This is a genomic window from Acrocarpospora pleiomorpha, from assembly GCF_009687885.1.
In the GTDB taxonomy this organism is placed as follows: domain Bacteria; phylum Actinomycetota; class Actinomycetes; order Streptosporangiales; family Streptosporangiaceae; genus Acrocarpospora; species Acrocarpospora pleiomorpha.
Genome location: NZ_BLAF01000063.1, coordinates 1 through 57,671 on the forward strand (window position 1 = coordinate 1; position 57,671 = coordinate 57,671).

The following is a 57,671-nucleotide window of genomic DNA, read 5'->3' on the forward strand; positions in this document are numbered from 1 at the left end:
CTCCTGGGGGGCGGCCGAGTAGGGAAATGATTCGGGAGCGGAGGGAGCGGGCGGTTCGGGGGGAGAGGGCCGTGGGGGCGCAGCGGCTTGCTGTGCAAGGGGGGAATGGGCAAGGGGGGACTGTGCGACGGCGAGGGGAGCCGGTGCGGATTTCGCGGCGGCGGACGGTGGGGGATGTGTTCGCGGGGCTGGCCGCGATGGTGGCTCTGGCTGGGTTGGTCGGGGGGGTGCCTTTCGCGTTGATCCGGTTGGCTGGGCCGCCGGTACCGGAAGGGCTCTTCGATCTGGATGTGTTCACCAGCCAGGTCGGCCCGGAAACGATCATCGCGGTGCTGGTGCTGCTGGTCTGGCTGGCGTGGCTGCAACTGGTCGTTTGCGTAATCGTCGAGGTGTATGCCGGGATCCGGCGGATTGGCATGCCTGCCAGGGTGCCGCTCGCCGGTGGCACTCAAGCGTTGGCCAATCGCCTGGTCGGCGCGGTTTTGGTGTTGTTCACGGCGACCGCGGTGGCGGTGCCGTTCGCCAGGGTCGCGGCGCCGCCGCCGATTCAGTCGCACCTCACCGCGCAGACCACGCCGGTGCTCGCCCCGACCGCTGAAGATCGGCCCGCCCTGCAGCCGCGTGAGGTCAAAAAGGTGTACGTGGTGCAGCCCCCGCATGGCCGTCATCACGAAAGCCTGTGGGAGATAGCCGAGAAATGCCTCGGCGACGGCCGCAGGTACCCGGAGATTTACCAGCTCAACCAGCACAAGGAACAACCGGACGGCAGCCGCCTTCACATGGCCGACCTGATCCGCCCCGGCTGGGTCCTCGACATGCCGGACGACGCCAGAAACGTGCACATCGTCTCCGCCGACGACTCCCGCCGCGAAGTCCTCAACGATCACCCAGGCCCTCCCGCCGAACTGGACGGTCAGACCCACTACGCACCCCCAGGCGTGGACGACACCCGCATCCCCAAGCCGGACGCGAGCAGGCCGGAAATCAGGCCAGGCGAAACCGGTAAGTCCGGTACGGGCACCGAAGGAAGCGGTCGCACTTCAAGCATTCCGGACGCGAGTAATCCGGACGCGAGTAATCCGGGCACGGGAAAGTCGGACGCGGGCAAGCCGGACGCGGGTCGGTCGGAGATCCGGCCAGGCGAAACCGGCAAGTCTGGTTCGGGCACCGAAGGAAGCGGGCGGTCTGCGGAGCCGGAGCAGGACATCACCCGGCCGGACACAGGGGACGTGGGGAGCGGGCAGACCGGAGACGGGAGCGCGGACCTGGACGATTCCCCCACCAGGCCGCGAATCGTTCTCCCTAAGCCCGCCTGGCCCGACCAGACGACCCAGCCGCAGCAGCCCGGCACCTCCTCTGCGGAGGAATCGGGCGATCGTCCAGGTTCCTCCAGCGGCTCCGGCGATCGTTCGGGTGCTTCCAGCGATCGTTCAGGTACTTCCAGTGATAGTTCGGGTGCTTCCAGCGATTCCAGCGAGCGTCCGGGTTCGTCCGGCGAGCGTCCTGGCGAGACAGCGGAACCGGACAATTCCCCCACCCGGCCCGGTGGAGTCGACAGCCTGCCAGGAGTTCAGCAACCGGGAGCCGTACAGCCAGATGGCTCGCAGACCGGGCCGACAGACATCGCCATAGCCGAGCCAGAAGAAGCGGCCGCCGGGCTCGATCTCGTGGACTACCTGGCGGGAGCCTCCCTGCTGGCGGCCGGATTGCTCGCGTTGCTCGGGCGCAGGCGGCGGGAACAGCTGTGGCGGCGCGCGTTCGGCTACCGAGTCGTACGACCCCGAGGCGACGCGGCCAGCGCAGAAGTGGCCATTCGCCTCGGATCCGACGCACCAGGCAGCCGCATGCTGGACTCGGGACTGCGCCTGCTGGGCCGCCTGCTGGCCGAAGCCGACCGCCGCCCACCGGCGATCTACGGAGTCCACCTGTCCAGCCGAAGCATGGACCTCTGGATCCACCCCCCGGACCGCAACCCCCCCGAACCCTGGGAGGTCGCCGACGACGGCCAGGTCTGGCGACTCGCGGCCCACGAAGGCCGTCGAATCGACGAGAACGCGATGAACGACGTCCCAGCGCCATACCCAGGCTTGGTCTCCCTCGGCACAGCAGGGGGCGGCCGGGTACTCGTGGACCTGGAAGCCGCACACGGTGTCATCTCGATGACCGGACCCAACACGGTCGCGGCCCTCTCCGCGCTCGCCGTGGAACTGGCCACCAACCGATGGTCCGACCAGATGCGCATCACCCTCATCGGCTTCGGCGAGGAACTCGCGCTGATCGCCCCCGATCGGGTACGCGTGGCGGGAAGCCTCGCCGAAGTCCTCCCCGACCTGGAGGAACGCGCCCACGACCAGCCCGGCGACGTGCTCACCGGCCGGATCCACGGACGTGCCCACGATCCGGCCTGGCCGCCCCACTACCTGCTGTCGGCGATCCAACCCACCCCGGAGGAAGCACGCAGGCTGGCTCTGCTGAGCAAGGGCACGCGGACAGCTCTGGGATTCGTCGTCGCGGGAGCCGTACCGCACGCGACCTGGACGTGGGAGATCACCGCGGACGGACGGGCGGTGGTGGAGACGCTCGGGTTCGACGTGGACGCGCAGTTGCTGCCCCGGCGGCACTACCAGGCGGTCGTGGACCTGTTCCGCACCGCAGGCCGGACTGAAGGCGAACCGTTGCCGGAGCCGGCCGACCTGCGAAGGGCCGACCTGCCGCCCGCGATCGAGGTGCGCATTCTCGGGCCGATCGAGATCAGCCCGGTGAACGCGCTGGAGGACGGGCGGGCGGCGCTCGCCCAGGAGCTGGTGGTGTATCTGGCCACGCACCCCGGTGGCGTACATCCGGTGGTGCTGGGCGGCGTGTTGTGGCCGCGTGGCGTGCAGCCGATGGTCAGGGACGCCACGATCGCGCGTGTCGCCCAGTGGCTCGGCGAGGATTCCCGGGGACGCGCCCACCTGTATGTGGATGATTCCGGGCGGTTACGGCTCAGCTCCGAGGTGCGCACCGACTGGGACCTGTTCCGCGAGCTCGTACGCCGAGGAGATCTGGAACGCGCCCTCGGCCTGGTACGCGGCCCGCTGCTGAACGCCCGCCCAGGCAACAGATACGCCTGGCTGGCGGCCGATTCGCTGGAATACGACGTCACCGCCGCCGTCGCCGACGCCGCGCACCGGCTGTGCGAGGCCCGGCTGGAGCGCGGCGAAGCAGACGCGGCGGTCGCGGCGGCCAGGGCGGGCCTGCTGCTGGCGGCCGACGACGAGGCCCTCTGGCGCGACCTGCTGCGGGCCGCGCACGCCACCGGCGACCACGCCAGGCTCCGCGCCGTCGTCGACGCCCTGCACCGGCGCGCGGCCTCGCACCCGTACGGCGGCGGCATGGCCCCCCAGACCGAATCGCTCATCGACGAACTGCTCCCGGCCTGGCGCCGGACTCTCCGCACCTCGCGGCTGGCCTGAGGAGGACCGAAATGCGCCATGCCGAAACCCGCATAACTCTGGATCCACCCAGGCGTCCCTCATTACCGTCCACGAGAGGACATGTCGCCATGACGCTGGTGATCCTCGCGTTATCGGCCTGCGCCGCTCCCACCGGACCGGAATTCGCCCCCGGAGGAGGCGAAAGCACCACAAAAGCCCTTCCCACCACGTCATCCGCCCCCGGCATCGAAACGATCACGGCCGCACCGGGCCTCCAGATCGCGATCGACTGGCCGTCCGACCGCAATAAGATGATCAAAGCCTTCACCGACAACTATGTGGACCAGTGGCGCGCGGTCGCCACGGCCGGCGTCGACGACTCCTACCTGCAAAGCGTCGAGGAACCCGCCAACCGCGACGCGTACCGCTGGGTGTGGAGCTTCCTGAAGGGAAAGCAGTCCGCTCAAGGCACCGCCAAGCTGTACGCGCTCCGGGTCGCCTCGGTGACCGGCCGGGGCGCGGAGATCAACGCCTGCGTGGACACGTCCGGCATCCGGGTCACCGATGCCGCGGGTGCGCCGATCGACGATCAGCCTGCCTGGACGGCGTCCCCGCAATCCACCTACTTCCAGGTCGCCGCCGTGCGGAGAGGGGACGACGGCACCTGGAGGGTCAAGCTGTTCCGCCACGCGAGCTATCCCGATGAACGCGCGAAGGAGTGCCTGCGATGAGAGTCCTGCTCGCCCTGGCTCTCGCCCTCGCCCCGGCGGCCGCCCCCGACCCGGGCGGACCCTCCGGCGAGGGCTTCCAGCACGGCCGTACGGTCGGCGTGCAACTGGAGAATTCCACCATCGTCATCAGCGGGAACGGCCTGGGCGCCAAATCCGACGGCTACCGGATCAAACGCCCCTGCTGGTACGAGCCCGGCCGCAGCGCCGAGGACATGCTGAAGGCGCAGGAGGACCTGCGGGCGTTCTGGTTCCGCACCAACCCTGGCAGCACCGAGGAGGACTTCCAGAAGTTCCTGAAGCAGTTCGAGGACAAGATCGGCGAGCCGGGGCGCTGGTGGTCACCCGCCTACAACGCCGCCGATCCCAAGGGGATGTCCTGCTGGACCGCCCTGGAGGGCGCGATCTTCGTGGGTCCGGGCAACACGCCCCCGGCCGGGATCACCATGACCGAACTCCTGGACATCGCCCGCGCCGCGCTGACCGTCCCCGAGCCGCAGGTCCAGCTCAACCCCGACGCCAAGAGCTACGTGAACCTGCCCACCTGGGTGTGGCTCGACGGCCAGGGCCAGACCACCCGCTCGGTCACCGCGACCCTGCCGGGCCTGCTCAGCGCCACGGTGACCGCCACCCTGGGCAACATCGAGATCGACGCGGGCACGACGGCCGACCGGGCCGAAGTCAAGGAGAACTGCGGTCCAAGCGGCCGGCCGTACGTCAAGGGCGGCACGTTCACCTGCGGCGTGCGCTACCTGCGCGCCTCGGCGGACCAGCCCCGCAAGGTCTACACCCTGACCGTCACCACGGTCTGGCCGGTCACCAGCAACGCCGACCAGTCCGTGGTCCCCTTCGTCTTCGACCCGGTCGAAGGAACCGTCACCCGGGACATCCCGGTGGGCGAGGTCCAGAGCACCGTCAGACGCTGATCAATCGGGCTTCGTGGTTGAGCAGCCACTGCTTGACCGGAGGGCCGTAGTAGTAGCCGCCGTAGCCGCCTGCCGCCGGGAGCACCCGGTGGCAGGGGACGAACGGGGCGATGAGGTTCTGCGCGCAGGCGGAACCGGCCGCCCGGGCCGCCGTCGGGGGCAGTCCCGCGTGGCGGGCCAGTTCGGCGTAGCGGACGGTGGTGCCCGCGGGCACGGCGCGAAGTGCCTCATAGAGGCGCTGGCGGGTGGGCGTGCCGGGCTGCGACACCGGGATCGTGTCCAGGGCCTCCAGCTTGCCGTCCAGGTAGTCGGCTACGGCTTGGGCGGCTTCGGGGAGCTCGCCCATCTTCATGCCTTCGGCCTGGAGTTCGGGCGAGAGGCGTACGAACATGTCGTACGGGTCGGCGGTGAAACCGGCGGCGACCAGGATGCCGTCGCGGGCGAGCAGGGCGAGCGGGCCGACAGGTGTCGGAACGGTATGGGTCACGATCATGGTGGTTGTCCTTACGCATTCCAGATATGGAGGGCGGCGTAGGCGCGCCAGGGGCGCCACCGCTCGATTTCGGAGTCGGCGATGGCCAGCTGGGCCATCTTCTTGCGGAGCACGAGGTCTCCGCCGGGCCAGGCGTCGGGATCGCGGAGGGCACGCAGGGCGATGTAGCTGACCGTCCACGGTCCGATGCCGGGAATTTCCAGCAATTGCGCCGAGGTCTCCGCGGGGTCGCCGCCCTCCAGGTCGATCTGGCCGTCGGCGACGGCGCGGGCCACCGCGTTCAGGGTGGCGATGCGGCGGCCGGTCAGGCCGAGGCCGGTCAGGTCCTGCTCCGCGAGCTCCGCCGCGGTGGGAAAGGTGTCGCCGCCCGCGATCCGGCCGAGCAGGGTACGGGCTCCGGCGACCGAGATCTGCTGGCCGACGATCGCGCGGACCACCAGCTCGAAGGCGTCGAAAGCCCCAGGGACCCGCAGGCCCGGTCGTTTCCTCACCAGCGGTCCCAGCGCCGTGGGCTCCAGGACGGCGGCGATGGCGTCGGGGTCGGCGTCCAGGTCGAGCATGCGGCGGCAGCGCGCCACGATCCTGGCCAGCTGGCGCATGTCGTCCGTGCTCACCGTCAGCCGGATGTGATCGCTGGCGGGCGTCAGCGTGATCGCTCCACCGGGAATCACCCGCTGATAGCTGGTCACCAGGTTGTCCTGAAATATCGTGCTTTCGATGCCGGGGATTGCGCGGGAGGCCAGGAAACGCAGCAGCGCCTGGGCGTCGTAGGGCGCCCGATACGCGAGCCGGAGCGTCACTCCTTCCGGCCCGCCCGCGCGCAGCGGTCCCACCTTCTTGCGGAGATCGCCGGGCGCAAACCCGTACGACTCCTTCATGGCCCCGTTGAACTGCCGTACGCTCCCGAACCCGGCCGCGAACGCGACATCGGTGATCGGCAACGACGTCTCGGTGAGCAGCTGCTTGGCCAGCAGCAACCGTCGCGTCCGGGCCACCGCCAGCGGCCCCGTGCCCAGCTCGGCCACGAACAGCCGGTGCAGATGCCGCTCGGTCACGTGCAGCCGCCGCGCCAGCCCCGCCACCCCGATCTCGTCCGCGACACCGTCGTCGATCAGCCGCAGCCCTCGTCCGACCAGGTCGGCCCTGGCGTCCCAGCCCGGCGACCCCGGGCTCAGCTCCGGCCGGCAGCGCCGGCACGGCCGGAACCCGGCCGCCTCGGCGGACGCCGCGTGGGTATAAAACCGCACGTTCTTCCGCGCGGGGGTACGCGCCGGGCAGATCGGCCGGCAGTAGATCCCCGTCGACGTCACCGCCGTGTAGAACCGTCCGTCGAAGCGGGCATCGCGGGCGCATATCGCCAGGTAACACCGCTCGAAGTCCAGACTCGTGCTCATAAAGAACACGTTATGCGCTGCTCAGCCGACCCTGCTGGCGGAAATCGGACCTCAGCATGGAGACAGGGAGCTACTTGCTGGAGATCCCCACCCCCAGGTCGAACTCCCGGTACACGCGTGCCCAGAAACCGTCCCGCAGCCACACCCGGGCCTCCGGGTAGGGCCGCAGCGAGTGACCGAGCTCCTTCTCCGCCTCGATGAGCAGCTCGGTGTCGATGACGGTGGGCAGGATCGGTCCGGGCAGCAGATCCCTGATGTTGTCCCGGCCGCGGGTGAGGATCCACTTCTGCGCCACGTGCTCGCCGACCTCCTCCACCCGGGGACGGCTCGGGCCCAGCTTGGGGCTGCTGGGGGCGCCGTGCACCTGCTTCGGCGGCGCCACCGGTTTCGCGGCCCGGGCGGCGAACACCTGCGCGGGCGACGGCGGCGGCGTGACCGGCACCGGGATGGGGGCCCGGTTGAAGTACGGCCGCAGGAAATCGGCGCTGAGAATCTCCACCGTGTCGGACTCCCACACCAGCCGTTCCGCCTGGTTCGTTCCGAACGGGGGTTCTACGCCCCACAAGTGCACTCGCACCCCATACGCCTGGGCGGCTTCGACGGCGGGAACCATGTCCTCGTCGCCGGCGATCAGCACGGTGTCGCTGACCGCGTGGTGCCGGGCCAATGCCTCCAGGTCGCTGCGGATCTGCGCGTCCACGCCTTTCTGCTGGCCGCGCGCGTTCAGGTTGCCGAGTCGTACCTTGACCCAGGGAAGCTGGGCGATGACGCGCTGGTCCACGGTCGGCACGCGGTCACGGGCCGCGTCGTACCAGTAGACGCGCAGCAGCTCGCCGGGGATGCGTTCCAGGGCGTGCTTCTGCAACGACTGGATCAACTCGTCGGCCGCGACCCGATACTCCTTACGCTCCTTGGCCGAGAGGAGAACCTCTCCGGCCGCCGCGTAGAGGTATCCGACATCGACGAGTACCGCGTATTTGGCTGCCATGCTGTGCGCTGCGAGGTCCGGGATGGCCATCTTGTCCTCCAGGCCTCGTCTCCATGTGTTTGGCTGAGGGTAATTGCCCTTTTGTAGATACTCCCAACTCTTGGGCCACTTGACACCCGGTTCGGCGGATCTAATCCATCGCTGCTAACGAGAAACCCGTCCCATAGCCGGCCGCGTGGCCGTCGGCCAGGGGGCTCGCCGCTGCGGCCGTCCAGATCACGCCTTTCTCGTTAGTCGCGTCGTGCGCTCGCCCGCCAGGCCCCCGGACCGGCCCGCCAGGACTGACCTTGCCGCATGCTCCTGACCGGATCCCGCCAGGCCTCGGCGGGCCGTACGGCTTCCGCCTGTGATGGCGTGGCTGCGGTGAGTGCCACGATCAGGGCCGCGATCTCTTCGGGAGAGGCGTCTCCCCGGACGATCTTCAGATGGTTCAATTGGCTCACAGCGGGATGTTCCCATGCTTCTTGGGGGGCAGCGAAGCGCGTTTGTTGCGCAGTGCGCGGAGCGCGCGCACCACCTGCGCCCGGGTGTCCGACGGCCGGATGACCGCGTCCACGTAGCCGCGTTCGGCGGCCAGGTAGGGGTTGGCGAGCGTGTCCTCGTATTCGGTGATGTATCCGGCGCGGGCCGCGTCCGGGTTGTCGGCCGCGGCCAGCTCCCTGCGGTAGAGGATGTTGACCGCGCCCTGCGCGCCCATCACCGCGATCTGCGCCGTCGGCCAGGCCAGGTTAACGTCGGCTCCGAGGTGTTTTGACCCCATAACGTCGTACGCCCCGCCGTACGCTTTTCGGGTGATTACCGTGACGAGCGGCACGGTGGCCTCCGCGTATGCGTAGAGGAGTTTCGCCCCCCGCCGGATGATGCCGTTCCATTCCTGATCGGTCCCCGGAAGGAATCCCGGGACATCAACAAATGTCAGTACAGGGATATTGAAAGCGTCACAAGTCCGGACGAATCGTGCTGCTTTTTCCGAGGCGGCGATGTCCAGCGTGCCCGCGAAACTCAGCGGCTGGTTCGCGACCACCCCGACGGAACGCCCCTCCACCCGCCCGAATCCGACCAGGATGTTCGGTGCGAACGCCGCGTGCACCTCCAGGAACTCCCCGTCGTCGAGCACGTGCCCCAGCACGGTGTGCATGTCGTACGGCTGGTTGGCCGAGTCGGGGATCAACGTGTCGAGTTCCGGCACCGGATCGAGCGCCGCGTCCGCGGGGAAAACCGGGGGTTCGTCCAAGTTATTCGACGGCAGGTACGACAACAGCGCCCGAGCAAACGCTAGGCAGTCTTCCTCGTCGCTGGCCTCGTAATGCGCCACACCGGACTTGGAGTTGTGCGTGTGCGCCCCTCCGAGCTCCTCGAAGGTCACCTCTTCCCCGGTCACCGTCCTGATCACGTCCGGCCCGGTAATGAACATGTGCGATTTTTCCTGAACCATCAGGACAAAGTCGGTCAAAGCGGGCGAATAGACTGCGCCGCCCGCGCACGGGCCCATGATCAGCGAGATCTGCGGGATCACCCCGGAGGCGTGCACGTTCCGCTTGAAGATCTCCGCGTACAGCCCGAGGCTGACCACGCCCTCCTGGATCCGCGCCCCGCCCGAGTCGTTGATCCCCACCACCGGGCAGCCGGTTTTGAGCGCGTGGTCCATGACCTTCACGATCTTCTCTCCGAAGACCTCCCCGAGCGACCCCCCGAACACGGTGAAGTCCTGCGCGAACACGGCCACCGGCCGCCCGTCCACGGTCCCGTGCCCGGTCACCACGCCATCTCCGTACGGCCGCTCGCGGTCGAGGCCGAAACTCGTGGAGCGATGCCGGGCCAGCTCGTCGAACTCCACGAACGAACCCTCGTCCAGGAACGCGGCGACCCGTTCCCTGGCCGTCATCTTGCCCTTGGCATGCTGCTTCTCGACCGCCCGCGCCGACCCAGCGTGCTCGGCCTCGTGCAGCCTGCGCTCGAGCTCAGCGATCTTGCCGGCGGTGGTGTGGATGTCGATCTCGGAGGCCCGAATTCCCTCTGCCGTCATTCCCACAGGGTAGCCATGCGCTCACGGCCGCCGTCGCGCGGGTTGGCCCATTCTCCGCGACGGCGAAATCGTCGACCGAGACTCAGAATCGTCGCCACGCGGGCTGGCCGAGCGCGGACGAGGTGATCATCGCGTCCGTGGTGCCAGGGTCGGTGTCGTGCGGGCTGGCTGGGTGCGGGCGGGGTGATCATCGTGTCCGTGGTGCCAGGGTCGGTGTCGTGCGGGCTGGCTGAGTATTGTCGGTCACGCTGGGTAGTCTTCCGGTCATGGAATCGCAAACATCGCTCCGGCGGGTCATCGGGCGCAGGGTGCTGCTGCTGTTCGTGCTCGGTGACATCCTGGGCGCCGGTATCTACGCTCTGGCCGGGAAGGTCGCGGGGCAGGTCGGCGGGGCGCTCTGGGTTCCGTTTCTGGTCGCCTTCGTGCTGGCGGCTTTGACTGCGACGGCGTATGCGGAGCTGGTCGGGAAATATCCGCAGGCGGCGGGAGCCGCCCTTTATGCGAACAAGGCGTTCGGCATTCCCTTCGTCACGTTCATCGTCGCGTTCGCTGTGATGATGAGCGGCATCACCTCGGCCAGCGCCGCCGCCCGCGCGTTCGGCGGGCAGTATCTGGCCGAGTTCGTCAGCCTGCCTACCCTGGCCGGGGCGCTGATCTTTCTGGGCCTGGTCACCTTGGTCAACTTCGTCGGCATCTCGGAGTCGATCAAGGTCAATGTGGTCCTCACCCTGATCGAGGCGTTCGGCCTGCTGGTCATCATCGCCATCGGGGTTTACGCGCTGGTCGTGGGCGACGGCAATCCCGGCAGGGCGTTGGAGTTCCACCCGTTCAACGGCGCGTTCCTGGGCGTGCTCGGCGGCACCGCGCTGGCCTTCTACGCCCTGCTCGGCTTCGAGGACTCGGTCAACCTGGCCGAGGAGGCCAAGGACCCGCAGCGCGACTTCCCGCGCGCCCTGTTCGGCGGTCTGGCCGCGGCCGCCCTCATCTATCTCGCGGTCGCCTTCACCGCCACCATGCTGGTCGACACCGAGACCCTGCGCACCTCCAGCGGGCCGTTGCTCGAAGTGGTCAAGGTGGCCGGGCTCACTTTCCCGCCCAAACTGTTCGCGTTGATCGCCCTGCTTGCCGTGGGCAACACCGCGCTTATCAACATGCTGATGGCCTCCCGCCTGGTCTACGGCATGGGCCGCGAGAAGATCGTGCCCGCCGTCTTCGCCGCCGTGCACCCGTCCCGGCACACCCCCTGGGTGTCGATTCTGTTCACCGTCGGCATCGCGGTCGTCCTGGTCGGCACCGGCGAGGTGGGCGGCCTCGCCGACACCACCGTGCTCCTGCTGCTCTGCGTGTTCGCGCTGGTCAACGTCTCCGTCCTGGTGTTGCGCCGGGAGCCGGTGGAACACTGGCACTACCAGGCGCCCACCTGGGCGCCCGCGATCGGCGCGGTCGTCTGTCTCGTCCTGGCGCTTCCGGTCACCGGCCGCGACGGCTCGGTCTACCTGCGCGCCGCCGTCCTGATCGCCATCGGCGTCCTGCTCTGGTTTGTGAACCGGCTCTTCGTCGGCCGGGTGACGGACCTCGATCCCGCGAAGATCAGCCCGTGAGCACACGGGACCGCTGATCACACGTTCGCCAGCCGCGGTAGCGGTACGTATTTGCAACTTAGGTCTGGTTATGTTCGTTGTCACAGAGGACGGGGGCCCGTCACGTAGAGAAGAGTTGAGTGTATGGATGAGGCGGTTCGCACACGGGGGCTGTTCAAGCGGTTCGGGCAGCAGGTCGCGGTAGCCGGGGTCGAGCTGATGGTGCCGAAAGGCAGCTTCGCCGGTCTTGTCGGGCCCAACGGCGCGGGCAAGACGACCACGCTGTCCATGGTCACCGGTCTGCTCCGTCCGGACTTCGGGACGATCACCGTCGACGGCTTCGACGTGTGGGCCGATCCCCTGAACGTGAAGTCCCGGATCGGCGTGCTACCCGAGGGCCTGCGCCTGTTCGAGCGCCTCTCTGGCCGGGAACTCCTCCTTTACAACGGCCAACTGCGCGGCATCCCCCGCGCCCAGGTCCAGCAGCGCGCCGAGGAACTGCTCCGCGTCATGGACCTGGTGGAAGCGCAGGACAAACTGGTCGTCGACTACTCCACCGGCATGCGCAAGAAGATCGGCCTAGCCGCCGCCCTACTGCACAACCCAGACGTTCTCTTCCTGGACGAGCCATTCGAAGGCGTCGACCCAGTAAGCGCGAACACCCTGGTCGAGGTCCTCCAGCGCTACACCGCCTCCGGCTCCACCGTGATCTTCTCCAGCCACGTCATGGACCTGGTAGAACGCCTCTGCGACTGGGTTTCAGTAATGAGCCGCGGCCAGATCGTCGCCCAGGGCCCAGTCCAGGACGTCCGCCAGGGCCGCACCCTCAACGAGGCCTTCCTCGACCTGGTCGGAGCCCGCGGCCACGGCGACGGCGAGGGTTTGTCCTGGCTGGGCGCCCGATGACCGACTCAACACCTGACCCGACCCCTGTTCCGTCGGCGGGCGGTGGAAGCGGCACGATGGTTGGCACGTTTGTGCGGCTCAAGCTTCGGCTGATCGCTGGGAGCTTGCGTGGGGATCTGGTTCGGCAGCTTGGGTTCGGGTTTTCGATCTTTGCGGCTGTAGTGTGCGCGTTGTTTGGGTTTCTGCTGTTCAGCCTGACTCGGCTGGGTTCGGCGGAGCTGGCGCTGCAGATCGGTTCCTCGGTGTTCACGCTGGCTGTGCTCAGCTGGATGATCGTGCCGTTGCTCGCGTTCGGGCTGGACGAGACGCTTGATCCGTCTCGGTTGGCCCTGTTCCCGCTCACTACCCGGCAGTTGGCGACAGGTATGTTCGCCGCCTCCGCCACCGGTGCTTGGCCGATTGCCTCGCTGGTCGCCCTGTTCGGCGGCGTGGTTGGCCTGGCTAGGGGGATCGGGGGCGTGCTGCTTGGCCTGGTCGCGGTGCCGTTGGTGTTCGCGCTCTGCCTGGTTGCATCCCGGCTGGTCACCACCGCCTTGTCCGGTGCGCTGCGCAGTCGCCGGGGGCGGGACATGCTCGCGATCGCCGTGGTGTTCGTGGTGCTGCTCACCCAGCTGCCGAACCTGCTCATCAACCAAGGTCTGCCGAGCGACTCGCTGGCGGTGTTCCGGGCCACCGGCGACGCGTTGCGCTGGACTCCGCCGGGCTTGGCCGCGCACGCGATCGCTGACGGTGGCCTGGTCGGTGTGCTGGACCTGCTGATCCTGGCCGGTGTCGTGGTGCTGCTCGGCTGGCTCTGGATCGTCGCGCTGCGGGCCGCGCTGGTCCGTCCGGACGCCTCCAATCAGGGCGGCTCGGTCCGGCGCTCGCGCCGCGGCGGTCTGCTCCCGGACGGCAAACTCGGCGCGGTCCTCGCCAAGGAGCTCAAGTACGCCCGCCGGGAACCGCGCGGCCGGGTCGCCTGGTTCTCCGCCGTGGCGGTCAGTGGCGTCATGCTGTTCTCGCTGCGGGGCTCGGGAGGCTGGAGCGGGTTCGGCCTCGCGGCAGGACCCGCGATGATCGCCGCGATCGTGGTCGGTGTGCAGACGTCCAACACATTCGGCATCGACGGCAGGTCGCTGTGGATGAACGCGGTCGCCTTCGGCACCGAGCGTGACCTGCGGACCGACTTCGCCGGACGGCAGCTGGCCAACTTCGTCATCTCCGGGCCGCTGCTCGCCGTGGTCTCGGTGGCCGGGGCGGTGCTGGCCGGGAACGCGCTCTGGGCGGTGCCGGCCACGCTGCTGGCCTGGTGCGTGCTCGGGCTGTCCATGGGGACCGGTTCGGTGATGAGCGTGCTCTCGCCGTACACCTATCCGGAGCGGATGAACGCGTTCAGCGGCGCCGCGCCCGGGCAGGGCGGCCAGGCGTTCGTCGCCGGATTCGGGGCCATGTTCGGGGCTGGGCTGCTGTCGCTGCCGGTGGTGATCCCGACGATGTTCGTCGCGCCGTGGGTGAGCGGGATCGCCGTGCTGTACGGCGCGGCGGTGGCCTGGGGCGGGCGGCGGATCGCGTCCAGGATCGGTTTCCGGCGTATGCCGGAGCTGCTCGCGGCGGTCTCCAGGCCCACCTGACCGGCCACCCGACTGGTCTAGTCCAATGGGTGAGACCGGTATCGGGGAGGTCAGTGTCACTCGCTAGTCTTCGAAACATGGCCTCGACCGAACGCCACAGCGCTGTCACTGAGATGCCCGACGAACTCCGCGCCGACGTCCGCTTGCTGGGCGAACTGCTGGGTCAGGTGATCGCCGAGCAGGGCGGGCCCGACCTGCTGGCGGACGTGGAACGGCTACGCAAAGCGGTGATCGCCGCGCGCCGCCGGGAGACCACCGTGGACGAGGTGGCCGCCCTGGTGAACACCTGGCCGGTGGAGCGCGCGGTGGAGATCGCCCGCGCGTTCACCTGCTACTTCCACCTGGCCAACCTGGCCGAGGAGCACTACCGGATCCGGATCCTGCGCCGTCGCGACAGCGACAACATGCCGGTGCCGGAGTCGCTGGCGCAGGCCGTCAGGGACCTCAAGGATGATCTCGGCCAGGACGAGCTCAACCGGCTCATCGCCGGGCTGGAGTTCCGGCCGGTGCTGACCGCGCATCCGACCGAGGCCAGGCGGCGGGCCGTGGTCACCGCCATCCAGCGGGTCAGCGCCCAGCTCGACGCGTACAACACGCCGGGGCGGGGCGCGGCCGAGCGGGAGGAGGCGCATCGGCGGATGCTGGAGGAGATCGATCTGCTCTGGCGTACCGCCCAGCTCAGGAGCACCAAGCTGGACCCGCTGGACGAGGTGCGCACCGCGATGGCCGCTTTCGACGAGACCCTGTTCCGGGCCGTCCCGCACATCTACCGGTCGCTGGACGCCGCGCTCGAACCCGGCACCAGCACTCGCGCGCCCCGCTCCCGGGCGTACATCCGCTATGGCAGCTGGATCGGCGGGGACCGGGACGGCAACCCGAACGTCACCGCCAAGGTCACCAGGGAGGCCGTGCTCATCCACGCCGAGCACGTGCTGACCGCGCTGGAGACCGCCGCCACCCGCATCGCCAGGACGCTGACCGCCGATTCCGTCTACACCCCGCCGTCCGAGCAGCTGCAGGCCGCGCTCGCCCAGGCCGAGGGCGACTTCCCCGACCTGGTCTCGGAGATGGCCACCCGCTCGCCGCAGGAGCCGCACCGGCAGTGGCTGCTGTTCACCGCCACCAGGATCGCCGCGACCCGCCGCCGCGACCTCGACCTGGCTTATCTCTCGCCGGTCGATCTGCTCGCCGACCTGCGCCTGGCCCAGGATTCGCTGCGCGACGCGGGCGCGTTCCGGCAGGCCTACGGGGAGCTCCAGAACCTGATCTGGCAGGTGGAGACGTTCGGGTTCCACCTGGCCGAGCTGGAGGTGCGGCAGCACTCGCAGGTGCACGCCGAGGCGCTGGCCGAGCTCAACTCGGGAGGCCGCCGCTCGGAGCGGACCGAGGAGGTGCTGGCCACCATCCGTACCATCGCCTGGATCCAGGAGCGGTTCGGGGTCAAGGCCTGCTCCCGGTATGTGGTCTCCTTCACCCGTTCCGCCGACGATGTCGTGGCCGTGTATGAGTTGGCCAAGCACGCGCTCGGCGAGCGGGCGCCGGTGCTGGACGTGGTGCCGCTGTTCGAGTCGGGCGCCGACCTCGACAATTCGGTGGCGGTGCTCACCGGGATGATGGAGGCCGAGCCGGTCCGGCGCAGGCTGGCCGCCAACGGGCGCCGGATCGAGGTCATGCTGGGCTATTCCGACTCGGCCAAGGAACTCGGCCCGGCCGCCGCCACCATGCGCCTCTACGACGCGCAGGCCGCGCTCACCGCCTGGGCGACCGCCAACGGCGTGCGGCTCACGCTCTTCCACGGCCGCGGCGGCGCGCTCGGCCGCGGCGGCGGCCCGGCCAACCGGGCGGTGCTGGCCCAGGCCCCCGGCTCTGTAGCCGGCCGCTTCAAGGTCACGGAACAGGGCGAGGTGATCTTCGCCAGGTACGGTCACCAGGCCATCGCCCGCCGCCACATCGAGCAGGTCACCAACGCCGTCCTGCTGGCCTCCACCTCCAGTGTCGAGTCCCGCACCGCCGAGGCCGCCGCCAAGTTCCGCGCCCTGGCCGGCCAGGTGGCTTCGGCATCAGAACAGGCCTACCGGGCACTGACCGAGGCCCCCGGCTTCCCCGAGTGGTTCGCGCTGGTCAGCCCCCTGGAAGAGATCGGCTCCCTACGCCTCGGCTCCCGCCCCGCACGTCGCGGCCTGGGCGCGCCCAAGTCGCTGGACGATCTGCGCGCCATCCCCTGGGTGTTCGCCTGGGCCCAAACCCGCGTCAACCTACCCGGCTGGTACGGCCTGGGCAGCGGCCTGTCCGCCGTCCTGGACGCGGGCGGCCGAGCCGAACTCCAGTCCGCCTACAAGGAGTGGCCGCTGTTCGCCTCCCTGCTGGACAACGTGGAGATGTCCCTGGCCAAAACCGACAAGGCCATCGCCTCCCGATATCTGGCTTTGGGCGGCCGGGACGACTTCGCCAAGCAGGTCCTGGAGGAGTACGACCTGACCCGCAAGCTGGTACTGGAGATCACCGGCCACACCCGCCTCCTGGAGAGCCGCCGAGTGCTGTCGCGCGCGGTCCAGCTGCGTGATCCTTATGTGGACGCGCTCTCGCATCTACAGCTGCGGGCGCTGTCGGCGCTGCGTTCAGAGGAGTCGCTCACCGAGGAGGAGCGGGATCGGCTGTCGACGTTGCTGCTGCTCAGCGTCAACGGGGTCGCTGCCGGACTCCAGAACACAGGCTGAGGACTCTCCAGGTCGCTGCCGGACTTCACAAGGCGGCGACCACCTCACGTGCCGAGGTCAATTTGTCCTTAAAACGGTCGGGACGCCACGCGTTGATGTCGGCGAGGTTGCTCTTGCCTGCCGTGATCTGCTCCGCCACGACCCGTCCGAATCCGGGGCCGTGTGTGACTCCCTGTTCGTTGCAACCCGCGATGACGTACAGATTGCGGACACCGGGAAGTTCTCCGACAATGGCTCGGCCGTCGGGTGTGAAGCCTGGCACGCCGTGCTTCACGCGGAAGTTGCGATACTGGGCGAACGCCGGAATCGCATCGGCGAGGACCTTGGCACCACGTTGCACTGTCAGAACACCGTCGAGATCGACCTGATCGAGACGGTCCGGAACCTCGCCGTCCACGAATGAATATCGTGCGGGCGTGTCGTAGACGGTGCCGAACAGGAGCCGGCCGTTCTCCTCGCGCGCCCACACCGACTTCGGCAGTCCCGATGCGTGCCCTCTGATGAAGAGAAGCGGCAGATCCCCGGGAAGATCGAGGGGTTCGGTGACGATACGCGACACGACGAGAGGTGCGATCGGAAGGAACTGTCCGAGAGGCTCGAGTAGCTGATTGGTCCAGGCTCCCGCGGCGAGCACGACGATGTCCGCGTCGATCCGGCCGTGCGGGGTCACCACGCCGGTGATGCGTCCGCCCTCCTCGAGGATCTTCACGACGGGGGTCCTTTCGGCGAGGTGACCGCCTTCGGCCGTGAAGAGCGCCCCCAGTGCTCGCGTTGCCAACTCAGCCGATATCTGGGCACTCCTGGGACGCAGGACGCCCCGGTACACTCCCGACGCCTTAACTACTCCCCTGGTCATCGCTTCGATCTGCGCGGGCTCGATCGCGCGAGCGTCGGCAGGCCCCTCCGTGAGGCGCTTCTCCACATACGTCCAGTCCTGCTCGGTTGCGGCCATCCAGAGGATGCCCCGCTGCCGGTATGGGGACTCCGAGCGTGCGGCGTTGAGGTCACGATAGAAGTCGATCGCGTAGTCCGTGAGCGCGATCTCCTCCGAGCCGCTGCTGTCGGGAGAACCCGCGGCCCAATGGTCGATGAAGCCGGCTCCCGCCGCCGAGGTCGCCTGAGCAACGCGGTCGCGCTCTAACAAGGTGCAGTTCTTCACACCCGCGCGCAACAAGTGCAATGCGACGCTCGAGCCGAGGATGCCCCCACCGACAATCACAGCCTTGATGTCGCTGTTCATGAGCCTCCTCAGAGCGCCGCACTGGGGTCCGAAACTCAGGTACATGGATACTAACTATCCATTATTGGATCCACAATATCTGAGGCTGGCCCTCTTGGGTGAGCACCGAGGACAGGTCGGCAACGGGCCCCACTGGCGATCGCCACCGCCGACGACGCGATCAACTCCAGGTAGTCGTCGATGTCCGCCGTCGAGAGACACCGGTTCGTGCCTTGCGACGATCATGGCCTCGCTTATTGGGCGATGCGTTCGGGGCCCGCGTAGACGTTGAAGCGTTCGTTGCGGAGGAAGCCGACCAAGGTCATGCCGAACTCTCTGGCCAGGTCGACGGCTAGGGAGGAGGGGGCGGAGACCGCGCAGAGTAGTTCGATTCCGGCGGCCAGGGCCTTCTGGCCGATTTCGTAGCTGGCGCGGCCGCTGACCAGGAGGAGGTGGCCGGTCAGGGGGAGGCGGTTGTGCAGGAGGGACCAGCCGATGAGTTTGTCCACCGCGTTGTGGCGGCCGACGTCCTCGCGGGTCTGGACCAGGGTGCCGTCGGGGGTGAAGAGGCCGGCCGCGTGCAGGCCGCCGGTGCGGGCGAACACGCCTTGGGCGTTGTGGAGGGTGGCGGGAAGGCCGTACAGGATGTCGGGGGTGACGCGCAGGGCTGTGGTGGTGAGCGGGACGCAGCGGTCTTTCAGGGCGTCGAGGCTGGCGCTTCCGCAGACGCCGCAAGCGCTCGAAGTCATGAAATGTCGTTCTAAGTGGGGGATGTTGGGGAGTTGGGGGAGGCGGACGGAGACCGTGTTGTAGCGGGCCTCGGGGAGCACGTCGTCGTCGGTGCAGTAGCCGATTGCCTGGATGTCGCCGGGTTTGACCAGGCCCTCGCCGTGCAGGAAACCCGCCGCGAGCTCGAAATCGGCTCCCGGGGTGCGCATGGTGATCGCGACGGTACGGCTGACGCTTCCGGCCAGCACCCGGATCTCCAACGGCTCCTCGGTAGCGAGATCATCACGCCGATCTTTGGCGATATTTCCGGATACCTGGCGGACGCGGTACCGGGTCACCGGGCCTGGGCGGATCATGACGGATCGAGCGTCGCGTAGGCGTTGTAGTCGGGGATACGCGCGTCTGGGGAACGCCGGGCCTTGTCCAGCAGGACGTTGCCCTCCGGCCAGTGGATCTGCACGTTGCCCGGCATCAGCGGAGCCCGCAGCACATTCCCGGTGAAACTCCCGGTCGAACTGGTCAGCGTGACCTCGGCGCCGTCGGCCAGCCCAAGCCGGTCCGCGTCGTACGAGGAGATCAGCACAGCCTGCCGGGTCGCCCCGTTGAACCCGTCCCGGCGCTCGTGGACCATGCTGTTGAACTGCTTGCCACGCCGGGTCGCGACCAGGAACGCGCCGTCGGGTCGCTGAAGTTCGGGCAGGTCAACAGGGCTGAAGCGGCCACGGTGATCCGGAGTGGGGAACAGGCCATCAGGACAGAGATGCCTGCCGCCGTATTGCACGTTGTCCCCGAACGCAGACAGACCGGAAATACCCTCATAAAAGGGCACAGAGCGCTCAATGTCCTCACGAATGGCTGCGGTCCCACCGGGGTAGCGGATCAGGTCGGCCAGATCGGGCCGAGCCCGGGCGGCCAGCTCCGTGAAGATCTTCCACTCCGGCCAGGCTTCGCCGATTCGAGGCCCTTCGACCTCGGGTGAGTAGATGATCCGGCGTTCCGTGGACGTCTCCGTGACACCACCCGCCATCTCGTAGCGAGTCTGGGCGGGCAGAAGCAGCACATCGCCAGCCCCCGGGACGAGCATTTGGGAGGAGAGCACGATGTCGATGTGCACTCGCAGCCCCGGCCGGGACAGCGCCTCGCGGCAGTAGTCCGGATCCGGCAGAACCTCCAGGAAGTTACCTCCCGAGGAGATCAGCACATCCAGCTCACCCGCGTGCGCCGCGTCGATCATGTCCGTAGCTGTCAACCCCGGCGTTGTGGGAATCTCAAATCCCCACAACTCCGCGAACTTGGCCGCGTTCTCCGGAGTGACCGGCAGCCCGCCGGGAAGACCGGTGGCATATGCCCCCATCTCCGCCCCACCCTGCACACCGCTGTGCCCCCGGATCGGCATCAGCCCGCAGTTGTCCCTGCCGACGAAGCCCCGAGCCAGCGCCAGGTTGACGATCGCCCGAACGTTCTCCTCGCCGTACGCATGCTGGGTGATGCCCATCGACCACACCAGCACGGCCGATTTGGCCTCGCCGAGCAGCTTGGCCAGCGCGAACATATCCTCCCGAGTGGCGCCCGAGAGAGCTTCCAGCGATTCCCACGTCTGCGCGGCGACCGATTCCCGTACGGCGTCGAACCCCGCCGTATGCGTATCGATGAACGCCTTGTCCAGCCAGTCGTTCTCGACCAGATGCTTGAGCACACCGTTCAGGAACCCGATGTCCCCGCCAATGTTCACCCCGAAGAAATGATCGGTGATCTTCGTCCCGAACAGCGCGGACTCGGCGTTGGACGGCACCCAGTACCGCTCCATCCCCGGCTCGCGATAGGTGTTCACCATCGCGATCCGAGTGCCCGCCTTCTTCGCGTGATACAGGTATTTCATCGCGACCGGCTGGTTGTTCGACGGATTCGACCCGATGAACACGATCAGATCGGACCCGATCCAGTCCTGGTACGAGCACGTCGTCGCGGCCGCCCCGATCGCCTGCTTCAACGCCACCGTGGACGGCGAGTGACAGATCCGCGCGGCATTGTCGATCGAGTTCACCCCGATCGCCCGAACCGCCTTCTGCGCCGCGAAGTAGTTCTCATTGGGCACCCCCCGGCTGGTGAGATAGACCCCCACCTTCCTGTCGAGCTTCGCCGCCGCGAGATCCAGCGCCTCCTCCCACCCGATCCTGACGAACCCCGCCTCCCCCTGCCGCCGGATCATCGGGTACGGCAACCGCCCAAGCCCCCGCAACTCCCCGCTCCGCGCCGGCAACGCGGACACGTCCGCCAGCAGCCTCGCATCCAGCGCGGGCATCGTGTTCAGCTGAAGCAGCCGCAACCGGATATTGCACAGATGGATCTCGTCCATCGTCCAGTCGCGCATCCCCTTGGTCCCCAGCGCGCACCCGTCACACGTCCCCCGCGTGAGGATCCGCCACGCATACCGCCGGTTCCCCTTGACCGACCGGAAGGCCTTCCACAGCTCGAGATAATTGTTGGGCTTCCGCTCGCCGATCCCGAAGGGTTTCCAGCTCGCCCAGTTCTTCCGGTCCATCTATGCTCCTCACCAGTGCTTTCCCAACCTTATGCCGGAACTTGAGCACCTGATGTGGCGGATCGGCTACACAACGTAGTTATTCCAGGTCATCGCCACAATCCGGTTCCAGAGCGTCGCTCGGGAGGGGAAAATGGTCGGGTGCCAGAATCACGGTCTTTCGATCTTGAACGTACCCCGTTGTCGCAGGCAGCGCTGCAGAGCGCGCTCGTCCGTCCCGGCTCGCTGTGGTCGGCCGTCAAGGTCGTCGAGCGCACCGGTTCCACCAATGCCGATCTTGCCCAGTCGGCCAGGGAGGGCATCCGGGAAGGTGCCGTCCTGGTCGCCGAATCACAGTTCGCCGGGCGTGGGCGGCTCGGCAGGATCTGGACCGCTCCGCCCAGATCCGGGCTGACGTTCTCGGTGCTGCTGCGGCCGGACGTCCCGCTGCCCAAGCAGGGCTGGCTGTCGCTGCTGTTCGGCCTGGCCGCCGCGACCGCCGTGCGGGCCGAGACCGGGGTCGACGTGCGGCTCAAATGGCCCAACGACCTGCTGGTGGGGGAGCGCAAGCTGGCGGGGGTGCTGGCCGAGCGGGTGGATCGGGCGGTCGTGGTCGGGATGGGGCTCAACGTGACGTTGCGGCAGGAGGAGCTGCCGGTAGAGCGTGCCACCTCGCTGCGGCTGTCCGGGGCGACGACCGTGGATCGTGGGGTGTTGCTGCTGGCCGTGCTTCGGGAGCTGGAGGCGCGGTATCGGGAGTGGGTGGCGGCCGATGGGGACGTGGAGTCGTGCGGGTTGCGCACGGCGTACCTGGCGGGGAGCGCGACGGTGGGGCAGGAGGTGCGGGTGGAGCTGCCGGGGGAGCGGGTACTGATCGGGTTGGCGACCGGGATCGACCGGTCGGGATACCTGATGGTGCGGTCCGAGGGGACCGATCACCTGCTGAGCGTGGGAGATGTGGTGCATGTCCGGCCTGCCAATCCGTGACGACCAAGTGCCGGACAAAACACGACACGAAACTGATCGTCGTGCCACGATTCGGTCCATGGGTTTGCCCGATCATCACCTCACCGAGGGGGAGCGAGTCGTGCACTCGTTCCACCCGCACTGGAAGCGGCTCGTCGTGCCCTTCCTCGCGCTCCTTCTGGTCGTCGTTGCCTCCAGCGCCGCGATCTACTTCATCCCCGGCGATTTCGAGTGGGCCTGGCTGGCCAGGATCACCGTCGCCGTGGTCGCGGTCGTCGCGCTCACGCTGTTCTCCTTTGTGCCGTATCTGCGCTGGAAGACCACGTCGTACACGCTGACCACGCACCGGTTCAACATCAGCACCGGCATCCTGAACAAGTCCGACGACGACATCCCGCTCACCAAGGTCAACTCGGTCAGCTCCGACCAGACCCTGATGGAGCGCCTGTTCGGCTGCGGCACGCTGAAGGTCGAGTCGGCCTCCGATCGCGGCGAGATCCTCTACCGCGACATCCCCAAGATCCAAACCGTCCGCACCGAGCTGTTCCGGCTGGTGGAGGACGCCTCGGACGGGGACATCGACGGCAAGTGACGCCCAACGGCAGGACCTCGGACGAGCGCCGACCGACCGCGGAAGACCTCCAGCGACTGTTCCTGGGCCTGCCGCCGCGTTACACCCGCCGTGAGATCGCCTCGGCCGCCGGGATCCCGCAGGAGCTGGCCGAGCGGATCTGGCGCGCGCTCGGCTTCGCCACCCTGGCCGACGACGCGGTCGCCTTCACCGACGCCGACCTCCAGGCGCTACTGCGGATCCGGACGATCCTGGACGCCGGATTGCTGGACGAGGTCACCCTGATCCGGATGACCCGGGCGCTCGGCCGGACCACCGCGCGGCTGGCCCAGTGGCAGACCGAGATCATGATCGGCGCCATGCTGGACCAATCGCCCACCGACGCCGACCTGGCCCGGGTCCTGCGCGCCGCGGAACTGCTGCTCCCCGACTTCGAGCTCACCCTGGTGCACGTCTGGCGGGCCCAGCTGGCCGCCACGGCCAGCCGCCAGCTGGCCCTCACCGAGAATGCCTCCAGTACGACGCTGGCGGTCGGCTTCGCCGACCTGGTCTCCTTCACCCGGGTCTCCCGCGAGCTCGACGAGCTTGCCCTGGCCGACCTGGTCGAAGGCTTCGAGGCCCGCGCCTCCGACGTGGTCGCCCAGCACGGCGGGCGCCTGGTCAAAACCCTCGGCGACGAGGTGCTCTTCACGGCCACCGACGCCGAGACCGCCGCCCGGATGACCCTCGACCTGGTCGACGCGCTCGGGCAGGGCGACCCGGGCGTGCGGATCGGCCTCGCCTACGGCCCCGTGCTGCCGGTGATGGGCGACGTCTTCGGCACCACCGTCAACCTGGCCGCCAGGCTGACCGCCATCGCCCGCCCGGGCAGCGTGGTCGCCGACAGCGCGCTGGCCGAGAGCGTCACCGGCCTGGCGGGCATCGAGGTCGTCAAGATCCGCCGCCGCCCGGCTCGCGGGCTCGGGCTGGTCCAGCCCTATGTGCTGCGGCGGGGGCCAGCTTGACGGCGAGGCCGCTCATGGAAATCCTGATCAAACACACGGAGGTGCGGAATGTCGTATGAAGTCCAGGGCGTGATCGCTAAGGGTAAGGGTGCGCCGGTCACCTTGGAGACTGTGCTGGTCCCGGACCCGGGTCCCGGCGAGGCGGTTGTCACGGTCCAGGCCTGCGGGGTCTGCCACACCGACCTGCACTACCGCGAGGGCGGCATCAACGACGACTTCCCGTTCCTGCTCGGCCACGAGGCCGCCGGCGTGGTCGAGGCCGTCGGCGCGGGCGTGACCGGCCTGGAACCCGGCGACTACGTGATCCTCAACTGGCGGGCGGTCTGCGGCAACTGCCGGGCCTGCCTGCGCGGTCGCCCTTGGTACTGCTTCGCCACCCACAACGCCACCCAGAAGATGACCCTGGCCGACGGAACCGTGCTCAGCCCCGCGCTCGGCATCGGCGCCTTCATCGAGAAGACGCTGGTCGCGGCCGGTCAGTGCACCAAGGTCGACCCGCGGGCGAAGCCGGCCGTGGCCGGTCTGCTCGGGTGCGGCGTGATGGCCGGGCTCGGCGCCGCCATCAACACCGGCGGGGTGAGCCGGGGCGACTCGGTGGCCGTGATCGGCTGCGGCGGCGTGGGCAATGCGGCCATTCTCGGCTCCCAGCTGGCCGGGGCCGGGACGATCATCGCTGTGGACGTGGACCCGCGCAAGCTCGAGTGGGCGCGCGACTTCGGCGCCACGCACGTCGTGAACTCCCGCGAGAGCGACCCCGTGGAGGCCATCCGCGAGTTCACCGGTGGTCACGGCGCCGATGTGGTGATCGAGGCGGTCGGGCGGCCGGAGACGTACGAGCAGGCCTTCTACGCCCGTGACCTGGCCGGGACCGTGGTGCTGGTCGGCGTGCCCACCCCCGACATGCGCCTGGACCTGCCGCTCCTGGACGTCTTCGGCCGCGGCGGCGCGCTCAAATCCTCCTGGTACGGCGACTGCCTGCCCAGCCGTGACTTCCCCATGCTGATCGACCTCTACCTCCAGGGCCGCCTCAACCTGGACGGCTTCGTCTCCGAGACCATCGGTCTTGGCGACGTCGAGGAGGCCTTCGCCAAGATGCACCGCGGCGAGGTCCTGCGCTCGGCGGTGGTGTTGTGAGCATCGACCGCCTGGTCACCTCGGGCAGCTTCTCGCTGGACGGCGGGACCTGGGAGGTCGACAACAACGTCTGGCTGGTCGGCTCCGGCGACGAGGTCGTGATCATCGACGCGGCGCACGATGCGGCCGCGATCCTGGGGGCGGTGGCCGATCGGCGGGTCACCGCCATCGTGTGCACGCACGGCCACAACGATCACATCGACGCCGCGGCCGAGGTGGCCGCGGCGACCGGGGCGCCCATCCTGCTGCATCCGGCCGATCAGGTGTTGTGGGAGATGCACTACGGGAGCGATGTGCCGTACGTGCCGTTGAAGGACGGGCAGGTGATCGACGCGGGGGAGGTGGCGCTCACCGTGCTGCACACGCCCGGGCACTCGCCGGGGGCGGTCTGCCTGCACGCGCGGGAGCTCGGGGTGGTTTTCAGCGGGGATACCCTGTTCCAGGGCGGGCCCGGGGCGACCGGGCGGTCGTACTCCTCGTTCGAGACGATCATCGAGTCGATCGAAGATCGGCTGCTTACGCTGCCGGAGGAGACGATCGTGCACACCGGGCACGGTGACTCCACCACCATCGGCGCGGAGGCCCCGCATCTGGGGGAGTGGCTGCACAGGGGACATTGACGTGTGGTGAGCCTCACATAGGCAAGCCTTACCAAAGTAGGCTAGTTTAGGTGTGCCTAACCTACTTCTGAGAGGCTTTCGCTCGCCATGTACGTCTGCATTTGTCGCGCCGTGACCGATACGGAGGTTCACGACTGTATCGCGGCAGGTGCGAAGAGTGCCCGGCAAGTGCGCGACACCACCGGCGCGGGAGGCGACTGCGGCTCATGTGTCCGGAAGATCTGTGCAATCCTGAAACGGTCCGAAGACCTGATCACCACCGCATAGATCCAAGGGGCCCGTCATGCAGGGCGACAGAGAGATCATCGCGCTGCTCAACGAGCAGCTGACCTCCGAACTCACCGCCATCAACCAGTACTTTCTGCACGCCAAGATGCAGGAGAACTGGGGTTTCACGAAGCTGGCGAGCTATACCCGGGCCGAGTCCTTCGACGAGATGAAGCACGCGGAGAAGCTCACCGACCGCATTCTCTTCCTGGAGGCCCTGCCCAACTACCAGAAGCTGTTCACCCTGCACATCGGCCAGAACGTGCGCGAGCAGATCCAGGCCGACCTCGACCTGGAGCTGGGCGTGGTGCAGCGGTTGCGGCCAGGGATCGCGCTCATGCGCGAACGTGGGGACATCGTTTCGGCCCTGCTCTTCGAGGAGATCCTCGAAGACGAGGAACACCACATCGACTACCTGGAGACCGAACTCCAGTTGATGGACACGCTGGGCGATCAGCTGTATCTCCAGCGATACGCGGAGCCACCATCGGCCTCGTGATCAGCCGCCCGCCGGGTCCACCCGGCGGGCTTCTTTTTTCCGAGGTTCCTTTCCCGTGCCGCGACCCCCTCCGGGCGGACGAACTACCGCGATAAACCGACCTTTAGGAGTGTTTGCCCAGGTCAATTGATAAGTCAACGACGAGTCAAACCGCGCGCTGCTGCCGGGAAACGATCGCTTAAGGTCCTACGATCGCTTCATGACCTGCGTACTTCTCGCCGAGGATGACACCTCGATCTCCGAGCCGCTTGCGCGCGCACTGCGCCGGGAGGGCTATCAGGTAGAGGTGAGTCCGGACGGCCCGCAGGCCCTGGAAAGGGCTCTTTCGGGGGGCGTCGACCTCATCGTTCTCGACCTTGGCCTGCCCGAGATGGACGGGCTGGAGGTCGCCCGTCGCATCAGGGCCGAAGGCCACGGGACGCCCGTGCTCATTCTCACCGCCCGTGTCGACGAGGTCGACACGGTGGTCGGCCTCGACGCCGGGGCCGACGACTACGTCACCAAACCGTTCCGACTCGCCGAACTACTGGCCCGGGTCCGGGCTCTACTCCGGCGCGGCACCTCGGAGACGCCCGTGGTCCAGGGCGTCAGGATCGACGCCGACTCGCGCCGCGCCTGGATGGGCGACAAGGAACTGCATCTGACCACCAAGGAATTCGACCTGCTCCGGGTCCTCGTCCGGGACGCCGGAAAGGTCGTCACGCGCGAACAGATTATGCGTGAGGTGTGGGACACCAACTGGTGGGGTTCCACCAAGACCCTGGATATGCACATTTCGTGGCTGCGCCGCAAACTCGGCGACGATGCCGCCAAGCCCCGGTACATCACTACCGTGCGAGGGGTCGGCTTCCGCTTCGAACGCGAGTAAGGGGCCATGCGGAGGCGTTTGCTCTCCTCGATGCTGCTGGTGGCGGTCATCGCGGTTCTGCTGCTCGGTGTGCCCCTGGGCGTGGTCGTCGTACGGCTCATCAACGACGAGGCCGCCCAGGAGCTCAACGCCGAAGCGACCCGCGTGCTGATCGGCGTGGAATACGCGATCAGCCAGGAGCAGCCGGTCGACCCCAAGCAGCTGGCGAGCAACTACCCCAACCGGTATATCCAGGTCGCGTTCCGGGGCATCGCCCCGATCGCCGTGGGCACTCCACCTCCGGCGAACCGCTCGCTCACCGAGGACGCGCGCTCCGAGAACGGCGTGGTGCGGGTCAGCAGGGACACCGCTCAGATCGACCACGAGATACGGGCCCGGCTGTTGCTCACCATCGCCCTGGCGCTCGCCGCGCTCGGCGTGGCCATCGGCCTCGCCGTGGTGACCTCGCGCCGGCTCTCCCTGCCGCTCCTGGACCTGGCGAAGATCGCGGAGCGGCTGGGATCCGGCGACGCCCGGCCCAGCAGGCACCGCTACGGCATCCCCGAACTCGACCGGGTCGCCGAGGTGCTGGACCGCAGCGCCATTCGCATCTCCGAACTGCTCGGCCGCGAGCGCGAGTTCGCCACCGACGCCTCACACCAGCTCAGAACCCCCCTGACCGGCCTCACCATGCGCCTGGAGGAGATCGTCGCCGCGGCCGGGGAGCCCGCCATCGTGCGGGAGGAGGGCGAGGCCGCCATCCTGCAGGCCGAGCGCCTCACCGCCGTCATCGACGAACTGCTGGCCGCCGCCCGGCGGCAGCGGCACTCCCAGGCCGAGCCGATCGACATCGACGAGGTCCTGATCCAGCAGATCGGCGAGTGGGAGCCCGCGTTCCGGCGGTCCCACCGGGCCATCGAGCTGCTGGGCACCCGGGGCCTGCTCGCGCTGGCCACCACCGGCGGGCTAAGCCAGGTGGTGGCGACCCTGCTGGACAATTCGCTCCAGCACGGCGGCGGCCCGGTGCGGATCACCACCACCAGCTCGGAGAAGTCGATCGTCATCGAGGTCTCCGACCAGGGGCCGGGCGTGCCGGAGAAGATCAGGAACCGGGTGTTCGAGCGGAACGTGACCGGGGGACGCGGGACCGGGCTCGGGCTGACGCTCGCGCGGTCCCTGGTGGTGGCCGACGGGGGGCGGCTGGAACTGATCAAACCGCGCCCGGCGACCTTCGCCATATTTCTCCGCCAGGTGGGGGAGAGCGGCCGCCGTCACCGGGTGGTGAGCGGGCCCGCCTGATCGACCGCCTCCGGCTGGAGCTCCGGAGCCAGGAAGACCCATCGCTTGTACGACCAGAAACGGAACAACGTGCCGAGTCCCGTGCCGATCAGGGTGGCGATGTTGTTCGCGATCAGGCTCTCCAGGCCCAGGGTGTAGCGGCTGAAGCCCAGGCAGAGCAGCTCGATCAGCAGGCCGACCCCGTTCAGGATGAAGAACAGCACGTATTCCCTGGCCAGGCCGCTCTGCTCACGATGGCGGAAGGTCCAGTAGCGGTTCCCGAAGTAGGCGAAGGTCGCGGCGATCACCGTCGCGATGACCTTCGCGGTCAGGGTGCCCTCCGACCCCCACAGGGCCCACAGGATGTTGACGACGCCAAAGTTGATGACGAAGGCCATGGCGCCCACGGTGCCGAACTTCAACACCTCGTGGACGAGTGCGGCGAACCGCTCGTATGCGCGACGGATGAGCTGCACGAGCCGTACGGTCCTTCCTGCTTGGGGGTTCGACCCAGGCTACCGGCCCGTGCTCCGCATCGGAGTCCCGTTCCACCCTGATACAGGTTCTTCCCAGCTCACCCAAGAACATTTCAGTAAATTTCCGGCTATTGGGGCAAAAGGCGGTGTTACGCTCGCGCGGACATTGGGCGTTCGCGGGTGAGGAGACTCCGGGATCATGGGCCTCATGGGGGGGCGCGTTCGTCGTGGGGTTTGTGTCATAGGCCTGGCGGGGGTCGTGGCGTGCGGGGGGCAGCCGGTCGAAACGCCGGTTTCCAGCGAGCCTTCTTCGCCGCCGGTGTTGACGCTGGACGCGGCCGAGCGTGCGCTGGAGATACTGCCGGAGTTGCGGGAGGCCTGGCGGGGGGTGGACTGCGGCAAGGTGGATTCCCTGACGGCCTGGGCGGAGGGCGAGCTCGGGGCGACCGTGTGTGCGGCCGTGCAGAATGGGCTACCGGGGGTTGATATTCCGGATTATTCGGAAATTGAGGTGTTTCTGCCGGGGGATCAGGAGGAAGGGGCCTGGTTCGCGGCGCTCGCGCGGGAGCCTGATCCGGCGTATTTCGTCTTCGCGTTTGAGGATGGGGTGTGGCAGCTGGCGTACGGGCCGATTCCGTTGCTGGGGAAGGCGCCCGCGGAGGACGCGGTGCCGACGGGGGCGACGGACATGATCGTCAAGGCTCGGCTGGTGCCGCAGCAGTATCTGACGTATCTCACCGATCCGGCCGGGGTGAGCGGGGTCACCTTCCCGGCGGGGGATCCGGTGCGGACCCTGCTGGAGGAGCTGCTCCGTACCCCGAAAAAGGCCAGGCCTGACCGGGTTTCGGTGGATGTGCGGCTGGCCACGGATGCGTCCCGGACGTTGCTGCTCGCCGATGGGGGCGCGCTGGTCTTTCACGCGATCACGCTGGTCTTCACGCAGAAGCCCGGGGCCGGCCGTCGTGCTCTTCGCCATGCCCGGTACGGCTCCGCAGCGGTGAAAGCGTTTACCGGGAAGGCCAAGGCGGGCAAGATCACCGGGAGCGAGGTGCTCTTTCTGACCACGCGGGTCAGCAAAGCGGGCAAGATGACCACGATCGGGGTCCGGCGGGAGCTCGCGCATATCACCGCGGGCTAAGCTAGCCCTTTGTGAACAGCCCTAACGTTGCGCCTGTCGTCGGCATGGTCGGTGCTGGGCAGCTCGCCCGGATGACCCAGCAGGCGGCTATCGCGCTTGGCGTCGAGTTGCGGGTGCTGGCGAACGCGCCCGACGAGAGCGCGTCGCGGGTGATCACTCAGACGGTGCTGGGGGATTATCGGGATCTGGATGATCTGCGGGCGTTCGCGGATGGGTGTGACGCGGTCACGTTCGATCATGAGCATGTGCCGGGTGGGCATATTCGGGTGCTGGCGGAGGCGGGGGTCGCGGTGCGGCCTGGGGCTGACGCGCTCATCCATGCGCAGGACAAGGCGGTCATGCGTGAGCGCCTTGGGGCTATTGGTGCGCCTTGTCCGGCTTGGGCGCGTGTGGATTCGGTGTCGGCTGTTGAGGAGTTCGCAGGGGAGAATGGCTGGCCGGTTGTTCTGAAGGCGGTTCGCGGGGGTTATGACGGCCGAGGGGTCTGGGTGGTCGAATCCGCTGGCGAGGCCGCGCAGGTCTTGAAAAATGGTGTTGAGCTGATTGCTGAGGCTTTTGTCCCTTTCGAGAGGGAGCTTGCCGTGCTTGTCGCGCGGTCTCCGCATGGGCAGGGGGTCAGCTATCCGGTCGTGGAAACCGTGCAGGAAGACGGGATCTGCGTGGAAGTGATCGCCCCCGCTCCTGATCTGGATGCCGAGGACGCCGCCCAAGCTCAGCGGATCGCGCTCACCATCGCCGCCGAGCTCGGCGTCACCGGCCTGCTCGCCGTCGAGATGTTCCAGACCAAGACCGGGCTGGTCGTCAACGAGCTGGCCATGCGCCCACACAACAGCGGCCACTGGACCATCGAAGGCGCCCGGACCTCCCAATTCGAACAGCACCTCCGGGCTGTTCTCGATCTTCCGCTTGGCTCGCCCGCTATGACCGCTCCCGTCGTTGTCATGGCCAATCTCCTCGGTGGTCCTGATCCGGACATCTTCTCCCGATACGAGCACGTCCTCGCCCACGACCCAGGCATCAAGCTGCACTTCTACGGGAAGGAAGTCCGTCCGGGCCGAAAAATCGGACATGTCACCGCACTTGGCACCGACCTGGACGACGTACGTGCCCGCGCCCGGCATGCTGTGACCTGCTTGAGGGGACCGGTCTGACGTTGGCCGCAAGGCGATCTCCGGGCGGTGGCGATGATCGGTCTGGCGTTGGCCGCAGGGCGATGATCGGGATCGTGATGTTCTGGACAGGTTCGGCACTGCTTCTTCGTTTGAAGGGATCCTGACATGACGCAAACCCAGGTAGAGACCACCCCGCAGGTCGGCATCGTCATGGGCAGTGATTCCGACTGGCCGGTCATGAAAGCCGCCGCCGAAGCCCTGGCGGAATTCGGCGTGCCATTCGAGGCCGACGTCGTCTCCGCGCACCGCATGCCCACCGAAATGATCGACTACGGCAGGCACGCCGACTCCCGCGGCCTGAAAGTGATCATCGCTGGCGCGGGCGGCGCGGCACATCTGCCTGGCATGCTCGCCTCGGTGACTCCGCTGCCCGTGATCGGCGTGCCCGTTCCGCTCAAATACCTCGACGGAATGGACTCGCTCCTGTCCATCGTGCAGATGCCGGCAGGTGTCCCCGTCGCCACGGTAGCCATTGGCGGCGCCCGAAACGCCGGTCTGCTGGCTGTACGCATTCTGGCCACCACCGACCTCGGGCTTCAGGGCCGGATGGTTACTTTTCAGATCGCGCTACGTGAGCAAGCTCATGCGAAGGGCGCGAATCTTCGGGCGGAAGTGTCCGGTCTTCAGCTGTAGGCCGTACCGGACGGGTTTAGGGGCGGCCGAGGGCGCGGTAATTCCAGTTCGCCGCGCGCCAGATTTCGGAGTCCAGGGCGTTCCGGCCGTCGACGATGTTGCGGGTGTTGACGACCGTGCCGATGGCTTCGGGGTCGAGATCGACGAATTCCTGCCATTCGGTAAGGAGAAGGACCACGTCCGCGTTCCGGACTGCCGTTAGCGCGGAGTCGGCAGTGTCGAGGGTGGGGTGGGCCTTACGGACGTTGTTCAGGGCGACTGGGTCGTACACGGTCACCGCGCCGCCCTCCTGGCGGATTGTGAGGGCGACGTCGAGGGCGGGGGAGTCGCGGATGTCGTCGGAGTTCGGTTTGAAAGCCGCGCCGAGCACGCCCACCGTACGGGTGTGGAAGGAACCGCCGACCAAGTCGCGCGCGAGATCGACCATACGAGCCCGCCGTCGCATGTTGATCGCGTCCACCTCGCGCAGGAAGGTGAGCGCCTGATCCGCGCCCAGCTCCCCGGCCCGCGCCATGAACGCCCGAATATCCTTGGGCAGGCAGCCACCCCCGAAACCCAGCCCCGGGTTGAGGAATCGCCCGCCGATACGTTCATCGAAAGAGAGCGCCAGCGACAACTGCTTCACATCCGCGTGTGCCGCCTCACAGACCTCGGCCATCGCGTTGATGAAGGAAATCTTGGTCGCCAGAAACGCGTTCGCCGCGGACTTGACCAGCTCGGCCGTCGGGAAATCGGTGACCACGGTCGGCACGTCACCCAGCGGCGTGTACACATCACGAAGAATCTTCTCGGCTCGCTCCGACGCGACCCCGAACACGAGCCGATCCGGCTTCAGTGTGTCCCGCACCGCGAACCCCTCGCGCAGGAACTCCGGATTCCATGCCAGCTCGACATGCGGCCCCGCCAAGAGCGCGAGTTTGTCGGCCAGGCGCTGCGCCGTACCGACCGGAACCGTCGACTTCCCCACCACCAGGCACTCGCGCCTCAAATGCGGGGCCAGCGACTCCACGACGGCGTCGAGATAGGACACGTCCGCCGCGAACTCCCCCTTCTTCTGCGGCGTCCCCACGCACACGAAGTGCACGTCCCCGAACTCCGCCGCCTCCTGATAGGACGTGGTGAACCGCAACCGCCCATTCGCCAGATTCCGCCGCAGCATTTCCTCGAGCCCCGGCTCATGAATGGGCAACTCCCCCCGCTGCAAGCTCGCGATCTTCTCCGGATCGACATCCAGCCCCAGAACCTCGAACCCCAACTCCGCCATACACGCCGCGTGCGTGGCCCCCAGGTACCCAGTCCCCAACACGGTCAGACGGTACGCCACGGCCACGCTCCCCTCATTTGCCCACTTTTTGCGTCCCGGAATGTTATCCCAGGCTAAACACCCACCCCGGGCCACCCGACAGCGCACCTCCCGCCACGCACCACGATGCCCGTCAGGTAGCAGCGGCATCGAGCAGGGCGAACCGCTTGGCGAACGCCGACAGCTCATCCCGTTGCGCGTCCGGCTCGACGGCGGCCGGGCTCACCACGATCCGAGTCACGCCCTGCGCGGCCAGCCGCTCGACGTCCTCCTCGCCCATGTCGATCGCGCCCCACCGCGTGTACTCGAGCGACTCTGGATCACGCCCCGCCTCGGCGGCGGCCGACCGGGCCAGCTCCCATTGCACCGCCCGCTCCCGGGCGTCCAGCGCCCCGCCCGGAAAATAGCCATCGCCGCGGCGCCCGGCCCGGCGCGCGGCCGCCCGGCTCGATCCGCCGACGTGGATCGGCAGCTGCGCGACCCCGGACGGCTTCGGGAAGCTGCACAGTTCCTCGAAAGCGAAGAACTCTCCCGCGAAGCCGACGCCCTCCTCGCCACCGCCCCACAGCAGCCGCAGCACGTCGATCGCCTCGTCGGCGCGTCGGCCCCGGCTGGCGAAGTCGACCCCCACCGCCCGGGCCTCGCCCTGCAGGGTGCCGAGCCCAACGGTCAGCAGCCGCATCCGCCCCCTGGATAGCACATCGATGGTGGCCAGCCGCTTGGCGAGGATCACCGGATGGTGGTACGGCAGCAGCAGCACACCCGTTCCGAGCAGGATCCGCTGGGTGGCCGCGGCGACGAAGCCCAGCAAGTCGAGCGGATCGGCGTACGGCAGCGACGTCGGGAGGTCGAAGGGCCCGTACTTCGCGCCGGGATACAGCACGATGTGCTCGGGCACATAGAGCGACTCGAAGCCGCACTCCTCGGCATGCCGAGCGTAGTCCGCGATCCTGTCGGGATCGGCTCCGTAGGCAGCCGTGCTGTAGGTGGTCCCGAACTTCACCGTCATGCCTCCGGTTTCTCGACATCCGTCGCGAGCACGCTAGAACCTTGCCACCAGCGTCAAGGCAATCCGCTCAACGTCCGACGCCGACCCTCCGGGCGTGGGTACCCACCCCGCGTCCGACCAATAGTTGGACGTCCTACAATTCTGTTATGAGTGTGCCTCTCTACTCGCCCAGCGAAGAGCACGAGATGCTGCGCGAAGCCGTCCGCGCCCTCGCTGACGAAAAGATCGCCCCCCGCGCCGCGGCCGCCGACGAGAACGAGGAGTTCCCCGCCGACGTCTACAAAGACCTGGTCGCGGCCGACTTCCACGCCGTCCACATCCCCGAGGAATACGGCGGCGCCGGCGCCGACGCCCTGGCCACCGTCATCGTCATCGAAGAGATCGCCCGCGCCTGCGCCTCCTCCTCGCTGATCCCCGCCGTCAACAAACTCGGCACCGTCCCTCTCCTGCTGTCGGCATCCGAGGAACTCAAAACCCAATACCTCACCCCGGTCGCCCGCGGCGACGGCATGTTCTCCTACGCCCTCTCCGAAGCCGAAGCCGGCTCCGACGCCGCCGCCATGAAAACCCGCGCGGTCCCCGACGGCGACCACTACATCCTCAACGGCACCAAATCCTGGATCACCAACGCCGGCATCTCCGAGTACTACACGGTCATGGCCGTAACCGACCCGACCGCCGGCCCGCGCGGCATCTCCGCCTTCGTCGTCGAAAAATCCGACGAGGGCGTCTCCTTCGGCCCCAAGGAAAAGAAACTCGGCATCAAGGGTTCCCCCACCCGCCAGGTCATCCTGAACAACGTCCGAATCCCCGCCACCCGCATGATCGGCGCCCCCGGCACCGGCTTCAAAACCGCCCTCGCCACCTTGGACCACACCCGAATCACGATCGCCGCCCAGGCCCTCGGCATCGCCCAGGGTGCCCTCGACTACGCGATCGGCTACGTCAAACAACGCAAACAGTTCGGCCGCCCCATCGCCGACTTCCAGGGCCTCCAATTCATGATCGCCGACATGGCCATGAAACTCGAAGCCGCCCGCCAACTCACCTACGCCGCCGCCGCCAAATCCGAACTCGCCATGCACGGCACCCCCGTAAAGGACCTCACCTTCTTCTCCAGCGCCGCCAAATGCGCCGCCAGCGACGCCGCCATGGACATCACCACCGACGCCGTCCAACTCCTCGGCGGCTACGGCTACACCCGCGACTACCCGGTAGAACGCATGATGCGCGACGCCAAAATCACCCAAATCTACGAGGGCACCAACCAGATCCAGCGCATGGTGATGGCCCGCCAGCTCCTCAAGTAGCCCTTGACGTGCGACAACCCCGCCTCGCTTGTACGGCAGTCGGGGTTCGCCATCCCCTGCCCAGGCCGCGCAGCGGCTCGGCGATGAGACCGCGCCGCTCGTAGTGGCGCGGCATCTGGATGTTGGGGGCGGCAAGTACGCCTGAAGGGCGGCGGGCCGGTCTTGCGCGGGAAGGACGGCTGTGGGCCGTACTGGACCGGCGGCTCGGCACGATCAGCTCGGCCGGCCGTTTCGGGGCGCGCTGGGTCAGTGGCCGGCGAGCTCGGCGAAGATCTCCACCAGTTCAGGTCGGTCGAACGGGCCGACATGGGGTGCCGCGACGCTTCGCACGTCAGTGGGGTTGTCCGGAGTGAGGCGGTCGGCCTCGTTGATGAATCGGTCTTGCAGCGCCGGCGGAATCAGCCGGTCGAGGGTGAGGCGCACATACGTCCGGGGAATGCGGCCCCAGGTGTGTGCTTCGCCCCGGGCTTCAGCCATGGGAATGCCGGCGGTCTCGTCTGGCTCGAGCATGTTGAGCAGCCGGCTCACCCCTTCGTCGGTAAAGTCTCCGGCCAGGGCATCCTTGACGCCTTGGAACACCGCCGGGTCGGCCGAGCGCCAGTTGAGCCGGCTCACCCCTAGCACCGCTGGATCGGCAACCATCGCCGCGGCCACTTGGGGGAGCAGGCTGTCGCTGTTCTCCGGCGTTTCGAGATAAGCGGCCACGTTCGGCAGGTCCACGCAGCAGTACGCCGCGACATAGACCACCCGATCGAGCAGTTCGGGGATGGCGTTGCCGACTCTGCTCACGGTGACGCCACCCTGGCTCATGCCGACAAGGATCACGGGCCCGTGGCGGCGGGCGCGGCGCACCACATCCACAACGCGCTCGACGTAGTCGTCGATGGTGATCTTTGCGAGCGGCGACGGTTCGGTTGCCAGCGCCTCGAGGTCCTGCGGGGCCTGGTACGAACGGGGGTAGAACGCCTCGCGGCCGTGTCCCGGAAGGTCGACGGCCACGCACCGGTGCCCGCGCAGGGTGAGTTCGTTGGTCAGCCCCGAAGCCCAGGTCGAGGAGGAGTTGGTGCCGTGGATGAACACCAGGGTCGGCGGTCGCCGACCGGCGTCGCGGGTCTCGGCTTCATGGTTCGTTGTCATTGACGTTCTCCTTGTCTGTTGGACGGGTGTTGTGAGTTGGCGGTCAATGCTGCGGTGGGCGCCACATCGGCCACAGAAGTGGGCTGTCCGCCACGCGAACCTGTTCACCGAGGTCCTCGAATCCGTGCCGCTGGTAGAGGGCACGGCTCCGGGGAGAACTCGCCTCCAGATAGGCGGGGAGCCCGTCGGCGTCCGCTCGCGCCAGCCGGTGCCGCAACATCGCCGAGCCGAGTCCGGATCCTTGCCGCCCGCTGATCACCCCCATGCAGGGGAGGTAGAGGTGCGGTTCGCGATCAGGGTGCCGTGGAGCCAGCGCTTGGCCCAGGGCCAGCAACCGCGCGCCGTTCGTACCGAAGACCGCGTGCTGGCCCGCCTCGGATGCGTCCGGTTGCTCCTCATGCGGGGTCTGGCCCGCGGCCAGCGTCAGCCATACCGAGGCGCCCTCGAGACGGCCGGCCAGATACGCCTCGGCGGCGGGATGGGTGAGCAGGGGGCGGTAGAAGTGCGACTGGAGATGACCTCGTTCGGCGGCCTTGGGGAAGAGCCAGCAGACGAGGGGATCGTTCATGAACGCCTCGGTGAGGACGTCCAGCAACGCCTGCTGATCTGCGTCATCCGCCTGTCGCACTGATGCGTACGATGTATCGGCTGTCATGCGTACATCGTATTCATGACTGGAGGGAAAACCAGCATATTCCTAGGTTTGGCGAGCTAAAGTGAACTAGTACTGGAGAGATTGAACTAGTTCACTCTTGACGGACAGCGAATCGGAGGGCTCCTATGCCGTCGTCAACGCAGCGACCGGAACCGCCGTACCGGCGGATCGTCGCGGAGATCCGTGCCCGGATCCTGACCGGCGACCTGCGGCCCGGCGATCGCATGCCTTCCATCCGGCAGATCGCTCAGCGATGGGGCGTCGCGGTTGCGACCGCGACCAAGGTGATGGCCACCCTCCGCGACGACGGGCTGGTCGAAACGAAGGTCGGCGCCGGCACGGTGGTCAGCACCCTCATGGGCCAGACGCGGTCAGTCGGCCCTACCACGCCACCGAGACCACGGCGGGCCGGCGCCCCCAAGCAGCCACTGAACCGGAAGCATGTCCTCCGCACCGCCATCGCGATCGCCGACATCGAGGGACTCGACGCCGTGTCCATGAGGCGACTCGCGGCTGAGCTCGGCGCCGGTCCGATGTCGCTGTACCGGCACGTGGCCAGCAAGGACGAATTGGTGATGCAGATGGCCGATGAGGCCTTCGGTGAAGCAGAGCTACCCGTCCCGGGGCCAGAGGGGTGGCGAGCCAAGCTCGAACTGATCTCCCGCCGGCAATGGGAGCTGTGCCGGCGACACCTCTGGCTGCCCAGGGCCGTCTCGTTCATGCGCCCGTTGCTGGTGCCCAACATGATGGCGCACACCGAGTGGACCCTGCGCGCACTCGACGGGCTTGGGCTGCCCATGACGACACGGATTCGCGAGGCGCTCACGCTGCACGCACTGGTCCTCACCGTTGCGCTGTCCATTGCGGATGAGGTCGAAGCCGAGCAGGAGACGGGTGTGACGCTCGACCGGTGGTGGCTGACACAGCGGCAGCGGGCCGACGAGCTCCTCCACTCCGGACGATTTCCGCTGCTGGCCACGATCACCGGGGAAGAGGTGTCGGACGTGGACGGATTGTTCGAGTACGGCCTTGCCCGCCATCTCGACGGTTTCGCCGCTCTGGTGGAGGATCAGGCCCGAACGCAGAAACCCCGCTCACCGGAGTTCGGCGGCGGGGTTCCTGGCGTCTAGTCTCCGCGGTCCTGAAAGACAGCGCGCATCATCTGATCATCGCCTCTGGCGAGCGCGAGCCCGCGAGCGCTGGGCCCGGTCAGCCGACGATGAACGTGGTCAGCACGGCGGCGTGGTCGGTGGTCCAGGCGTTGTTCTGGTGGTTCGGAATCGGTGCCGGGGTGCCCTCGACGACCGCGTCGGACGACTTCACCGTGAGATCGCCCTTGTAGTGGATGAAGTCGATGCGATCCTGCGGCTCGGGCTCACCCTTGTGGCTGTCGTGACCGTACCCGCCGGTGAACGTGGTGTAGATCGGCGACCAGGTGATGCCGGGGTCGGCGACCGGATCGGGGTGGGCCACGCGGTAGGAGTCCTTCATCCCGGACTGCTCAGGAGCGAGCGAGGTGGGCCAGGGCACGGAGTCGTAACCGCACTTCCTGGTCTCCGGAGTCCAGTCGAGGTGCGAGGGGGCGTTGAAGTCGCCGGTCAAAAGGACGGGCGTACGACCCGCGGCCGCGAGGTCGCCGGACATGGACGACATGATCTCCTGGATCTGGCGCGTGCGCTTCGACTCGGCCTCCCTGGCCATCAGCCGCTCGACACTGAACTTCCCGAAGCACGCGTCGTACGGGCCATACGGGGTGTAGCCGAGGTGCACGTTCCAGATGGCCACCTCGTGCCGGTCGTCCAGCTTGATCTTCGCGTTGATCCCCACCAGGCCCGACTCCGAGGGCAGCGGCCCGCGTGAGGCGATCGGGTACCGGCTGATGATGCCCAGGTCCGCGCCCGCCTGGTAGTAGTCCCAGCCGAGTGCCTCGGCCAGCTCCTTGGCGGACGTGGATGACGTCTCCTGCAGGCCGACCACGTCGATGTCGCGGTCGAGCAGGAACTTCAGCTGCTTCTCCCGGCCGCCCTTGACCTGGCTGCCGCCGTGCCACAGGTTCCAGGACATCGTCGTGAGCTGGGGCACCAGCGGGCCGCCCGGAGGCCGTACGCGGACGGAGACCGTGGCGGTGGCGCTCTCGCCGGCGTCGTTGCGCGCCTCCAACGTGAAGGTGGCGGTCTTCGCCGACGCCGACGCCGGCGGCGTGCCGGTCACGGCGCCGTCCTGGCCGACCCGCACCCAGGCCGGGCCGTTCACCTTCCTGAAGGTCGCCTCGCCGCGGACCGTGCCCGTGACGCTGGCCGTGTACGGGGACTTGGCGCGGGCGTTGCGCAGGGTGAATTCACCGGTCACGAAGTGGAGCGGCTCGCTGCTGACGATCTTCAGCTTCGCGGGCTGTGCCAGCCACCCGTAGCCGTCCTTGGCCAGGGCGTAGGTGATGTAGTTGCCCGGTTCGAGCCCGCTGGTGGGCAGGGTGGCCGTGCCCGAGCTGGAGGGGATGTACACCCACTTCAGCGAGGGGCCGACGAACTTCTGGTCGACGGGTCCGTTGCCCGGGTCGGTGTAGAGGCCGATCCAGTTCTTGGAGTCGGGGCGCGGCGTGGAGTAGGACAGCTCGATCGGGTCACCCGCCTTCACGCTCGCCGTCCGGAGCGAGAGCGTGCCGTCAGGTGTATCGGCGTGGGCGGGGATCGCGGGCAGGGCCACGGCGGCCAGCAGCCCGATGGTCAAGGCCAGCAAACGGGACATAGAAGATCCTTATTCGTCCAATCGGTCGCAAGAAGGATCTAGTACGCGAGAGACCGCAATATTGCCGCAAACTAACAGAAAGTGATCTTATCGGGAACGTATAGGGCTCCGCGACGACGTGGGTTCTCCTCGGACCACCTGACCTGCGGGGCCGATCACGACCACAGGTCGAACGGCATCCCGCCAGGGCCGAAGATCAAGGCGCTCAGGGAGGACGACCTGACGTTCGTCGTCGCCGTCGCGGAGCATTTCAACAGGCTGCGCGCCTCGGGCCATCCGTTCTTCCAGGATTTCCGCAGAAAGGTCCATCCGGGCGAGCGGCCTCAAGGTCCGGCGGGTCTTCGTCCTGGACAAGGGCGAGTGGGACTCGGCGGCCGCCATCGTGGCGGCCCACGCCGGCGCCGGGATCCAGGTCAAGATCGCCGACCTTGCCCGCATCAGGGAGGAGAACGGCACCCTCCTGGAGGACTATTACGTGGCCACGGACAAGGAAGGCCGGCGCATGCTCATCACGCCCCGGGAGAACGACGGCCGGTTCGACCGCGACTACAGGTCCAGGTACGGCGAGCGCCTGATCGCCAAGGAGGAGATCATCATGCGCAAAGCCTTCAGCTTCAAGGAGTTGTGGCGGCGCTCGGTGCCGGCCGAGGAGGTCTATCCCGGCCTGAAGGCGCGGCGCCGGGCGAACTGATCCGGCGCAGGGCGAGTCGGCTAGCAGCAGGAAGACGCCGAAGTCCGGACGATCGGCTTCATTGGCGGACTTGCGGCGTTGTACGGCGAGGTTGGTGGAGGATGGCTTCCGCAGCTCGGGGTACCGCTCGATCAGGCGGGCGTCTTTGTCGGCGGCGGCTGCTAGAAATTGACTTCCCCGCCTTCGCTGAGGAGTCCAAGTGATCCACGCGCATCTCACCGAATTCCACGGCCTGCCCGTTCGCTACGTCGACCAGGAGGCCGGTTTGACGGCCTCGCAGGTCGCCTGGCGCGTCCAAGGGGATTCGTACGAGGAAGATGAGGGGACCTTCGCCGACACATTTGAGCAACTGCTCGAGTGGGACGACTGCGATGAGGTGCGGGCGCTCGTCGTGGGCACGTGGGGGTGGGCCCACAACGACGACCGGGCCGATGTGCCGGTCCGGCTGCTCGTCGAGGCCGCGCCCCGGCTCCCCGCGTTGGAGGCGATCTTCCTCGGCGACTATGTCAGCGAGGAGTCCGAGATCTCCTGGATCGGGCAGGCCGACGTGACGCCCCTCTTGACCGCCTACCCTCGGTTGAAGCGACTCGACGTTCGCGGCGGCGACGGGCTCGGATTGCGGCCCGTCGTCCACACCGCGCTCGAGACGCTCCGTTTCGAGTCCGGGGGCTTGCCCGCCGCCGTGGTCCGCGCGATCGGCGCGTCCTCGCTGCCCGCGCTCCGCCATCTGGAACTGTGGCTCGGTGACGAGCAGTACCAGGGGGATTCCGGGCCGGACGACTGGGCGGCGATCCTCGCGGGCGGCGGCCTGCCCGCGCTGACCCATCTGGGCCTGCAGGACAGCGTGCGGCAGGACGACGTGGCCGCTGCCGTGGCCACCGCGCCGATCGTGGCCCGGCTGGAGTCGCTCGACCTGTCCATGGGCGTCCTGACCGACGCGGGCGCCGAGGCGCTGCTGTCCGGCCAGCCGCTCACCCACCTCAAGCGGCTCAACCTCCGTCATCACTACCTGAGTGAGGAGATGGCCGCGAATGTCGCGGACGGGCTCCGTGGCGTCGAGGTCGACCTGTCCGACCGGCAGGATCCTGAGGACGACTGGCGCTACATCGAGGTGTCCGAATGACGGTGGCCGGCGCCGCCGATCCCCGGATGCCGTCCTTTGCGGTCGTCGGCACGCCGGGGGATCGGCGGGTGAACATGTTCACGTCTGCGCTGCGCGCCCACGGCCTGCCCGAACCATCCGTAGTCGCCTGGCGTGACGTGCTCGCCGGGGCGGAGGTGCGCATTCCGGAGGGGGCACTCGTCCGTGTCGACTCGCCCGGTGAGGACGCCGAGGCCGACGCGTTGTTGCGGGGTCCCGGCTCGCCCACCCGGGTTGGGGGCGGGGCGTCATGGCATGCCGCGTTCGTGCGCGGTCTTGAGCGGGTGCGGCTGGCCGTGGCGCGGACGCCGGGCGCTCGGCTGCTGGGGGACGTCGAGGAGATCGCCGTGATGTTCGACAAGCGGCGCTGCCACGCCCGCCTGCTGGCCGCGGGTGTGCCCGTCCCGCCTGCTCTCGCCGCGCCTATCGACGGCTACTCCCACCTGCGCGAGCTCATGACACGAGCGGGCTGGAGCAGGGTGTTCGTCAAGCCGGCCCACGGCTCGTCCGCCTCGGGAGTCGTGGCGCTCCAGGTTCGGGGTGGTCAGGTCAACGCGGTTAGTTCCGTCGAGCTCGTTGGGTCGGGAGAGCTGCACAACTCGCTTCGCGTGCGTACATATACCGACGAGGCGGAGCTGGCCATGATCATCGATGCGCTCGCTCCCGACGGTCTGCATGTGGAGCGGTGGTTCCCTAAGGCCTCGTGGAACGGGCACGTGTTCGACCTCCGCGTTGTCGTGATCGGCGGGCGGCCCACGCATGTCGTTGTTCGCGCTGGCCGTAGTCCCATGAGCAATCTGCACCTGGGCGGCGCTCGTGGTGATCTGGAGCAGGTCCGGGCACGGCTGGGGGCGGAGGGCTGGGAGCGAGCCATGCGTATCTGCTCGCGGGCGGCCGCCTGTTTTCCCGGTTCGCTCATGGTCGGCGTCGACCTGATGGTGGGCATCACCTGGCGCCGCTTCGCCGTGGCGGAGGTGAACGCCTTCGGGGACCTGCTGCCCCGGCTCACCGGACTCCCCGAGAGCGGTGTCCGCGATCTGGACAGCTACGGCGCGCAGGTGGCATGCGTCCTTTCGCCCTGGCAGGCGGCATGAGGGACATGCGCGCGATCATCGGCACGCACGACCTGCTGCTGATCACCATCGACACCCTGCGCTACGACGTCACGGCTGAGCTGCTGGACCAGGGCAGGCTCCCCACGCTGGCGCGCGTGCTGCCGGGCGGGTGGGAGCGGCGGCACTCGCCGGGCAGCTTCACCTATGCCGCGCACGCGGCGATCCTGGCCGGGTTCCTGCCCACCCCGGCCGAGCCGGGTCCGCACCCCAGGCTGTTCGCCGCCGCCTTCCCCGGCAGCGAGACCACCGCCGCGGGCACCTGGGTATTCGACGCGGGCGATCTGCCGGGCGGGCTGGCCGGCGTGGGCTACCACACGGTGTGCGTCGGAGGCGTCGGCTTCTTCAACAAGCTGACCCCGCTCGGTACGGCACTGCCGTCGATGTTCGCCGAGTCGCACTGGCAGCCGTCGTACGGGGTCACGTCGCCGACCTCCTTCGAGGAGCAGATCGCCTGTGCCGAGCGTGTGGTGCACGACCGCGCGGAGCCGGTGTTCCTGCTCGTCAACGTGTCGGCACTGCACCAGCCGAACTACTTCTACCTGCCCGGCGCGACCGACGACTCGCGCGCCACGCACGCCGCCGCGCTCGAGTACGTCGACCGGCACATCGGCCGCCTCTTCGCCTTGATGACCGCCCGCCGGCCATGCCTGGCCATCGTTTGCTCGGATCATGGGACCGCTTACGGCGAAGACGGATATGTCGGTCACCGCATCGGCCATGAGGTGGTCTGGACGGTCCCGTACGGCGAATTCGTGCTTCAACCAGGAGAGTGGCCGTGAGGCCTTACGAAGGGTACGTCTACGCCTATCCACACAAAACGGCGTACCGTCCGCTTGATCCGCGCCCGCCGCTCAAGGAGGTCTGGGCGGACGAGCGTACCGATGCGCTCTCCCTCTACCTGCATGTCCCTTTCTGCGAGATGCGGTGCGGCTTCTGCAATCTGTTCACCAGGACCGGCGCCCCGGCGGATCTCGTCAGTTCCTATCTCGACGCGCTCCAGCGTCAGGCGGAAGTCGTGCGCCAGGCTCTGCCGCCCACCACCCGCTTCGCCACCGCGGCCATCGGCGGCGGCACGCCCACCTACCTGGAGGCGGCGGAACTGTCCCGGCTTCTCGACCTGGCCGAGCAGACCATGGGCGCCGACTTCTCCACCACCCCGCTCGCGATCGAGACCTCCCCGGCCACCGCCACCCCCGATCGCCTGGCGGTCCTCGCCGAACACGGAACCAGGCGCATCTCGATCGGCGTACAGAGTTTCGTCGACGCCGAGGCCAAAGCCGCACTGCGCCCGCAACGCCGTGCCGACGTCGAAACCGCCCTGGCCGCCATCCGCACGGCCGCGATTCCCACGCTCAACATCGATCTGATCTACGGCATCGACGGCCAAACGCCCGCGACCTGGCGCCAATCCCTCGACGCCGCCCTAGCCTGGCGCCCGGAAGAGATCTACCTCTACCCGCTCTACGTCCGACCGCTCACCGGCCTGGGACGACACGGCCGCGACTGGGATGACCAGCGCCTCACCCTCTACCGCCAGGGCCGGGACCACCTGCTGACCTCCGGCTACGAACAGGTCTCCATGCGGATGTTCCGGCTGCCCGGCACAGCCTCCGACACCGGCTACTGCTGCCAGCGCGACGGCATGGTCGGCCTCGGCTGCGGCGCCCGTTCGTACACGTCACGCCTGCATTACTCCTTCGAGTACGCCGTGGGCGTGCGCCACGTACGCGCGATCATCGACGAGTTCGTCCAACTGCCGCAGCCCGCGTTCGCCTTCGCCAACATCGGCTTCGCCCTCGACGACGCCGAACGCCGCCGCCGTCACCTCATCCAGTCCCTGCTACAGGCGGAAGGCCTCGACCGCGCCTCCTACCGGGAACGTTTCGGCAGCGACGCACTTGAGGACTTCCCACTCGAGGCTTTGGCGGAACGCGGCTGGGTGGAGGACGACTTCACTCACGTAAGGCTGACTCCCGAGGGCTTGGCGTATTCCGACGCCATCGGCCCTGCCCTCTTCTCGGATGGGGTCCGTGGCCTGATGGATTCCTATGACCTCCGCTGACACGCATTGGGACGGGGTTTCTATGGCCTCCGCTGAGGGTGCTGGAGAGTCGGCATCCGCCAGCGGGCGGGTGCCGCTGTCGATATGGGATATCACGCCCCGGCACGTGGACGTGCCGCCGGTTGGTGACGTGCGCAGGCCCCGGGAGCTGACCATTCTCTACCGGGGTCCGCTGGCCAGCTGCGACTACGACTGCGCGTACTGCCCCTTCGCGAAGCGTCGCGACAGCCCCGCCCGGTTACGCGCCGACCGGGAGGCGCTGGCCCGCTTCACCGGCTGGGTCGCGGCGCAGGACTTTCCGATCTCGGTGCTGTTCACGCCGTGGGGTGAGGCGCTCGTCCGATCGTGGTACCGCGCGGCGATGGTGGAACTGAGTCACTTGGCCCACGTTGCCAGGGTGGCCATCCAGACCAACCTGAGCGGCCGGCTGAACTGGCTCGCCGGAGCCAACCTGGACACGCTCGCCCTCTGGGTCACCTACCATCCCAGCCAGGTGACGCACGACCGGTTCCTGGCCAGGTGTCGGGAATTGCTCACCCGCGGAGTGCGATTCAGCGTGGGCGTGGTCGGCGTGCCCGACCAGGTCGAGCAGGCCAGGCGGCTGCGGGCGGAACTGCCTGCCGAGGTCTATCTGTGGATCAACGCCGCCGAAAGCCATGTCTACTCCGATCAGGAGGCGGCGATCTGGACGGCCATCGACCCGTTGTTCAACTACAGCAGGCAGCCGCACCGCAGCTTCGGGCTGCCTTGCCGTACCGGCGAGACTGTGGTGTCCGTCGATGGCGAGGGCACGGTGCGGCGATGTCACTTCGTCACGCAGACGATCGGCAACCTCTACGACGGGTCAGCTCTGCGCGCACTCCGGCCCCGGCCGTGCCCGCTTCCCGTGTGCGACTGCCACATCGGATATGTCCATCTCGAACCGCTCGACCTCTACCGCACGTTCGCCGGCGGCCTGCTCGAACGCGTGCCCGCCGACTGGCCATGTTGATCAGGTCTGCCGCACCGGATCGTACTGTTCCGCGGATAAGCCGAAGGTCCATGCGACGCCTTGGCGTGCGCTGGTGACCCACGGCGGCACCCGCAGGAAGTAGGTTCGGCGTGTGCCATCGGGCTCCGGCGTGGAGTTGACCACCTCGACCATGACGAGGGGCTCGTCGTCGGCGAGTTCGGCCCTCCAGAGCACCCCAGTCTCATCCTTGTGAATGGCGGCGGCTCCGGACTCCTTCAGGTAGCGATCGAGCCCGTAGTGTTCGAGCATCACCCGGCGCAGCTCGGCGTTGGGTTCCAGCCGGATGCTCGTCGCGGACAGGTCGGCCATGGTGGCGCCGAACTCCGGAGGGACGGGCATGCCGTGCCAGGCGTGCAGCGCGAACCCGTCCGGGAAGGCGAGCGCAGGTCCCACAGCTCGGTGCAGGCGCCCCAGGTCGTCACGGTGCAGTTCGGCCGGGCGCTCACAAATCAGGACGACCCGCTCGAAGGGCCACCACCATCCGGCTTCCCGTGCCACGCGCATCAGGCCGCTGATCGAGCTGAGATCGATCTCTAAGGACTGCCCGAGGCCCTCAAAGAACGCGAGCCAAGGAGCGTCGTGCTGCCCGAGAACCGCGCCGAGCGTCGCGCGGCGAAGAAGGGCCTCGAGATGACCGTCCATTTCTGCCTGGCCGCCCGGTTCCGGCCGACGGGCGGCCTCTGGCACGGTCGGTTCCGCAGCCGCGGCGGTATCCGCGGGTCCGGCGGCCAGCTGACCGATGCCTCGCCGTATCTCACCCACAAGCCGGTTGACCCTCGGCCAGCAGTTAGCGTTGATGAACTCCCACGTCGCAGCCCAGGCGACGGGCGTGAGCAGGGAGACAGCCTGGGCTCGGACCCGTTCCCACTGCTGGGTTCTGACGAGGTCGCGGACGAGTGACCCGGGAACCAGCCCGTGGAGCGCCGGGGGGAGGGCGTTCGATCCCCGGAGGGTGCTGCGGGCTTCTGTGTCACCGGCGAGGACAACGGCGGCTACGGCGGCTTGCGCCGGCGAGGCGAACCAGATGATCTGCTCCGGCTCGGGCAGCCCGGCATCGCGGTATGCGGCGCGGACGCCTTCCTCGGCGGCGGCACGGTTCGCCGGTCCGGTGGCGTGGGCGACGAGATCCCACTGATCGACGGCGTCGGCGAGACACGCGGCCAGCTCGGGCTGGAGGGCAAGGGTGGTCATGGGTTTCCTGGTGGTCGGGGGGTGGGCAACGGGACCGGCCGTGTCTCTAGTCGGCGACGTATCGGCGGTAGCTGCCGGGCACGTACTCCCACTGCCGCACCACCCGGAACCATCCTTTCGGCAGGGAGATGGCGGCATGCTCCTCATGCACCAGCCGTCCGCCCTCCGGTAGATGAAGGAACTCGGGAACTCCAGAATCCCGGCCTAAAAGCAACGTGCCGGGACCCGGAATGGCATGCGCATGCCCGGTCGCCTCGCCAAGTGCCAGAACCAGCCGACCGCGCGCATCCCGGGACGCGGCTTGCAGCTGCTCGGGCACCGACTCGCCGTCGACCGGCATGATCAGAATGTCTCCCTGGCGGAACACGGAACCTCCTCGTCGTTGCTTGAGAAGGTAGAGGGCGGCACCGACAGTTCCGCTCCGTCGAGGCGCGGCTACTGATCCCCGCGCAGGTAGCGGGTCACCATGGCGACCAGTTCGTTCTCGAACGTCTCGACGGGAATGGTCCGCGGAGCGGCCATGAATTTGTGCGTGTTCATCTCCACGGTGAACAGGATGATCTCCGCGGCGACGTCGGGGTCGCCCACGCGGATGTCGGGGTGCCGGACGATGACGTCGCGGACCTGGGCCGTGCGCAGCTTCCCGTGCCGGTCGATCGTGTCGAGCAGCTCCTGGGAGACCGGCGCCTCCTCGACCATCACCCGGAGCAGCTGGGGATCGTCGCTGTGATTGTCGATCGCGTCCCGGATGAGCGCCCGGACCGTCGCCTCCAGCGTCCCGGGCGAGAGGTCGAGCTCGTCGGCGCTGGTCCAGGTGCCGCGGTCGATGTGCTGGATCAGGAGTTCGGCGAGGATGGCGTCCTTGTTCGGGAAGTACTGGTACAGCGAGCCGATGGAGATGCGGGCGTGCTCGGCGATGCGGTTGGTGGTGCCGGCGGCGTAGCCGTACTCGGCGAAAACGTGAGCAGCCGCGGTGAGGATGCGCTCGCGCGTGAGCTCGGCGCGCACCTGGCGGGGCTTCCGACGTGGCTCTAGGCGGCGGTCTGCCGACGGCATCCTGGTCCTCCTCGAGGGCGGCGAAAAGCGAGTAGAAAATACCTGAGCTAATGCTCACAATAGTGCAATGAGCTGCGAAAACAAGAGACCAGGTGGCGTCTCGTGATCCCGAAGGCGCGCCTGCCGGAGTCACGCACGATGATCACGCTGGAGGTGCGCCGCCGCGAGTCGCTGACGCCGGGCTTCGCGAGCGTCACCCTCGGCGGCCTGGCGCTGCAGGACCTGATCGTGGCCGGTGGCGACCAGGCCGTCCGGCTGTTCTTCCCGCGCGAGGGCCAGACCGCGCTGCGTATGCCGACCGCGTCGAGCGAGGCGTGGATGGCCCAGGTGCTGCTGATGCCGAAGTCGGTTCGCCCGCAGGTCCGGAACCTGACGATCCGTCGCGCCCGGCCCGCCGAGGACGAGATCGACATCGAGTTCGCCCTGCACGGCGACTCCCCCATGTCGTCGTGGGTGCGCCGGGTGCGGCCCGGGGACCCGGCAGGCATCTTCGACATGGGCACCACGTACCGGCCGCCGGGGCATGCGCGGTCGCAACTGCTCGTCGGCGACGAGACCGCGCTGCCGGCCATCCTGGCGATCCTCGACCAGGTGCCGCCGTCGCTGACCGCAGAGGTCTACCTGGAAGTGCCGACGGCGGCCGACGTGCGTGACGTGGTGGCCCCGCCCGGGGTGCGAATCCACTGGTTCAACCGCGACGACGTCCCGGACCAGCGACCGGGAGCCGTTGTGCTGGAAACGCTTCGCCGCGCGGCGATGCCGCCCGGCCGCGTCTACGCATGGGTCGCGGGCGAGTCCCGGCTGGCCACGTCGGTGCGGCGGCACCTCGTCAACGACCGCGGCGTGCCGAAGGCGGACATCTCGTTCGCGGGTTACTGGCGGCACGGCTGGTCCGCGCCGGGCTGAGGGGGATTTCGATGCAGTTGAGCACACTCCACCGCATGACGACGGTCGACGAGGTCGAGGCGACCCTGGGGCAGCCGCCGTCGATGGTCATGCTGAAGCAGATCAGCGCTCTCGACGAGGGCTGCCGGATCGTCCTGGCGCGCTGCCCGCTCGCGGGCTTCGGCTACCGCGACGCCGACGGCGTCAGCCGTACGACGTTCATCGGCGGCACACCGGGATTCGTGCGCGTCCACTCGCCCACGCGGATGTCGTTCACCCTGCCCGATGGCGAGGCGCACGGCCCGGTGTCGTTCGTTTTCCTCCTGCCGGGCGTCGGGGAGACGTTGCGCGTCAACGGTTCCGTGGCCAAGCGGAAGGGCGCCGAGACGTTCGTCGACGTCGAAGAGGCGTACGTGCACTGTGCGCAGGCCGTCATCCGCTCGCGCCTGTGGCAGCCGCCCGCTCCCGCCGAGCCGGTGCCCGAGGTCGAGGGCGAGGGCCCGCTGTGCGGACCCGGCGTCGCCGAGTTCCTCGCCGCCGCCCCGTTCCTCGCTCTGTCCACGTGGGATAAATCGGGCGGCAGCGACACCAGTCCGCGCGGGGACCGGCAGACCGTCGCGTGGATCCTCGACAGCCGGACGCTCGTCATCCCGGACCGCAAGGGCAACAAGCGCGCGGACAGCCTCCACAACCTTGTCCAGGACGACCGGCTCTCGTTCGCCGCCCTCGTCCCGGGCCGGACCGGCGTGCTGCACGTCAGCGGCCGGGGCTCGATCACCGACGATCCCGCGTTGCTGGAGACGATGGCGTTGCGCGGGACGCCCCCGCACGCGGCGCTGCTCATCGACGTCGAACACGCCGAAGTGACCGCCAGCGACGCCGTGACGCGCTCGCGGGTGTGGACCGCGGCCGCGCACCTCGAGCGCGGCACGGTGCCGGACCTGATGGCGCTGGCCGGGGACCACCTCGCCGCGAACATGGCCGACGCCGAGAGAGGCCTGCTCGCTCGCGTGCTCAAGGTCGTCGCGGGGATCCCCGGGATCAGCCGGGTGTTGCGGCTGGTGATGAACCGCGCCTACCGGTCCGGGCTGCAGAAGGAGGGCTACGAGGACGTCGAGGTCGGCTCACGGCTGAAGCGTCCCGCCGTCGAGCCCGCGGCGGGGGACCCATTGCGGGAGGTGCGGATCGCCGAGGTACGCCGGGAGACGCCCAGCGCGGTCACTATCGTGCTGGAAGACGCCGAGCGCCCGAGGTCCTTCGACTTCCGACCCGGGCAGTTCTTCACGCTGGTCACGGACATCGACGGCCGACCGGTTCGGCGCGCCTACTCCGCGTCGTCGGCGCCTGGGGCATCGCGGCTGGAGGTCACGGTCAAGCAAGTCGAAGGCGGCCGGTTCTCGACCCACGTCCACCGGAACCTGCGCGCCGGGGACCGGCTGTCGGTGCGCGGTCCGTCCGGGGCGTTCCACGCCGATCCGGCGGCGGCGCACGAGGTCGTCCTGGTCGCCGCGGGCAGCGGTGTCACACCGATGATGAGCATGATCCGCACCCTGCTGGCGGCGCCGGCGGCCGGCCGGATCGCGCTGCTCTACAGCAACCGCAGCGAGGAGGAGGTCATCTTCGCCGACGAGCTCCTCCGGCTGGAAAATGAGACCCCCGAGCGGCTGTCGGTCACGCACGTCCTGACGCAGGAGCACGGGCGGCTCGACGCCGCGGGCGCACGCAGCTGGCTCACCGAGCTGCGGCCGTCAGAAGACGCCCGGTACTACATGTGCGGGCCCGAGGCGCTGATGGACACGGTCCAGGGCGTCCTGACCGAGCTCGGTGTGCCGGACGACCGCGTGCACCACGAGCGCTACATCAGCGGGGCGGACACGACCTCCGCGGCCACCGCGCCGCAGGAACTGGTCGTCGAGGACGGGGCGCACGAGGTCGGCTCCGTGGTGGTCGAGCCCGGCCAGACGCTTCTCGACGCCGGGCTCGCGGCAGGGCTGCCGATGCCGTACTCGTGCATGGTCGGCAATTGCGGGGACTGCATGGTGAAGCTCCGCGGTGGGGAGGTCGCGATGAACGGGCCGAACTGCCTGACGCCGCAACAGAAGGCTGACGGCTACGTCCTGACGTGCGTGGGCCGCCCGCTGTCCAAGGTCACCCTGGACATCGCCGAGCCGTGACGGCAGGCGATCCGCTGGCTGGCGATGCCTGCACCGTTTGAGATCGCCCCCTCCAATTCCCTTCGTCAACGCCAGTCGCGCTCAAGAGCTCGCAAGATCTTTGAGTTCCGGCAGAAGGGGTGCGGGCTCGGGTAATATCGTCACAGGTCGAGAGGCGCTGCAACGGGCGGGAGCCCGCCACGCTCGGCTGGAACCACCCTCTCAAGGTCGCCTCCCACCGTGGGAGGAGCCTCTCTGTGAACCGGACGAATGCGCTGCGGAACCTGCTGAGCGAGCGGGTCGCCGTCCTGGACGGCGCGTGGGGCACGATGCTTCAAGGTGCGAATCTGGCACCAGAGGACTACCGGGGCGAGCGTTTCGCCGGGCACGAACGTGATCTCACCGGCGACCCCGACATCCTCAACATCACCCGGCCGGACCTCATCCTCGATGTGCACCGGCAGTATCTGGCCGCCGGTGCCGACATCACCACCACGAACACGTTCACCGCGACGCGCGTGGGGCAGGCCGACTACGGGGCCGAAGCCTACGTACGGGAAATGAACCTGCGCGGTGCGCAGCTCGCCCGGCAGGCGGCGGACGAGTTCGGCGGCAGGTTCGTGGCCGGATCGATCGGGCCGCTGAACGTCACGCTTTCCCTCTCGCCGCGGGTGGACGACCCGGCCTACCGGGCGGTGACGTTCGATGATGTGCGCGCCGCCTACGCGGAGCAGATCGAGGCGCTGGCCGAGGGCGGGGTGGACCTGCTGCTCGTCGAGACGATCTTTGACACGCTCAATGCCAAGGCAGCGATCGCCGCCGCTCGCGAGGTCGCCCCTGACCTGCCCTTGTGGATCTCGGTGACCATCGTAGACCTCAGCGGGCGCACCCTGTCGGGGCAGACCGTCGAGGCGTTCTGGCGTTCCATCGAGCGGGCCGAGCCGATGGTGGTCGGCGTGAACTGCTCGCTCGGCGCGACCGAGATGCGGCCGCACGTGGCCGAACTGGCCCGACTCGCCGGGACGTACGTGGCCTCTCACCCCAACGCGGGCCTGCCCAACGCGTTCGGCGGGTACGACCAGACGCCGCAGGAAACCGCCGATCTGCTGGCGGACTTCGTCGGCGCGGGCATGGTGAACATCGTCGGCGGTTGCTGCGGGACGACCCCGGCGCACATCGAGCGCATCGCCTCGGCGGTCGCCGGGCTGGCTCCGCGCGAGATCCCCGCGCCCGGCACAGCCACCCGGTTCAGCGGTCTGGAGCCGTTCGCGATCGGGCCGGACACGGGCTTCGTCATGATCGGCGAGCGGACCAACGTCACCGGTTCCGCCCGATTCCGGCGGCTCATCGAGGGTGGCGACCACCAGGGCGCGGTGGATGTGGCGCTGGAGCAGGTGCGCGGCGGGGCGAACATCCTCGACGTGAACATGGACGCCGACCTGCTCGACAGCGAGCAGGCGATGACCACGTTCCTCAATCTCATCGCCACCGAGCCGGAAGTGGCCCGAGTTCCGATCATGGTGGACAGCTCGAAGTGGAGCGTCCTCGAAGCGGGGCTCAAGTGCGTCCAGGGCAAGGGTGTGGTCAACTCGATCAGCCTCAAGGAGGGCGAGGAGTCCTTCCTCGCGCAGGCCAGGCGGGTACGCGACTACGGTGCCGGTGTCGTGGTGATGGCCTTCGACGAGCAGGGCCAGGCGGACACCACCGAGCGCAAGGTGGCCATCTGCGCCCGCGCGTACGACCTGCTCACCCAGCAGGCCGGCTTCGCCGCGGAGGACATCGTCTTCGACCCCAACGTGCTGGCCGTGGCCACCGGCATCGCCGAGCACAACGGTTACGCCAAGGCGTTCATCGACGCGCTGCCGCTCATCAAGGAGCGTTGCCCCGGGGCCAGGACCAGCGGCGGCATCTCCAACCTCTCCTTCTCCTTCCGCGGCAACGACGTGGTCCGCGAGGCGATGCACTCCGCCTTCCTCTTCCACGCCGTACGGGCCGGGCTCGACATGGGCATCGTCAACGCCGGGCAGCTCGCCGTCTACCAGGACATCCCGGCCGACCTGCTGGAACTCGTCGAGGACGTGATCTTCGATCGCCGGGCCGACGCCACCGACCGGCTGGTTTCCTTCGCCGAGACGGTGAGCGGCCGCGGCACCGCCCGCGTGGTCGACCTGGCCTGGCGGGACGCGCCGGTACGGGAGCGACTCGCCCACGCGTTGGTGCACGGCATCGTGGACTTCATCGAGGCCGACACCGAGGAGGCCCGCCAGCAGGCGGAACGTCCGCTGGACGTCATCGAGGGCCCGCTCATGGACGGCATGAAGATCGTGGGCGATCTGTTCGGCTCGGGCAAGATGTTCCTGCCGCAGGTGGTGAAGAGCGCGCGCGTGATGAAGCGGTCGGTCGCGTATCTCGAGCCGTACATGGAGGCGGAGAAGGAGCAGGCCCGGCTGGAGGGGCGCCTGGACACCGGGCGGGGGCAGGGCACCGTCGTGCTCGCGACCGTCAAGGGCGACGTGCACGACATCGGCAAGAACATCGTCGGGGTCGTGCTGGGCTGCAACAACTACAAGGTGATCGACCTTGGGGTGATGGTGCCTGCGTCTGTCATCCTGGACACGGCGATCGCCGCGAACGCCGACGTGATCGGCCTCTCGGGGCTGATTACCCCGTCGCTGGACGAGATGGTGACCGTCGCGGCGGAGATGCAGCGGCGCGGGCTCAAGACACCGCTGCTCATCGGCGGCGCGACCACCTCGCGCCAGCACACCGCCGTCCGGATCGCCCCGGCTTACAACTCCGCCACGCTGCATGTCCTCGACGCGTCGCGGGTGGTCGGCGTCGTCTCCGACCTGCTCGACCCGGATCGGGCCGAGACTCTTGCCACCGACACCCGTGCAGAGCAGGCGCGCCTGCGCGAACTGCACGAATCGCGGGTACGGCAACCGCTGCTCACGCTTGCCCAGATCCGGGCCAACCGGTCCCAGATCGGCTTCGACGACCTGCCCGTGCCGGCGTTCACCGGCGTGCACACTGTGACACCGTCGATCGCCGAGTTGCGGGAGTTCATCGACTGGCAGTTCCTTTTCCTCGCGTGGGAGCTGAAGGGTAAGTACCCGGCGATTCTCGACCTGCCCGAGGCTCGCGAGCTCTTCGACGACGCGAACACGATGCTCGATCAGATCATCGCCGACGGCACATTCCGGACAGTCGGGGTGTACGGCTTCTGGCCCGCCCACTCCGAGGGCGACGACATCGTGGTGAACGGGGTCCGCCTGCCGATGCTCCGCCAGCAGACCGCGAAGCCGGAAGGCCGCCCCAACCGCTGCCTCTCCGACTTCGTCGCTCCGGCCGGCGACCATCTTGGTGGTTTCGCTGTCGCCATCCACGGCGCCGACGAGCTGGCCGCCGCGTACGAGGCCGAGCATGACGACTACCGCGCCATCATGGTGAAGGCTCTGGCCGACCGCCTGGCCGAGGCGTTCGCCGAGTACATCCACCTGCGGGCCCGCCGCGATTGGTACGAACCCGATGCCAACCCCGTCATTTCGGACCTTCACGCCGAGCGTTTCCGCGGCATCCGTCCCGCACTCGGCTACCCGGCCACGCCCGACCACAGCGAGAAGCGCGAGCTCTTCGACCTGCTCGGCGCCGAACCGCTGGGGATCGGTCTGACCGAGTCGTACGCGATGACTCCAGCCGCAGCGGTTAGCGGCCTGCTGCTGGCCCACCCCGACTCGCGCTACTTCACCGTCGGCCGGATCAACCGCGACCAGGTGGCCGACTACGCCGCCCGCCGCGGCCTCCCCCTGGCCGAGGCAGAACGCTGGCTCCGCCCCAACCTCGCCTACGACCCAACCTGACCCGGCGGAATCGAGCGGCTGCCGATCACCGCGGCTGGTCGGTGGCCTCGCCTACTTCTTATTGCTGCGATCGAAGGTCCCACCCTTGCAGTTCGGGCAATCCCTCCAACGCCAGGGCAGGAAGGCGGAGTACAGCTTCCCTGTGCCGTCGCACCGTCCGCATTTCGACTTCGGGTGGCGCGAGGCGCTGTTCCACGCTGCCACGAGAATGAGGATTACGGCGCAGACGAACAAAAAGCCACCCAAAGTGATATCGGTCATGTCGGCCTTCCGGCGGTCGGCTGTCCATTACCCAAGACGATATGTCGGGCATGCCATAAGGCAATGGAGTTAAGACTTGTGACTCCAGGCTTTTGTGCCGGGTTGCCTGCGGCTGGCCAGGGGTCCGGACCCTCTGAAAACCGGGGGCGTGACTAAGACGTGAACGTGGCCGGTCTTAGGTATCTCGGCACCTCCCCTACGCCCCAACCTGACCGCTTCCACGGATTCCCCGGCTGCGGAGTTTCTCCCATAACGGTGCTGAACGTCCCCAGGGCGGCACGATTGTTCGCTTTCGACATTCCAGTAAGGGTTCTAGCTGTATGTGAGATATGTCGATGCGGATGGCCGCCCACTGGACGCTGTAAACCGATGCCCTGAGACAGCAGTCCTTATAGGTGAACGTTCCCACGCAGGAATATGAAGGACGTGAGCTCATGGAGTATCGGTTCAACTCGCCACCCGGCTGGCCGGTTCCTCCAGAGAACTGGCGTCCCCCCTCGGGCTGGCAGCCGGATCCGTCTTGGCCTCCCGCGCCGTCTGGGTGGCAATTCTGGGTGGTTTCAGGTGCGCCACCCGCGCCTGCCGCGCCACAAACTCAGCCACACGTTGCGACAACACCGGTCGCCCCGGAGCGGGGCGGTGTAGGGCTGTTCGGCGGCAAGAAGAAGCTGGAGGCGGAAAACGCCGAACTACGCGCTTGGGTGGAGCGACTGGCCGGTATGGATGCTCTTGGAGTCTCCGCCATGGTCCAAGATTTGTACGCCCAACACGCGGAGCTTCAGAAGGCCGTCGAGACTGCCAAGAGCCGGCTCCACACCATCGAGCGGCAGGTCGTGCGGACCGAGGAGACGGCGCTTCTGCAGGAGGTCGGTGTTTACGAGTATCGGCACCCCTTGAGTGACGCCGTGGCCTACAAGGAGTATCTCGGAAAGATCAAAGCGCGTATCAAGGCCATGGCGAAAGACGACAAGGCGGTGCTCGGCTCTACCAACTGGCAGGTCAACGGATCGGCGGCGGAAGGGCGTCGCATGGTGCGTGACTTCTCCAAACTGATGCTTCGCGCCTACAACGCCGAGGCTGACAACTGCGTACGCACGATGCGCCCTTACAAATTGCAGTCGGCCATCGACCGCCTGGAGAAGTCAGTGGAGATGATCGTCCGACTTGGCAAGACGATGAGTATCCATGTGAGCGTCGAATACCACCGGCTGCGCCTCTACGAGCTTGAGCTGACCGCCGACTACCTGGCCAAGCAGGAAGAGGAGAAGGAACGCGTTCGCGCGCAGCGGGAACAGCAGCGTGAGGAGGAGGCCGCGCGCCGGGAGTTCGAGCGGGAGAAGGCCAGGCTGCGTAAGGAGGAGGCGCACTACCGCGCGGCCCTGTCCAAAGTGCTGGCCAGCGGCGATGAAATGGCGGCCAACGAGCTGAAAGCCAAGCTGGAGGAGATCGGTGCGGCGGTCAGCGATGTCGAAGCACGAGAGGCCAACATCAGGGCCGGTTACGTTTACGTGATTTCCAATGTCGGCGCGTTCGGTGACGACGTCATCAAGATTGGCATGACCCGACGGCTGGAACCCGAAGACCGGGTGCGGGAGCTGGGGGATGCCTCGGTGCCGTTCAAGTTCGATACTCACGCATTGGTCTTCAGCGATGACGCGGTCGGGCTGGAAGGGCGCCTGCACGCCGAGTTGAGCGAACGACGCGTCAACAAGGTCAACCTGCGCCGGGAATTCTTCCGGGCCACACCGGCGGAAGTCAAAGTGCTGCTTGAGAAGATTGCGGGACAGCATCTCCTCGAGTACCGGGACATTCCAGAGGCGTTGGAGTGGCGCCAGTCAGCAAATGCGGAGGCGGCACCTGCTTGATGTGCAGGATCACCCCTTCCCGTCCGATCTTGGCAGCGGGACTCGGAGATGGGACCTTCGCGCCCCATGGATATCGAAGGTTTCTGGGATCGAACGTTTCGGTCGTGAGGCCGCCAGCCGGGAGGAGACCAGCCTCGCCCACATCGCGACAGTGATCCGCTGGGCCATGATCGGCGTCATGGGCGGCCGACTCACTCGAGGCCGAGCAGCACGCCCTTCCGGACCCTGTCCTCTCATCCCCCGCGTACTTGAGTAGCCCGGCCGGACTCAGGAGAGGCCAGAGCGCTACTGTTCCGCTGTGATCGACATCGACGCAGTCCGGCTCGGAGCCGAAGCCGCCCGCCGCCTGAGGCAGGCCGACT

The 57,671-nt window shown here is 68.0% G+C and carries 48 protein-coding genes; 31 read left to right on the plus strand and 17 right to left on the minus strand.

The window, feature by feature from the left end; genetic code table 11:
* Positions 1-143: 143 nt before the first annotated feature.
* The 3 genes from Aple_RS39780 (at position 144) to Aple_RS39790 (ending at position 5,070) form a co-directional block, all read left to right on the plus strand.
* Positions 144-3,455, plus strand: coding sequence for a hypothetical protein (locus Aple_RS39780; RefSeq protein ID WP_155349943.1), 3,312 nt, complete (start codon positions 144-146; stop codon positions 3,453-3,455).
* Between the two features lie 89 nt (positions 3,456-3,544).
* The gene (locus tag Aple_RS39785; protein ID WP_155349944.1) at positions 3,545-4,147 is read left to right on the plus strand and encodes a hypothetical protein; all 603 of its coding nucleotides are present in this window, start codon (positions 3,545-3,547) and stop codon (positions 4,145-4,147) included.
* On the plus strand, positions 4,144-5,070 hold the full coding sequence (locus Aple_RS39790; RefSeq protein ID WP_246265074.1) for a hypothetical protein: 927 nt from the start codon (positions 4,144-4,146) through the stop codon (positions 5,068-5,070). The genes Aple_RS39785 and Aple_RS39790 overlap by 4 nt, the downstream gene beginning before the upstream one ends.
* On the opposite strand, the gene Aple_RS39795 is transcribed toward Aple_RS39790, so the two are convergent.
* From Aple_RS39795 to Aple_RS39815, 5 genes are all read right to left on the minus strand, one after another.
* Complete coding sequence (locus Aple_RS39795; protein ID WP_155349946.1) at positions 5,060-5,563, minus strand: methylated-DNA--[protein]-cysteine S-methyltransferase; 504 nt, start codon at positions 5,561-5,563, stop codon at positions 5,060-5,062. The genes Aple_RS39790 and Aple_RS39795 overlap by 11 nt on opposite strands.
* Before the next feature lie 11 nt (positions 5,564-5,574).
* Positions 5,575-6,957: an AlkA N-terminal domain-containing protein gene (locus tag Aple_RS39800; RefSeq protein WP_155349947.1), complete on the minus strand. Its 1,383-nt coding sequence runs from the start codon at positions 6,955-6,957 to the stop codon at positions 5,575-5,577.
* Positions 6,958-7,027: 70 nt separating this feature from the next.
* Positions 7,028-7,975, minus strand: a complete 948-nt coding sequence (locus tag Aple_RS39805) for an NYN domain-containing protein (RefSeq protein ID WP_155349948.1) — start codon at positions 7,973-7,975, stop codon at positions 7,028-7,030.
* A 200-nt stretch (positions 7,976-8,175) separates the two neighbouring features.
* The gene (locus Aple_RS39810) at positions 8,176-8,388 is read right to left on the minus strand and encodes an acyl-CoA carboxylase subunit epsilon (RefSeq protein WP_155349949.1); all 213 of its coding nucleotides are present in this window, start codon (positions 8,386-8,388) and stop codon (positions 8,176-8,178) included.
* Positions 8,385-9,971: an acyl-CoA carboxylase subunit beta gene (locus Aple_RS39815; RefSeq protein ID WP_155349950.1), complete on the minus strand. Its 1,587-nt coding sequence runs from the start codon at positions 9,969-9,971 to the stop codon at positions 8,385-8,387. The genes Aple_RS39810 and Aple_RS39815 overlap by 4 nt, the downstream gene beginning before the upstream one ends.
* Before the next feature lie 266 nt (positions 9,972-10,237).
* On the opposite strand from Aple_RS39815, the gene Aple_RS39820 reads away from it, so the two are divergent.
* The 4 genes from Aple_RS39820 to Aple_RS39835 all read left to right on the plus strand — a co-directional run bounded on the left by Aple_RS39820 (position 10,238) and on the right by Aple_RS39835 (position 16,784).
* Positions 10,238-11,572, plus strand: a complete 1,335-nt coding sequence (locus tag Aple_RS39820) for an APC family permease (protein WP_155349951.1) — start codon at positions 10,238-10,240, stop codon at positions 11,570-11,572.
* A gap of 123 nt (positions 11,573-11,695) precedes the next feature.
* Positions 11,696-12,457 carry an ABC transporter ATP-binding protein gene (locus tag Aple_RS39825; protein WP_155349952.1) on the plus strand — a complete coding sequence of 254 codons (762 nt, stop codon included), beginning with the start codon at positions 11,696-11,698 and terminating at the stop codon, positions 12,455-12,457.
* 161 nt (positions 12,458-12,618) lie between these two features.
* Positions 12,619-14,067: a hypothetical protein gene (locus Aple_RS39830; RefSeq protein ID WP_246265075.1), complete on the plus strand. Its 1,449-nt coding sequence runs from the start codon at positions 12,619-12,621 to the stop codon at positions 14,065-14,067.
* A gap of 77 nt (positions 14,068-14,144) precedes the next feature.
* Complete coding sequence (locus tag Aple_RS39835) at positions 14,145-16,784, plus strand: phosphoenolpyruvate carboxylase (protein ID WP_155349954.1); 2,640 nt, start codon at positions 14,145-14,147, stop codon at positions 16,782-16,784.
* 25 nt (positions 16,785-16,809) lie between these two features.
* Here Aple_RS39835 and Aple_RS39840 read toward each other — a convergent pair whose 3' ends face one another.
* From Aple_RS39840 to Aple_RS39850, 3 genes are all read right to left on the minus strand, one after another.
* A complete protein-coding gene (locus tag Aple_RS39840) occupies positions 16,810-18,024 on the minus strand; it encodes an NAD(P)/FAD-dependent oxidoreductase (protein ID WP_170321905.1) in 1,215 nt (404 codons plus the stop codon).
* 233 nt (positions 18,025-18,257) lie between these two features.
* Positions 18,258-19,088, minus strand: coding sequence for a formate dehydrogenase accessory sulfurtransferase FdhD (gene fdhD / locus Aple_RS39845; RefSeq protein WP_155349956.1), 831 nt, complete (start codon positions 19,086-19,088; stop codon positions 18,258-18,260).
* Entirely contained in the window at positions 19,085-21,274 is a 2,190-nt protein-coding gene (locus tag Aple_RS39850; RefSeq protein ID WP_155349957.1) for an FdhF/YdeP family oxidoreductase, read from the minus strand. The genes fdhD and Aple_RS39850 overlap by 4 nt, the downstream gene beginning before the upstream one ends.
* 180 nt (positions 21,275-21,454) lie before the next feature.
* Here Aple_RS39850 and Aple_RS39855 point away from each other — a divergent pair, with 180 nt between their 5' ends.
* From Aple_RS39855 to Aple_RS39895, 9 genes are all read left to right on the plus strand, one after another.
* Positions 21,455-22,240, plus strand: a complete 786-nt coding sequence (locus Aple_RS39855; RefSeq protein ID WP_246265076.1) for a biotin--[acetyl-CoA-carboxylase] ligase — start codon at positions 21,455-21,457, stop codon at positions 22,238-22,240.
* Between the two features lie 58 nt (positions 22,241-22,298).
* Entirely contained in the window at positions 22,299-22,811 is a 513-nt protein-coding gene (locus Aple_RS39860) for a PH domain-containing protein (protein ID WP_155349959.1), read from the plus strand.
* The gene (locus Aple_RS39865; protein WP_155349960.1) at positions 22,808-23,794 is read left to right on the plus strand and encodes an adenylate/guanylate cyclase domain-containing protein; all 987 of its coding nucleotides are present in this window, start codon (positions 22,808-22,810) and stop codon (positions 23,792-23,794) included. The genes Aple_RS39860 and Aple_RS39865 overlap by 4 nt, the downstream gene beginning before the upstream one ends.
* Positions 23,795-23,842: 48 nt before the next feature.
* Positions 23,843-24,928: an S-(hydroxymethyl)mycothiol dehydrogenase gene (locus Aple_RS39870; protein ID WP_155349961.1), complete on the plus strand. Its 1,086-nt coding sequence runs from the start codon at positions 23,843-23,845 to the stop codon at positions 24,926-24,928.
* A 2-nt stretch (positions 24,929-24,930) separates the two neighbouring features.
* Positions 24,931-25,548 carry an MBL fold metallo-hydrolase gene (locus Aple_RS39875; protein ID WP_155349994.1) on the plus strand — a complete coding sequence of 206 codons (618 nt, stop codon included), beginning with the start codon at positions 24,931-24,933 and terminating at the stop codon, positions 25,546-25,548.
* A gap of 87 nt (positions 25,549-25,635) precedes the next feature.
* A complete protein-coding gene (locus Aple_RS39880) occupies positions 25,636-25,815 on the plus strand; it encodes a (2Fe-2S)-binding protein (RefSeq protein ID WP_155349962.1) in 180 nt (59 codons plus the stop codon).
* Positions 25,816-25,831: 16 nt separating this feature from the next.
* On the plus strand, positions 25,832-26,314 hold the full coding sequence (gene bfr / locus Aple_RS39885) for a bacterioferritin (protein ID WP_155349963.1): 483 nt from the start codon (positions 25,832-25,834) through the stop codon (positions 26,312-26,314).
* A gap of 199 nt (positions 26,315-26,513) precedes the next feature.
* Positions 26,514-27,182, plus strand: coding sequence for a response regulator transcription factor (locus tag Aple_RS39890; protein ID WP_030451323.1), 669 nt, complete (start codon positions 26,514-26,516; stop codon positions 27,180-27,182).
* Between the two features lie 6 nt (positions 27,183-27,188).
* Positions 27,189-28,460, plus strand: coding sequence for an ATP-binding protein (locus Aple_RS39895; protein WP_155349964.1), 1,272 nt, complete (start codon positions 27,189-27,191; stop codon positions 28,458-28,460).
* On the opposite strand, the gene Aple_RS39900 is transcribed toward Aple_RS39895, so the two are convergent.
* Entirely contained in the window at positions 28,433-28,915 is a 483-nt protein-coding gene (locus tag Aple_RS39900) for a GtrA family protein (protein ID WP_155349965.1), read from the minus strand. The genes Aple_RS39895 and Aple_RS39900 overlap by 28 nt on opposite strands.
* Positions 28,916-29,234: 319 nt before the next feature.
* On the opposite strand from Aple_RS39900, the gene Aple_RS39905 reads away from it, so the two are divergent.
* The 3 genes from Aple_RS39905 to purE all read left to right on the plus strand — a co-directional run bounded on the left by Aple_RS39905 (position 29,235) and on the right by purE (position 31,858).
* Positions 29,235-30,053 carry a hypothetical protein gene (locus Aple_RS39905; RefSeq protein ID WP_218038736.1) on the plus strand — a complete coding sequence of 273 codons (819 nt, stop codon included), beginning with the start codon at positions 29,235-29,237 and terminating at the stop codon, positions 30,051-30,053.
* A gap of 11 nt (positions 30,054-30,064) precedes the next feature.
* Complete coding sequence (locus tag Aple_RS39910) at positions 30,065-31,204, plus strand: 5-(carboxyamino)imidazole ribonucleotide synthase (protein ID WP_155349967.1); 1,140 nt, start codon at positions 30,065-30,067, stop codon at positions 31,202-31,204.
* 126 nt (positions 31,205-31,330) lie between these two features.
* Complete coding sequence (gene purE, locus Aple_RS39915) at positions 31,331-31,858, plus strand: 5-(carboxyamino)imidazole ribonucleotide mutase (RefSeq protein WP_155349968.1); 528 nt, start codon at positions 31,331-31,333, stop codon at positions 31,856-31,858.
* 16 nt (positions 31,859-31,874) lie between these two features.
* Here purE and Aple_RS39920 read toward each other — a convergent pair whose 3' ends face one another.
* A complete protein-coding gene (locus Aple_RS39920) occupies positions 31,875-33,182 on the minus strand; it encodes a UDP-glucose dehydrogenase family protein (protein ID WP_155349969.1) in 1,308 nt (435 codons plus the stop codon).
* 112 nt (positions 33,183-33,294) lie between these two features.
* Complete coding sequence (locus Aple_RS39925; RefSeq protein ID WP_170321906.1) at positions 33,295-34,170, minus strand: TIGR03619 family F420-dependent LLM class oxidoreductase; 876 nt, start codon at positions 34,168-34,170, stop codon at positions 33,295-33,297.
* A gap of 146 nt (positions 34,171-34,316) precedes the next feature.
* Between Aple_RS39925 and Aple_RS39930 the strand changes: the two genes are divergently transcribed.
* Positions 34,317-35,480, plus strand: coding sequence for an acyl-CoA dehydrogenase family protein (locus tag Aple_RS39930; RefSeq protein WP_155349970.1), 1,164 nt, complete (start codon positions 34,317-34,319; stop codon positions 35,478-35,480).
* 246 nt (positions 35,481-35,726) lie between these two features.
* Here the strand turns inward: Aple_RS39930 and Aple_RS39935 are convergent, their stop codons facing one another.
* Together Aple_RS39935 and Aple_RS39940 are read right to left on the minus strand one after the other, a co-directional pair.
* Complete coding sequence (locus Aple_RS39935; protein ID WP_218038738.1) at positions 35,727-36,560, minus strand: alpha/beta fold hydrolase; 834 nt, start codon at positions 36,558-36,560, stop codon at positions 35,727-35,729.
* Between the two features lie 100 nt (positions 36,561-36,660).
* Positions 36,661-37,272 (minus strand): GNAT family N-acetyltransferase, encoded by a 612-nt coding sequence (locus Aple_RS39940; protein WP_155349972.1) that lies wholly within the window; start codon positions 37,270-37,272, stop codon positions 36,661-36,663.
* A 125-nt stretch (positions 37,273-37,397) separates the two neighbouring features.
* Between Aple_RS39940 and Aple_RS39945 the strand changes: the two genes are divergently transcribed.
* Complete coding sequence (locus Aple_RS39945; protein WP_155349973.1) at positions 37,398-38,402, plus strand: GntR family transcriptional regulator; 1,005 nt, start codon at positions 37,398-37,400, stop codon at positions 38,400-38,402.
* A 79-nt stretch (positions 38,403-38,481) separates the two neighbouring features.
* Here the strand turns inward: Aple_RS39945 and Aple_RS39950 are convergent, their stop codons facing one another.
* Positions 38,482-40,017 (minus strand): endonuclease/exonuclease/phosphatase family protein, encoded by a 1,536-nt coding sequence (locus tag Aple_RS39950; RefSeq protein WP_155349974.1) that lies wholly within the window; start codon positions 40,015-40,017, stop codon positions 38,482-38,484.
* A 382-nt stretch (positions 40,018-40,399) separates the two neighbouring features.
* Here Aple_RS39950 and Aple_RS39955 point away from each other — a divergent pair, with 382 nt between their 5' ends.
* The 6 genes from Aple_RS39955 (at position 40,400) to Aple_RS39980 (ending at position 46,017) form a co-directional block, all read left to right on the plus strand.
* The gene (locus Aple_RS39955; protein ID WP_155349975.1) at positions 40,400-40,708 is read left to right on the plus strand and encodes a hypothetical protein; all 309 of its coding nucleotides are present in this window, start codon (positions 40,400-40,402) and stop codon (positions 40,706-40,708) included.
* A 199-nt stretch (positions 40,709-40,907) separates the two neighbouring features.
* On the plus strand, positions 40,908-41,831 hold the full coding sequence (locus tag Aple_RS39960) for an STM4015 family protein (RefSeq protein WP_155349976.1): 924 nt from the start codon (positions 40,908-40,910) through the stop codon (positions 41,829-41,831).
* Positions 41,828-42,943 (plus strand): STM4014 family protein, encoded by a 1,116-nt coding sequence (locus tag Aple_RS39965; RefSeq protein ID WP_246265077.1) that lies wholly within the window; start codon positions 41,828-41,830, stop codon positions 42,941-42,943. The genes Aple_RS39960 and Aple_RS39965 overlap by 4 nt, the downstream gene beginning before the upstream one ends.
* Positions 42,940-43,743, plus strand: coding sequence for an STM4013/SEN3800 family hydrolase (locus tag Aple_RS39970; RefSeq protein WP_425544269.1), 804 nt, complete (start codon positions 42,940-42,942; stop codon positions 43,741-43,743). The genes Aple_RS39965 and Aple_RS39970 overlap by 4 nt, the downstream gene beginning before the upstream one ends.
* Complete coding sequence (locus tag Aple_RS39975) at positions 43,740-45,026, plus strand: STM4012 family radical SAM protein (protein ID WP_246265078.1); 1,287 nt, start codon at positions 43,740-43,742, stop codon at positions 45,024-45,026. The genes Aple_RS39970 and Aple_RS39975 overlap by 4 nt, the downstream gene beginning before the upstream one ends.
* Positions 45,013-46,017, plus strand: coding sequence for an STM4011 family radical SAM protein (locus Aple_RS39980; RefSeq protein WP_373869693.1), 1,005 nt, complete (start codon positions 45,013-45,015; stop codon positions 46,015-46,017). The genes Aple_RS39975 and Aple_RS39980 overlap by 14 nt, the downstream gene beginning before the upstream one ends.
* On the opposite strand, the gene Aple_RS39985 is transcribed toward Aple_RS39980, so the two are convergent.
* From Aple_RS39985 to Aple_RS39995, 3 genes are all read right to left on the minus strand, one after another.
* Complete coding sequence (locus Aple_RS39985; RefSeq protein WP_155349979.1) at positions 46,018-47,229, minus strand: DUF6745 domain-containing protein; 1,212 nt, start codon at positions 47,227-47,229, stop codon at positions 46,018-46,020.
* A 46-nt stretch (positions 47,230-47,275) separates the two neighbouring features.
* Positions 47,276-47,596: a DUF8820 family protein gene (locus Aple_RS39990; protein WP_155349980.1), complete on the minus strand. Its 321-nt coding sequence runs from the start codon at positions 47,594-47,596 to the stop codon at positions 47,276-47,278.
* Between the two features lie 68 nt (positions 47,597-47,664).
* On the minus strand, positions 47,665-48,285 hold the full coding sequence (locus Aple_RS39995) for a TetR/AcrR family transcriptional regulator (protein ID WP_155349981.1): 621 nt from the start codon (positions 48,283-48,285) through the stop codon (positions 47,665-47,667).
* Between the two features lie 102 nt (positions 48,286-48,387).
* Here Aple_RS39995 and Aple_RS40000 point away from each other — a divergent pair, with 102 nt between their 5' ends.
* From Aple_RS40000 to Aple_RS40015, 4 genes are all read left to right on the plus strand, one after another.
* A complete protein-coding gene (locus Aple_RS40000) occupies positions 48,388-49,191 on the plus strand; it encodes a siderophore-interacting protein (RefSeq protein ID WP_155349982.1) in 804 nt (267 codons plus the stop codon).
* Positions 49,192-49,226: 35 nt separating this feature from the next.
* On the plus strand, positions 49,227-51,344 hold the full coding sequence (locus Aple_RS40005; protein WP_218038739.1) for a 2Fe-2S iron-sulfur cluster-binding protein: 2,118 nt from the start codon (positions 49,227-49,229) through the stop codon (positions 51,342-51,344).
* Positions 51,345-51,580: 236 nt separating this feature from the next.
* Positions 51,581-55,183: a methionine synthase gene (metH, locus tag Aple_RS40010; protein ID WP_155349984.1), complete on the plus strand. Its 3,603-nt coding sequence runs from the start codon at positions 51,581-51,583 to the stop codon at positions 55,181-55,183.
* A gap of 695 nt (positions 55,184-55,878) precedes the next feature.
* Positions 55,879-57,309: an SNIPE associated domain-containing protein gene (locus Aple_RS40015; RefSeq protein ID WP_155349985.1), complete on the plus strand. Its 1,431-nt coding sequence runs from the start codon at positions 55,879-55,881 to the stop codon at positions 57,307-57,309.
* Positions 57,310-57,671 lie beyond the last annotated feature (362 nt).

What these genes read in the sequence shown, in the direction of transcription:
- Aple_RS39785 (WP_155349944.1), top strand. Translation starts at nt 3,545, where the DNA reads ATGACGCTGGTGATCCTCGCGTTATCGGCCTGCGCCGCTCCCACCGGA.
- Aple_RS39790 (WP_246265074.1), top strand. Translation starts at nt 4,144, where the DNA reads ATGAGAGTCCTGCTCGCCCTGGCTCTCGCCCTCGCCCCGGCGGCCGCC.
- Aple_RS39795 (WP_155349946.1), bottom strand. Translation starts at nt 5,563, where the DNA reads ATGATCGTGACCCATACCGTTCCGACACCTGTCGGCCCGCTCGCCCTG.
- Aple_RS39800 (WP_155349947.1), bottom strand. Translation starts at nt 6,957, where the DNA reads ATGAGCACGAGTCTGGACTTCGAGCGGTGTTACCTGGCGATATGCGCC.
- Aple_RS39805 (WP_155349948.1), bottom strand. Translation starts at nt 7,975, where the DNA reads ATGGCCATCCCGGACCTCGCAGCGCACAGCATGGCAGCCAAATACGCG.
- Aple_RS39815 (WP_155349950.1), bottom strand. Translation starts at nt 9,971, where the DNA reads ATGACGGCAGAGGGAATTCGGGCCTCCGAGATCGACATCCACACCACC.
- Aple_RS39820 (WP_155349951.1), top strand. Translation starts at nt 10,238, where the DNA reads ATGGAATCGCAAACATCGCTCCGGCGGGTCATCGGGCGCAGGGTGCTG.
- Aple_RS39825 (WP_155349952.1), top strand. Translation starts at nt 11,696, where the DNA reads ATGGATGAGGCGGTTCGCACACGGGGGCTGTTCAAGCGGTTCGGGCAG.
- Aple_RS39835 (WP_155349954.1), top strand. Translation starts at nt 14,145, where the DNA reads ATGGCCTCGACCGAACGCCACAGCGCTGTCACTGAGATGCCCGACGAA.
- Aple_RS39840 (WP_170321905.1), bottom strand. Translation starts at nt 18,024, where the DNA reads ATGAACAGCGACATCAAGGCTGTGATTGTCGGTGGGGGCATCCTCGGC.
- fdhD (WP_155349956.1), bottom strand. Translation starts at nt 19,088, where the DNA reads ATGATCCGCCCAGGCCCGGTGACCCGGTACCGCGTCCGCCAGGTATCC.
- Aple_RS39850 (WP_155349957.1), bottom strand. Translation starts at nt 21,274, where the DNA reads ATGGACCGGAAGAACTGGGCGAGCTGGAAACCCTTCGGGATCGGCGAG.
- Aple_RS39860 (WP_155349959.1), top strand. Translation starts at nt 22,299, where the DNA reads ATGGGTTTGCCCGATCATCACCTCACCGAGGGGGAGCGAGTCGTGCAC.
- Aple_RS39870 (WP_155349961.1), top strand. Translation starts at nt 23,843, where the DNA reads ATGTCGTATGAAGTCCAGGGCGTGATCGCTAAGGGTAAGGGTGCGCCG.
- Aple_RS39880 (WP_155349962.1), top strand. Translation starts at nt 25,636, where the DNA reads ATGTACGTCTGCATTTGTCGCGCCGTGACCGATACGGAGGTTCACGAC.
- bfr (WP_155349963.1), top strand. Translation starts at nt 25,832, where the DNA reads ATGCAGGGCGACAGAGAGATCATCGCGCTGCTCAACGAGCAGCTGACC.
- Aple_RS39890 (WP_030451323.1), top strand. Translation starts at nt 26,514, where the DNA reads ATGACCTGCGTACTTCTCGCCGAGGATGACACCTCGATCTCCGAGCCG.
- Aple_RS39895 (WP_155349964.1), top strand. Translation starts at nt 27,189, where the DNA reads ATGCGGAGGCGTTTGCTCTCCTCGATGCTGCTGGTGGCGGTCATCGCG.
- purE (WP_155349968.1), top strand. Translation starts at nt 31,331, where the DNA reads ATGACGCAAACCCAGGTAGAGACCACCCCGCAGGTCGGCATCGTCATG.
- Aple_RS39925 (WP_170321906.1), bottom strand. Translation starts at nt 34,170, where the DNA reads ATGACGGTGAAGTTCGGGACCACCTACAGCACGGCTGCCTACGGAGCC.
- Aple_RS39930 (WP_155349970.1), top strand. Translation starts at nt 34,317, where the DNA reads ATGAGTGTGCCTCTCTACTCGCCCAGCGAAGAGCACGAGATGCTGCGC.
- Aple_RS39940 (WP_155349972.1), bottom strand. Translation starts at nt 37,272, where the DNA reads ATGACAGCCGATACATCGTACGCATCAGTGCGACAGGCGGATGACGCA.
- Aple_RS39945 (WP_155349973.1), top strand. Translation starts at nt 37,398, where the DNA reads ATGCCGTCGTCAACGCAGCGACCGGAACCGCCGTACCGGCGGATCGTC.
- Aple_RS39950 (WP_155349974.1), bottom strand. Translation starts at nt 40,017, where the DNA reads ATGTCCCGTTTGCTGGCCTTGACCATCGGGCTGCTGGCCGCCGTGGCC.
- Aple_RS39965 (WP_246265077.1), top strand. Translation starts at nt 41,828, where the DNA reads ATGACGGTGGCCGGCGCCGCCGATCCCCGGATGCCGTCCTTTGCGGTC.
- Aple_RS39970 (WP_425544269.1), top strand. Translation starts at nt 42,940, where the DNA reads ATGAGGGACATGCGCGCGATCATCGGCACGCACGACCTGCTGCTGATC.
- Aple_RS39980 (WP_373869693.1), top strand. Translation starts at nt 45,013, where the DNA reads ATGACCTCCGCTGACACGCATTGGGACGGGGTTTCTATGGCCTCCGCT.
- Aple_RS39985 (WP_155349979.1), bottom strand. Translation starts at nt 47,229, where the DNA reads ATGACCACCCTTGCCCTCCAGCCCGAGCTGGCCGCGTGTCTCGCCGAC.
- Aple_RS39995 (WP_155349981.1), bottom strand. Translation starts at nt 48,285, where the DNA reads ATGCCGTCGGCAGACCGCCGCCTAGAGCCACGTCGGAAGCCCCGCCAG.
- Aple_RS40005 (WP_218038739.1), top strand. Translation starts at nt 49,227, where the DNA reads ATGACGACGGTCGACGAGGTCGAGGCGACCCTGGGGCAGCCGCCGTCG.
- Aple_RS40015 (WP_155349985.1), top strand. Translation starts at nt 55,879, where the DNA reads ATGGAGTATCGGTTCAACTCGCCACCCGGCTGGCCGGTTCCTCCAGAG.